Below are 56,607 nucleotides of genomic sequence, written 5' to 3'. Positions count from 1 at the left end.
CACTGTCCTGATCGGCCAGGGTTTCGATAACCTGACGGATATCGTAGACCCGCATGCGGTTTTCCGGAATCAGGTGGCGTAGCCGTCGTTGATCGTCGCACTGCCAGCCTTCCAACGTGCCCTGAAAGTAAGACAAATATTTCTTCGCCACACTGACCGCTTCAGTTTCGTCCTCGACCAGGACATCAATCACACCGTTGGGCCCCATGACGGACACCGGCCCCACTTGTTCCGGGCTGAACCGCCCAAGCCCGCCGCCTTCGATCATGGCAGGTCCCGCCATCCCCAGATTGGCGTCTCTGGTGGCAATGATGGTGTCGCAGCAGCCAAGCAGTGCCGCGTTGCCCGCATAGCAACGGCCGGACACAATACCGAGCGTGGGCACGACGCCGGAGAGCCGTGCCATGCCGACAAAGGTATGACAGTCCAGAAACGAAACGCCGTTGGCGTCGGTGTCGGATGGGCGACCCCCACCGCCTTCTGCGAATAGAACCAGGGGGATTCGCCATTGCTCGGCCAGAGCGAGAATTCGGTCTGCCTTGCGGTGATTCGTCAGCCCCTGTGTGCCTGCGAACACCGTGTAATCGTAGGCCATGGTGGCGCAACGCCCGGCTTCGGGGCCAAATGCCGGCGCGTTCACGGTGCCAATGGCGGTAATCAGGCCATCCGCCGGGCTCATTTCAGCCAGCTTGTCCGCCGAACGTCGGCGTCGCTGTGCCGCCAGTGCAAGAGCTCCGTATTCATTGAAGCTGTCGGGGTCGAGCAGGTCTTCAACGTTCTCACGAGCGGTTCGCTGAGCAGTTTTACGCCGCTTTGCGACCGCCTCCGGTCGGCGCTGGTCAGTCAGCAGGTCATGACGCTCCAGAACCTCGGCGAGATCGGCCCGGATGTACTCCAAATCAACCGTCTCTTCATTCTGAATGCCGCCGGCCTCGACGTCGGCTGGTTCCAGGTAGACCAGTGCCTGCCCGTCGTTCACCGTTGTCCCTGGTTCTGCGGCAATAGCGTGGATGATGCCGGAGTTGGTTGCCTTGACCACAAACTCCATTTTCATGGCTTCAAGCACCGCCACCGGGTCGCCGATGGCGACGGAATCTCCTGGTGTCACATCGATACTGACAACCGTGCCTGAACTGGGCGCCTCAATGCCGATGGTGCCCGCCGGTGCGGCGATGGCGCCCGGGCTTTCGTCGACCGCCGAGGCAGATGCGTTGCCAAAGTGCAGGTGCGGGTGAGCGGTTTTGGTCGCTTCCGGGATCAGGTGTTTCAGGTTGTCTTCGACAAAGCGGGTGGTAACAGCCCAGGTTTCCACGCCGGAATGGCGGACCAGATTTTGCAGCAGACCAATATTGCTGCTGACACCGGTTAGCCGGAATTCGCACAGGGCGCGATAAAGCCGCCGAAGTGTTGAAGGGTAATCGCCGCCATGGGCAACCAGCTTGGCGAGCAGGGAGTCAAACGAAGGACTGATGGTGTAACCGGCGTAACCGTAGCCATCGACCCGTAAACCCGGGCCAGACGGTGGCTCGTAGGTGCTCAATGTGCCGGTAGCGGCGGTGGCATGACCATCGGCGTAGAGTGTTTCGCTGTTGATTCGCGCCTGAATCGCGAAGCCCCGCTTGGTGGGTGGCGACTCAAGAGCCAGATCAGTGAGGCTTTGGCCGCCAAACAATTGCAGCTGGGTTTGAACGAGATCAACGCCGGTAATCTCCTCGGTGATGGTGTGCTCTACCTGGATGCGGGGATTGGCTTCCATGAAATAGAAACGGCCGGGGTGGTCCTCGTCCACCAGAAACTCAAAGGTGCCGAGACCACGGTAGTTAACGGCGCCGGCCAGTTTCAGGGCGCTGTCGATCATGTCATCCCGGATCGAGGCGTCCAGTAAAGGACTCGGTGCAATCTCGATCAGCTTCTGATTTCGCCGTTGCAGGCTGCAGTCGCGCTCCCAGAGGTGACTGACGGCTCCGGTACCGTCGCCGACTATCTGGATTTCGATGTGCCTTGCCCGAGCGATCAACTGCTCAACGTAAAGTGAGCCGTTGCCGAACGCTGCCTGAGCCTCGGACTGGCAGCGCTGGAAGGCCTGCTCGAGTTCTGTTTCGGCGTGAACCGCCCGCATGCCGCGGCCGCCGCCACCGGCAATCGCTTTGATCATCAGAGGACCGTGCTCGTCCAGGAAGGCGCGGGCCTCGGTGAGGCTCACCGATCTGTTGATTCCCTTTATCAGGGGAACCTCGCAGCGTTCTGCCAGGGCCCTGGCAGCCGACTTGTCACCAAACCCCTCCAACACGTCGGGCGAAGGGCCAATAAAGATCAGCCCGGCCTGTTCGCATGCGCGGGCAAAACCGGCGTTTTCCGCCAGGAATCCGTAGCCAGGATGGATCGCCTCGCAGCCATGGGCCTTTGCGACCTCTATCAGTTGCGCTCCATCCAGGTAAGCCTTTACGCCATGGCCCGTTAAAGCCACCGCCTCATCGGCCATACGGGTATGCAGGCTGGCGTCGTCGTCTTCAGAGAAGACGGCCACAGACCGCAATCCCATTTCGTTGCAGGCTCGGGCAATGCGGATCGCGATTTCGCCGCGATTGGCAATCAGTACGGAGCGAAAAGTCATGGTGCCTTGTTCCCCGGGGTGTGATTTTTATTTTGGGCGACAGAAGCCACCATCCTAGAAACGGCATCCGGATCAGGCAAATGAATTTGTTTGAGGGTTGGTTATGAATGCGCTTGATGACTCAGGTTTCAGGGCTCGTTGGTCTCGTTCTGTTGCTTATCCGGAGCCCCAGGATAACCACGAGGGCGCCAAGCCAGATGCCAACTGAGTAGCGCTCGTTGAACCAGATTACGCCAATCAGTAACCCGAACATGGCGGCGACTGCGCCGAGCTGACTGTAGAAAACCGGGTTGGATCGACGCTGGAGTTCAAAGGCGCAGAGGTAGGTCAATGCGGTTAGAAGCCCCTGAACACCGACGATGCTGACCAGTTGAAGCCCTGTTGTTTCCGGGAAAATGGAGGTGCGCGTCAGCCCCGCTAACAGACCAAGCGTCCCTGCGGACGCCAGCAAGGTGCCTGATGCCAGGATCATGGGCTTTACACCGGACGGCCAGGCCACAGACCGGTAAACATTACCAATAGACAGCATGGCCGGGATGAGCAGGCCCATGGCAAACCAGAGTGCGTTCGGGCTGCTGATCTCCGAGTGGCGCTGAAGCACGATCCAGGCGCACGCGACGACCGCGATCGATAGCCCGGCCAGTTTGATCCAGCTGCGTTTTTCCAGCCCCAGACCGGCCGCTAGCAGGAACGTGAATATGGGGGGCAGGGCGTACATGATCCCGGTGAAGCCGGCTCCCAGTTTCGTGACCAGATAAAACCCGATGGCATTCGGGATCGCGATACCAGTCAAGCCGCTGATGAGAAAATAGCGGCCCAGACGTGGCTCCAGCAGAGAACGGCCTTTCCCCGCACACACCAGCAGAACGGCGCCTGCAATGAGTGTTTGCCAGAAGGCATAGGTGATGGCTGGCATGCCTTGGGATGTGGCTGCTTTTGCCAGCGCCAGCATGAGTGCGATCAGGAATCCATTGGCCAGTAGTAGGCCCCAAACTACGGACTGGGGGGGAATAATTGAACGCTGCGCTGTGGTTATCATCACTGAGTGCTCCGGTTTGTAAATGGGGGTCACCGGTAGTCAGTTTGCAGCAATCGATTGAGTTGATAATTGGGCTTGGCCGAACAATACTGCTTCCAATTCAGAAACAATCCGGAGGCTTCATTGGCCACTGACAAGCTCGTCGCAATGACAATCTTCAGGCGCGTCGCAGAGTTGGGCAGCTTTACCCGGGCTGCGGATGATCTTGAGATCACAGCGGCAACAGTCAGCAAACACATTGCCTTCCTCGAGCGGGATCTCGACACGAGGCTGATCAATCGGACCACTCGCCGCATGAGCCTGACCGATGCGGGGCTCGCTTTTCTGAAACGCACACAGGCCTTGCTGGATGAGTTGGAAGACGCAGAGCTGGAGGCAAGAGGGTTCCAGGCGGAGCCGCGAGGCACGATAAGGCTGAACGTCCCCATGTCGTTCGGCTTGACCCATATAACAGAGGCCATCGACAGCTTCCTCCGCGCCTACCCTGAAATTGACATCGACCTACAGCTCAGTGATCGAATGGTGGATCTGGTGGAGCAGGGCGTCGATATCGCTATTCGGGTTCGCAGCTCCCTGGCCGACTCGAGTCTTCTGGCCAGACCACTCAGAAAGTCCAGAAACATCGTTTGCGCGTCACCGGGGTATCTGGAGCGTGTGCCAGAGATTAAAGCCCCGTCGGATCTGGCCCAACACAACTGTTTGACGTTCAGCCTCCACGACCGACCAAGGGTCTGGGAGCTCGGTGGTCAGGAGGTGTTGGTCAGCGGTAACTATCGAACGGACAGTAGCCTGGCGATCCGCCAGAGTCTTTTGAGGGGAGCCGGCGTTGGTTTGGTGCCCCGATTCCTCGTCCATGAAGACATTGAAAAAGGCGCACTGGTCCCTCTGCTGCCAGACTTTCCGCCCAAACCCTACAGTGTGTTTGCCCTGTTTCCACCGGGGCGCAATCAACCCACAAAGGTTCGGCTGCTGCTTGACCATCTGGACCGGTATCTTGGAGAGAAACCCTACTGGGAATAGCGCTGGTTCCGGGGCTTTTCTCCTGGCTCTTTCCATTCTGGAAACTATGTAGTTCTATTCTGGCCGTTTTTCAGGGTCCAGAAGTTCCATAGAGTTGCTACCTCAACGCGAAGGAGACAACTCTATGAACATTCACGAAGCCCTGGACTGGCGTTACGCCGTCCGTGAATTTTCGCCCGAGAAGCTTGGTGCCCATACGGTGGAAACACTGGTTGATGCGGCTCGCAAGAGCGCCTCTTCTTATGGACTGCAGCCCTATAAAATTCTGGTCGTCGAAAGCAAGTCGGTTCGACAGGATTTGCTGGCCTACTCTTTTGGCCAACAGAAAGTGTTGGACTGCTCTCACTTGATCGTTTTTGCGGCGCAAACGGATATTGGTGACCACACGGTCGACAGGTATGTCACGCAGTTTGTGAAAACCCGCGACGTACCTGCCCAAGATATCTCCGGCTATGTGGCGCACATGAAAGAGGCGCTTGCAGCCAAATCCCGAGAAGAAAAACGGGTGTGGGCGCACCAGCAGGCCTATATTGCCCTGGGGACCCTGCTCACTGCTGCAGCTTCAATGCGAGTAGATAGCTGCCCGATGACCGGTTTCGATCACCAAGCCTACGATGACGTACTTGGACTGGCAAAACTGGGCCTTGAGACTACTGCCATCGTTGCTTTGGGTTACCGTAGTGCCCGTGACCGAACCTCCGGCTTACCGAAAGTGCGCTTTGATTACGGCGATATGGTGATCAGCGTGTAAGTGATACCCGGTCGATTTGGTGGTCTGGCTGGTGTTCCTTGTCTATAGGGTATAGGTTCGGAAGAACGGCAACACATTTTCGAGCTTACTGCCGTTCAAGAGGAGCACCAGCTCTATGAAGGTTTTTTCCAACCCGGTTGGTTCCGGAAATCTGTGGTTTGACAATCTCACCACGGCACAGGGCACACCGGTCGCGTACGATCCACAGGCCAGGTCTTTCGTTCCGATGCCGCCCTTTTGCGCGAACCGGGACATCATCGGCTGCAACTGGATTGCGCCTGAACAGGGGGCATTCTGTCGTTCCTGCGCGATGACTGCTCTGGCGCCCGACCCCAATATTCCTAACGCCATGCCCAATTGGGCCGAGACAGAAGCCTCCAAGCGCTGGGTGCTGGACAACCTCGGCCGTTGGCACTGGTTTCGCCCTGAGGATCCGGGCACGCGCCCGGTTTTCCACATGTTGGCCGAGGGGCTGACCCCGGTTGCCATGGGGCACGCGAACGGCGTGGTAACCATCAGCGTCGCAGAGGCGGATCCCGTGGTTCGTGCCACCCGACGGCAGGCCCTGGACGAACCCTATCGAACCATGGTCGGCCATATGCGCCATGAAATCGCCCACATGCTCTGGTGGCGCCTGAGCTTGCGTAAAGACTTTCTGGATGCGTTCCGGGAGATGTTCGGTGATGAACGCGCCGATTATCCGGCGGCCCTTGAGCATCACTACCATAACGGCCCGCCGCAAGACTGGCGACTGTTTTACCTGACCAGCTACGCCTCGGCACACCCGCACGAGGACTGGGCGGAGACTGCGGCACACCTGCTGCACCTTACGGACATCACCGACAGCCTGGTGTCATCCGGTCTGACCTCGCCCGAGGTGCCGAGACAGGGTTGGGATCCCTACTCGGAGCCCGACACGGCCATGCTGATCAATGTTGCTGCGTCACTGGCCATCCGGGTTAACCATGTGAACCGCTCCATGGGACTGTCTGACCTCTACCCGTTTGTCCTGTCCGAAACGGCGCAGCGCAAGCTTGCGTTCGTGCACGACTGGTTGCGCCGCGGGGCCCAGGGCCTCTAGTCCAGGTGAGTGCCGGTCAATCAGACCGGCGACACGCCAAAGAGCCACTGGTGGGCCCACACCACCATGACCACATACACGGCAAGGCCGCCAACGATCGCAATGACGTCATTGGCTTTGGTGGCTGGCAACGTGGTGATGGCGCGCTGGGTTCTGCGCTTCATGGAGATCCGGTCGGCTACCGCCCAGGCAAGGAAGGAGCCGAACAGCAGAAGGTCGTGGAGCATCCCGTTCGCCAGAAGGTGAGCCAGAGCCCAGAGTTTGACGGCAATGAGCATGGGGTGCTTCAGTTTTGCCTTGATCTTACCCGGGAGGTAGGTGGCGAACAGTAGCGGGAATACAGGCACCAGAAGCAGGAATGACACGTGCTTGAGCCACGCCGGCGGCATGTAGATCACCGTCGGATCCATCCGGGCGGCGCCGTAACCCCAAACGATCAGAACCAGACCGACGAGGGACACCACGGAATACAGTCCTTTGAAGGCTCCCTCGCCCATGGACGCGTTCAGTCGGTTGCGCAGGGGCTCGTTTATGATTGAAAGCGAATGCACGCCCAGAAACAGAATGAGACCAACGATCAGTGTGGTCATTTGCAAAACTCCTTTTGGCTTGAGCGACAGGGTTGTCTGATTGGCAGGGCGCTTTCCTTGGAAAGCCCATTTGGTTGAAATCCAGATAAGTATAGGAAACCGGGACAGCAGATGCCTGAGCGTTTATGATCGGCGATCTGATTCACCGGATTGAAAAGGCGCCCATGAAGTTTCCCAAGGTCACTGTTGTACTGGTATCTGCCGCCCTGCTATTTGTTCTATGGGACCAGACCCGTGAACAGCCCGACCCCATCGATGCAAACCGCCTGACCAATCTCCGGGCCAATCCTGTGGAACTCAGTGCCGCAGTCGACTGGATTTTCACCCAGATTCCGGACTTCTGTTCCGACGCCGCGGGCGAAGGCAGTGGCACGAAGGTTCACGCTGATTGCGTCGAAAAAGCCGAGGCAAGAACCTCTACTTGCCGTCGGATGCTTTACGATCGATTCCCGAGTGTTGTTGCTTCAGAGGCGACTTTCCGGGATGTTTCGCTCACGGCGATGGCGTGCGTTGTGCCCCGTTCAGGCTTGGTAAAGTAGGCTGCATTCAACGGATTTTCGGATAAGACGTGTGTCAGCATTCCGAGGTTATCTGGGTCACCGTGCATTCCGGATCGCCGAAGGAATCGTATTCGACATAGCAGCCGGGGCCGGCGCCAGATCCTGCAGGCAAAGAAAACCCTACACGGGTGTACTGGTTGTCGACGAAGGTCTGCAGGGAGGAATCGTTGGCGTCCACCGAGATGTAATCAAGCATTGTTAGCGTATCATCCGCCTCGGCGCGGCTTTCTGGGCACAGGTTGCGCCAGTCGACTTCCGAGCGGCCCGCTTCAGTTTCTATTACATAGTTAGTCTGTATTCCGCCGGGATTGCTGGCTGCTGGGGACAGCCCCTGTGCATAGGCTTTGCTTCTCACTATTCCTATTGTGCTTTTCATCGTGCCTTCCAGTGAATCCAATGCCGCCAGGCGGGCATCGGTTGAGAGGTCCGAAAATCGTGGCAGTGCAAAGGCGGCCAGAACTCCAAGAATGACAACGACGAGAACCAGCTCGATCAGGGTAAAACCTTGTGAGTCTGAGATTTTCATACACGATAAAAACATGAATGGCTTCGTTCGACGGCTTTGAATTTGCACGCATTATCCCATTTGACAGGTCATGACGCCACGCCCTCTCTGACGGGGCCATCATGCTTGCATGTCATTTCCTTAAAATCATTAACGTTTGAAAAATCGCGGATTTCTTTCAATAAAAGAGTCAATCCAGCGCTCCAGAAAGGAACGTTTGTCAGGGTTCTTCAGGTAGCGCCATCCCAATATTGAAATGACCAATGCCCCCGTCGCATCCACGATCAGGTCCCACATGGTATCCGTCAGTCCGGAAGGATCACCAAGCATGGGTTTTTGCATATTCATGCCAAACAGGGAATCCATGGTGAACTCGAAAACCTCCCATAGTGCGCCCACGCCCAGTGCAAACATGAACGCGAAAAATGCGACAAAGCCGGGGTTCATGTGCACGTGAATCTTTTCGGTCTCGTTCATGATGTGCACCAAGAGGAACCCCAAAATACCTAACAAGAATCCCGATGTGGTGTGCAGCGCCATGTCCCACCACCAGAAGCGCGTGTAGTAATCACGGATCTCCCCGAGAAACAGGGAAGCAAACACAAACCCTATGGCGGCCAGTTGCAGTTCCGGCGGAATGTGGATTCGGAAACGGCGTTCAAACAGCAACGGGAAGAAGGTGATGGCGATAATCATGGCCGTCAGAAATGCGGTGAACCATCGTTGGCCCCAGATCGCAAACACTGCTTCACCAAGCAGTATCAATTGCAGAGCAAGAGTAACCCTTTGATGCGTTACGCGAATGCGCATAGGTCTCCCAAGTGAGTGGTTAAACGGCACTTTTGCATGAGTTGTACGGCGTTGGTATAGGGATGTAGGATCAGTCTGGACGAGAGGCCGCCTCAAGAATCATCCATGGTTCAGCAGGATCTGACAAGTTTTGGTGCTGTCCTGGTTCTACTCTGACCCCCGATCAACCATTGTTCCCGATAGCTACAGGACCCCACTGGCATGCCCATCTCTGTTCACTATGGTTTGACGGTACTGATCTGGGGTCTCACCTGGACAGCGATTCGTCTGCAGGTTGAAGCGGCGCCGGTCGACATATCCGTGTTTTACCGATTCTTTATGGCTTCTGTCGTGACACTGGTGGTTCTTGCCATGGTGCGCAGGCTGGAGAAGTTGACCCTGAAACAGCACGGTTGGCTGGTGCTGCAGGGGGCAACCCTGTACAGCCTGAACTTTCTGCTGATTTATCGTGCTGCAGAATCGATGACAAGCGGTCTGCTGGCGGTGGTGTTTTCGCTGGCCGCTCTGTTTAACGCTTTGAATGGCTGGCTCTGGTTACGGCTCCGGCCTACCGCCCGGCTTTATCCGGCGATCTCTCTGGGGATCACAGGTGTGGCACTGCTGTTCTGGCACGATCTGCAACTGGGGAATGCCACAGCCACCAGCATTCTTTTCGCCATTGGCGGCACCTTCTGGTTTTCCATGGGTAACCTGGTAAGCATCAAGGTGCGGATGTCTCAGGTGCCGCTGTTACTGGCCAATGCCTGGGCCATGGTTTACGGCGCGGTGATTCTTGGCATCTGGTGCCTGTTGCTTGGTGTTGAGTGGGTAGTCCCGACCTCAGCGACTTTCTGGGGCGCAACCGTCTTTCTGGCCGTTCCCGGCTCAATCATCGCGTTCTATTGCTACATCACGGTGATTCAGACGCTCGGCGCCGACAAAGCAGGCTACGCGACGGTACTTTTCCCCGTGGTTGCCCTGAGCGTTTCGACCTGGCTCGAGGGCTTTGAATGGACAACAACGGCGGTACTGGGCGCTTCGCTGGCGCTGCTGGGCAATTATGTTTTGTTCCGATCGGCCAAAGCGTAGCGCTCGTGAAGCTCTCTCAGGGCGTCAGCAAGAGCGGGGAAGGGACCCTCAGTGGGAACGCCCGGAACAACCTCATTGATCGGAAGGGTTGCCACGGGTGGTGGCGCCACGTGCAGTTCGTCCAGCCAGGCTGAAAGCTGCTCTGACGAGCTTGCATAGACGATTCGCCCAAGGCCAACCCAGCCGTGTGCAGCCGCGCACATCGGGCAGTGCTCGCCAGGGCGCCCACTGTTCGGCAAAGGCCAGTTGCTCTTCTTTTGTCGGTCGGGCATCCAGATTTTTGATGTCCTGTATTGCGGATGCCAGTGCCAGGTCGCCTTGGGGCCAGACATCCGGCCGTCGTAGCGCCATCATGTAATAGATGTCGACGGTCCAGGGCCCCAAACCGGGTACTTCTAAAAGGTGGCTTCGGCCCTGCACATCGTCAAGCTTTTCGACTTGCGCGAGGTCGAGTTTGCCGTCGGTTATGCGGTTGGCCAGCTCGACACAATACCTGGATTTCTGTCGGGTAAGCCCGACTCGTCTTAGCTCAGGCTCGCCAGCCCTCTGGACCAGTTCCGGGGTTACCGATCCAAGGTGGGACGCTAGCCGCTGGAACATCGTAGCTGCGGCTTTGAGCGAGACCTGTTGTTCAAGGATGATGTGGATCAATGATGCAAACCCCGGTTCGCGAGTCCAGATTGGAGGGTATCCCAGTCGGGCTCGCACCTCGTAAAGATCGGGATCTTTCTCAGCGAGGACGTCAACGCCCATTTTCAAGGTTTCGTCAGTGATCGTCTTTTGTTGCATAAAACCCTGTTCGGCTCTATGGGGATTATCAGATCAGTCGAGCAAACTGGACTGCTGCTTTGGAGACGACGCCTACGAGGTCTGTAAACATCATAAAAGTGTGTACGACACAGACCGTCTTTGGTTCTCAGGCCTGTCAGTCGGCGAAACACGACCGTCATTCCCATAGGGATATGCCCGTAGCTCCGAAAACAATCCTGATGTGAGTGGGGTGCGTAATTCCTAGTGCTTTTAAGGTCCGACCAATGAGGTGAAGTTACTATGAAATTAACTTTCAAGAATGGTTTAGCCGCAGTTGCACTGACCCTTGCGTCCGGCGTGGTTATGGCAGCAGAGCATGTCGTTGAAATGAAAAACTCTGGCGCTGACGGCGCAATGGTCTTTGAGCCAGGATTTGTGAAGGCTGAGCCCGGCGACCCGGTCAACTACGACGCTGCCAAAGCCGCGGTGGACAAGCTGACCGCTGCTGCCGCCACGAATAAGGATCGGCTGAAGGGTTACTTCGAGCAGGTTCAGTAATCTGGTTGAAGCCGTTTTTGCCGCGGCCTCCGGGGCGCGGCATTGTTTGTGAAACACAAAATCACCTATCCTGAATCCCGAACTTCCGGATACGCGCAGGAGAAGAGCGGATATGGCCAGACTCTCAGATCATGTGGATTGGCAATATGTGTTTCGGGAGTACTGGCACCTCTATAGATTTGGTTCTGCGGGTGGAAACCCGGTCATTCGTTCGCATCTCAAAGATGTCCGAAATCGACTTAACGCTGAACTTGAGTCCAATCCTGTTGTTGAGTTTGACCAACCTGTGCAGCTTCCAGTATGCGCATGGCTCGGGCGGGCTCTGGACCAGGGATTGAGTGAGCGGACCGCACCAGTTGTTAGAGTCCTGACGCGAGTCTCTGGCCAGCTTACGTGGCGCTATGGCTATGAAAGGATGCATAAAAGCCTGGCCCGTAAATACGCGTACGCTGAGCTGATGGGCCCGAACGGACCTGTGCTCAGCAAAAACGTCATACTGGGCCTGGTGCTATTCGGCCCAAAATGTACCTACCCGGAACACAGTCACGACGGCATCAGCGAGTCGTACATCTGTTTGAGTGGTTCGGTCTCTGACAGCAACTACAGCGTATTTACGCCGGGCTCCCTGTTCTTCAACCCGCCGGAAAAAGCCCACCGTATGACCACCGGGGACTTTGAGCCTACGCTCCTGGCCTACGCCTGGACGGGGACACCTGAAAAGCTCGCGAACCAGAGAATGAGCTTTGCGGGACGCAAGAGTTAAACGACCTGGTTCAGCCCTTTCAGAGGAGAGATTACCGCGCTGATCAGCGCGGCAACCGCTCCCAGATAGTTACTTCCGACAGGGTATGCTGGAACTTGTGCTGGGTTTCGCGGATAACGAAAGGCACCTTTCTCGGCTGACTGACTAGCCTGAAATGCTGTGAGAGGTGCTCTTTCAGGCCATCCAGCGTGGTGTGGTTCTCACCATCCTTTTTGAAACCGCCAATCCACTCTTCCTTCGGCGTGTGTTCCTCCAGCCAGGTGTAGGGTGAAGCAATAACCAACAGCCCACCGTCGTTGATTCGCTCGTGAATGCTGTCCAGAAAACGCCTTGGGCGGTAGAGGCGATCAATAAGGTTGGCCGCCAGAACAAGGTCGTAGCCCGAGTACTGCGGTTTCAGGTTACAGGCATCCCCCTGGTAGAAGCTCACGTTCTCAGAACATTCCTCGAGGCCAAGTTCTTTGAGCGTTCGGGTGTGATAGCTGACCAGTTCGCCTTCCTCTGCAAGTGCATAGCGAATGGAGCCTTGCTCGGCCATTTCCACGCCCAGCCTGATAAAGTTGGCTGAGAAATCGACGCCTTCCACCTGGTCAAAGCGCCTTGCCAGCTCGAAACTGGACCGGCCACAGGCGCAGCCCAGATCCACTGCTTTGCCGGTGGGCTTGCCATTCATGGCACCCAGGGCCAGATCCGCCAGGGCCTTCGGAAAGTTTTCCACGCCAAACCAGGTGTCACCGAAGTGGAGCTCCGCGTATTCAGTCAGCAACCGGTCGCTTTCGTAGTAGGCATTGGGTTGCACCGCTTCGCTTTCCGAGTCGATGTAGCGGAAGCCGGGCAGGAAGATGCTCCATGGTCCAGGTGCAGGTTGGCGTTGGCAGGGTCGTTGTCCACCTCTTTGATACCGGTTTCCTCCCGTTTCCACTCGCAAAAGGCTTTTGCTTCGTGGTAATTGACTTCCACCGGCCAGTCCCACGGCATCTCCACTTCCTCGGTCATCAGTCGCAGGTGCCACCCATTCTGCCAGCGCCAGAACGTTGGATGCCTGGCCTTGGCGAATTGGCGCCAGGCGCAACCTTCTTCACTCCAGAACCGGTCTTCCTGGTAACCGCCAGCTTCAACAAACGCCAGGAATTCCTGATTGCTGACCAGATACTGACTGGCCCTGAACTCATCGACCTCGGCTTCATGCTCGCCGTATTCATTGTCACAGCCGTAGTAGGCGTCATCGTAGGGTTTGCCGATTGAAACTGTGCCGGCTGGCACGGTGATCAGCTCGTTTTCCGGCGCTTCACCGGTTTCACGAATCGGGGCCCCTTCCGGCTGCGGGCGGACCATTGCCAGATCATGCTGGCGGATCAGTACAGACGAGGTCTCCAGATGGATACGCTCGTGCTCGACGCCCATGACGATGGGCCACCAGGGGCTCTCCCAATTGATTGGCAGGCTGAGCGGCAGTGTTTCGATCAACTCGAGAACGGTGGCCCGGACTTTGGCCCGGTAATCCATGACTTCGGCGACGGTAGGCCAGTCGTAATGGTCCTCGTCCAGATCGTCCCAACTCATCTCATCGACACCCACTGCAAAAATCGACTCCATGCGCGGATCGATGCGCTCGGGTAGCAGCTTGGCCAGAACCAGCTTGTTAACGAAGAATGGTGCGGTGTGGCCAAGGTAGAAAATGAGGGGGTGTCTCAGAGGGATCGACTTCTGGAAGTATCCGGCGTCCTCAGCAAACCTGTCGTGCGGCACGCCGCTCTGGATGAGAAGGCGGTTTCCGGTATTGGCACTGTCATTGTCGAACACGTCCTTTGTTTTTTTACCCACATGCATACGTTTCGATGGTCAGGGATGGTTCAATTCTCCCTGCAAACCGTTTAGAGCTTCCCTGTGGTCAAAGTGTTACACGCCAGCTTCTTTTTTCGCCAGGGCGACTGTCCGGGGCGCGCACCAGCTGCACCGAGGAGAATCGCCGTAGTAACGGACGGTTGATCAGGTTCAGGGCAGCCATGAACGCAATGTTGGCGGCGAATAGAATGGCAAACGTGCTGTTGGAGAGGCCAGACCATTCCTGGTAGATGAACGAGGAATGGGTGATGAGCAACAGCATGGTGCTGAAACACAGAACCTGAATGCCGATAAAACGCATGGTGGTTTTATGTCTGAGCACCAGCAGGTAGTTGGTCACCAGGGACCGAATCGGTGTGGTGGTCGGGATTCGAGGCTGGAGCTTCGGGAAAAGCGCAACCTGCAGCGTCAGGACAAGAAACGCGGCATAGCCCGCCAGCATGAGAAGTATCCACTGCCACTCGCCAAGCGCCAACATGAGTGACCCCAGCGAGGGTGCTGCAGCGGGCGCTATGAACATGATCAGCCCAATGAGGCCGAACAGCCGGGCGGCGGTTTTCATCGGAGCATGCGTATTTTCAGAAATCCCCGTGCATGAACCGCTCACTTCCTGCAGCCTGCGCGGCTTTTTCTTCCAGAGGCAGACCTTATGACCGTGCAATCCGAATCTCTCCCGCGAGCCAGAAGTGGGCCGCTGACAGACAGCGATCCCGTTGTTCTGGTGCTCACTATCGGCTTCATACTTCTGTTCGTAGGGGCCTCAATATTCGACAGTAGCTACGTGGCGGAACTCATCGGTAGCGGGTTTGCGTGGACCGCCACCTATCTGGGCTCCTTTTTCCAGTTACTGCTGCTACTCACATTCTTCATCGCCATTGGAACAGCCCTGAGCCGGGCCGGCGCCGCTCGGATAGGCGGACTGGATCGACCAGAAATCGGCCGTTTCCGGTGGCTGTCGATGATCATGTGTACCTTGTTGGCCGGAGGCGGGGTGTTTTTTGCCGCTGGTGAACCGGTTTACCACTTTGTTGTTACGCCTCCGGCTTTTAATACCGAAGCTGGCTCCGCCGCAGCGGTCGCTCCCGCCATGGCCCAGTCGTTCACGCACAGGGGATTCCTGGCATGGGCCGTGCTCGGCTCCCTGACAGCCCTGGTCCTGACGCGGGCCCACTACGGACAGGGCAAACCTTTGCAACCAAGAACGCTGTTGTACCCGGTATTCGGTGAGAAAGTCATTCAGGGGCGCCTCGGTGGTGTCATCGATGCCTTCTGTGTGATTGCCGTGGTGGCCGGCACCGTCGGGCCCATCGGTTTTCTCGCCACCCAGATGAGCTTTGGGTTGCATGAGCTGTTCGGAGTGCCAGACGGCTACGGTACCCAGCTGAGCGTTCTGGTGGTTCTGGCCGGGGTGTACATGACTTCTGCCATGACCGGTCTGCATAAGGGCATTCAGTTGCTGAGCCGTTTCAACGTGATATTGGCGTTGGTTATTGCCGGGGTTATCTTTGTCTTCGGCCCCACGCTGTTCCTGGCGAATACCTACACCCAGTCGATGGGTGAATACGTCACCTCGTTCTTTGCCATGGCAACCATGACCGCAGAAACGGCACCGGCCTGGTGGATGAAATGGTGGACGGTGTTTTTCTTTGCCTGGTTCATTGGTTATACGCCGTTGATGGCAGTGTTTGTTGCCAGAATCTCCCGGGGCCGGACAGTTCGTGAAATGGTTCTGGCGGTGGCCGTATTGGCCCCCATCGCGACCACCATCTGGTTCACCCTGCTCGGTGGCTCCGGTATCTATCACCAGCTAGCCGGTACTTTCGACCTGACTGAAGCTCTGAACAACTTTCGCTTTGATGTCGCCACACTGACCGTGGCTCAGGCTTTGCCCGGCGGCACCTGGATGGCGGCGGCGATTCTGTTGCTGACAACCATTTTCGTTGCCACCACCGGCGACTCCATGAGCTATTCGATTGCTATGGTCGGAGCTGGCCACGACGAACCAAGCCCTTGGATCCGTGTGTTCTGGGGCGGTGCCATGGCATTGATGGCGGCCATTCTTCTGTATATGGGCGCCGGCCAGATTGGCGTACTCCAGCAGTTCATCGTGCTGACAGCGATTCCGGTTTCACTGGTTATCCTCCCCTCGCTCTGGACCGGACCGAAAGCTGCCATGGCGATGGCACGGGAGCAAGGGCTGGTCTAGGCTTTTACGGGGCTGAGCGGAATACAGGGATGTGTTCGCCTGCCCACTTTTCTGATTGAAAGCTCGGGGAGGGCAGATGCTGGAATCGTTTGAAGCCGGTTTCAAGGCATGGTTGTGGCCGGGTTTTACGGCGATTCTCGCAGTTGCTGCGACCTATGTCGTGTACCGACTGGCTCTGGCAGTCTTTCGGCATTTTTCAGGGTCCAGGACGGTCATTCGCCTGTTCCTCGATGCGGCTGCCCGGGCGCTCGGTGTTGTTTTCTGTCTGCTCACCCTTGCAGGTTCGCTGGCGGCCGCACCACCGGATCTCCCGTTGATGGCGGCGATTCAGCAAATCACCACCCTTCTACTCATCCTTGCCATCACCTGGGCGGCCGTTCGACTGACATCGGCCATTGGCGAGGTCATTGTCGCGCTCAATCCAGTGCTGGAAGGGCATTGGAAGCGGGCGCGCAAGGTCGAGACCCAGACCCGATTCCTGGTCCGCGCACTTAATATTCTCATCGTGATCATCGGCCTGGGCGCTGCCCTGATGACCTTTGAATCGGTTCAGCACATGGGCGCCAGCCTTCTTGCCTCCGCGGGTGTCGGCGGCCTTATTCTCGGGTTCGCGGCCCGTCCTGTGTTGAGCAACCTGCTGGCCGGTATGCAGATCGCTCTGACCCAACCTTTCCGTATAGACGACGTGCTGTATGTGCAGGGCGAGTGGTGCTGGGTAGAGGAAGTGACAGCCACCTATGTGGTTTTGCGGGTCTGGGATCTGCGTCGCCTTGTAGTGCCACTGCAATGGTTTATCGAGAACCCGTTCCAGAACTGGTCCAGGAATACCGCAGAGTTGCTGGGAACAGTTTTTATCTGGGTGGACTACACCATGCCGGTTGAACCGCTCAGGCAGGAGTTCACTCGTTTGCTCAATGAATCGGGGCTCTGGGATGGCGAATCTTCCTCGGTGCAGGTGACCGATTCCAGTGATCAGGCCATTCAGGTGCGTTTTTTGATGAGCGCCGCCAATTCCAGCAAGAACTGGGACCTCAGATGTGCGATCCGGGAGGGCATGGTAACCTTCATTCAGGAACACTACCCGGCTCAGCTACCCAGGCTTCGAGCCCGAGTGGTTGAAAACTGAGCCTTGGTTGAGCGCTTGAAGGCCAGGCGAGATCAGAACTTATAATTTAGCCCCACCGCAAACAGGTACGAGGATTCATCGTAGAAGGTCAGGTTGGATTGGGTGTCGCCAAAGCCGGCAAAAGAAATAAACGACCAGTCCTTCCAGCCCATGAATTGCGGGTACTCGTAAGCTGCAAGCAGGCTGAGCTCATCATCAGAACGCTTTTATTGAACAACGTGCTGGCGCTGCCATCGACGTTAAAGTTGGACGTTGAAGAGATGATCCCCGCATTTAGCGAGACTTCACCACTGAATCCCTTTTGCGGAGGCGCCGGTTGGGCGAATACAGGCAACGCGATGCACAGGATCGGGAGGGCGAGGTACTTTTTCATTCGGATGCTCCGATTATTCTGAATTAGACGCCGTTTCGAGGTCTGACCTCAGTGATGCTCCTTTTACGCGTGAATAGTGTCTTGCGGTTCAGCATGGTTCTAGCGGTGCTGATTTTCCACGCCAAGATGAACTTTACTGGTGAATGGTTGCGAATCTCCCCGGAAATGTATCCCTTTATGCTCTTAGGCAACCTGGCCCTTGCAGCGTTGCTGATAATGTTTTGGATAAGCGGCCGCCAGTCTCCGCCAAATACGTGTTAGGCTCCGCCGAATACCGAAAAGCAAACGACTGGAGTGGCGTACCTGACATGAGCAGTGAAGACCTCAATCAAGTAATGGAAATGGATGGTGAAGAGCGGTACGACTACTTCCTGAGCCAAGTGGCCGAGGAACGGGAAATCTGGATCCTGGTTAACGGCCAGAGCCAATTCCTCAAGATCGCCTCGGACGATGGCGATGTGGAATACCTGCCCGTGTGGCCGGCTTCGGCGTTTGCCGCCGAGTACGCCAACGGCGGCGATGAGCTGACGCCCCGCAGTATTTCACTGCCGGACTTCTTCCGGAAATGGGTCCCCGGTTTAACGAAGGATGGCCTCGATGTGGGTGTATTTCCCGGCCCTGATAAAACGGTATGGATCACCGAACCGGCAGAGCTCAAGCAGGATCTTCAGGACGTAATGTCTGATTTCTAGTACAGTTTTCATCGCCTGGCCGCTTTGGCGAGACGAGTAATATGAAGCGCTGCTTGATTTCGTCTGGTCTGCCCTGATCATTTATCTCAGTACACAATCTGAGGGCAATCAATCATGACTGATATCCGACACCTGGTCTGTCCCCACTGCCACAAGGTAAATCGCGTGCCTGCGGATAAATTGTCATCTGGCGGCAATTGCGGCGCCTGCAAACAGCCGTTGTGGCCGGATCAGGTTCTGGAACTTACAGACCAGAGCTTTGCTAATCATACCGGGCGCAGTGATCTGCCGGTGCTGGTGGACTTCTGGGCGAGCTGGTGTGGCCCCTGCAAAATGATGGCGCCTCAGTTCGAACAGGCCGCGAGAGACTGGCGGGGCAAGGTACGTTTTGCCAAGCTAAATACGGAACAGGCCCAAGGCCCGGCCAGCCAGTTTGGCATTCGCAGCATCCCTACCATGATCCTGTTCCAGAATGGCCGGGAAGTGGCCCGCCAGAGCGGCGCCATGAATCAGGCGCAGATCAGCCAATGGCTGCAGTCGAAGGGTATTCGCTAGCCTGATAAGGCTGTTTATTCGCTGGCCGGTCATTAAAACGCCACAATGGCTGAGGCCCTGCCATTGCAGGGCTGAAGACACCTATCCGAGCTGTTCCCACAAAGTTATCCACAGTTTTTGTGGGTAAAGCTGACTTTGCAGCGACATCGACTTTCTTATGGTATGTAGCCAGAATTCGAGCCAAACTGTCTGTAACTCGAAAGGCAGAGTCGGGCAAGCGACGGCCTTACCCGGTTGATCACTCCAACGAGGACCGAATGAGAGCAGTCCTGTTTATCATCATGGCATTCTGGTTCCTTCCAGTTTCGTCCCAAACGCTCAAGATTATGGGTTCGGACGAGAGCTTTCTCCCGTTTTATTACGGCAATGATCTCAGCGAGGGCATTCTGGTCGAGGTGATCAATGAATTCACCAAACAGACCGGTATCGCAGCCGATTTCGTCCCGATGGCGCGTAAACGCCAGGCCTGGGCTCTGGAACGAGGACTGGCCAACGCGGTTTTCGCCAACCCGCTATGGATGCCTTTGCCGGACCAAATGCACGCCGTAGGGCCGTTGTTAACCTGGCGTGACCGCGTGTTCGCGCAACCTGGCCGGCGCCCGGACTCCTTCGATGACCTCAAGGGAGGTATCTGTCTTCGCAGATGGTTTGTCTACAGTGATGGGCTTGAGGGGCGGATCGGGAGCCATCTGGTGCGCCATGACGGCTACAATGCCCAGCAGATGCTGCAAATGTTTTTGCGCAAACGGTGCGATTACATCGTCATGAACGAAACGGAGTTCCGGTTTCTTGCACAGCTGGGGGACGTAGATCCGGAACCTTATAGCACGGAACTGATAGACGCCGAGTGGCCGGTCTATCTTGGGATACTTGAAAACGAGACAGCTTTAATTGAAGCGGCGGAAGCTTTTTTCTCTACCTACACGATTGACGTGGAGGCCATGCTACCCAGACTGCCACGGCCGGACCGTTGAAGAGATTGATGGTCGGTTTGTCGATACGCCAGGCATGCGAGCGGCTTTCCAGGCGTCGTACCAGAATGTCCGCTTTGCAATCTAGCCGCATCCAGGGCACTACTAAACAGAAGCGAACATTGGGACGAGGAGCTCTTTAACTGCTTTTGCTTGAAGGTGTCGGCCAGCCGTTATCTCTCCAACAAATGCCCTGATTGAGGGACGGGCCGGGAAAGCTCATTACAGGGAGGCCATAAAGGCCTTATCAATTCGTCTGTGTGCACAAAGAGCGTATACAATGGTGGCCGAGATTGGTTCATTAATCATGTGAGGGTACAATGAGCGATAGTCGGCAAACAGCCAAAACGACCTCAAGTGGCAGGGGCCAAGTATCAGGCTCCGGGCCCGGAGATAACGGGCTGGATGCTATCTATCGGTCAATATCGGAAGCCATTATTGAGCATCGGCTCAAGCCGGGTGCACGTCTGCGCGAGGACGCGTTGGCTGATGTTTTCGGTGTCAGCCGTACCGGCATCCGGAAGGTGCTCCAGCGTCTTGCCCTTGAACAATTGGTCACTCTCACGCCACGGCGAGGGGCCAGTGTGACCAGGCCATCGGTCGATGAAGCCAGAGACGTGTTTGAGGCCCGTCTTTTGGTTGAGTGCGCTATGATGGATGCAGCGGCAAAGCGTATCACCGAGGAAGACATTCAGGAGCTGCAGGAGATGGCAAAGCAGGAGCGGGAAGCGCTCCGCAATCGTGAACAGCGAATCGCTATCAAGCTCTCAGCGATCTTCCATGCCCGTCTTGCCGAAATTTCCGGTAACCGTACGTTGGCCGGATTTGTTGGCCAACTGGCCTCCCGCTCCTCGCTAATCCTGGCCGTGTATGGCAATGCCGGTCATCTGGGTTGCGAGTCCCACGACCACGATAACCTGATTGATTTCCTTGCCGCAGGCGATGGGGCGAAGGCCAGTGATTTCATGGAACGACACCTGAAGTCGATCGAAGCGTCGTTATCGATTTTTGAAGAGCCCGAGGAAACCCCGGACTTGTGGGATATCTTTGCGGTTGATGCTTGAGGCTCAAACCAGAACGCCCCGCTTGTGAGGGCGGGGCGTTCTGGCAAGGCCTTGGCAGGCTGTTGGATCAGCTATGGGTCTGAAGCGCCGCCAGGCTCTGTTTTCCGGGCATGATCACCCAGTAGAACAGGCCGCCGAGGGCGGCACCAATCAACCATCCGTAACCGCCCAGGCTGCTCAGGGCCGGTACCAGAACCGTCGAGATGGAGAACAGGGCCGCTAGGGCGAAGGCCGCAATAGCACGGGTGTTCCATCCCTTGGCGTAGTGATAGGCGCCGTCGGGGCTGGAGGAGAACAGCTGCTCCATGTTCAGGTCCTGTTTTTTGATCAGGTAGTAGTCCACCACCAGGATGCCGTAGAAGGGTGCGAGTATGGCACCGAGCGCATTCACGAAGCCGGGTACCCCGATCTGGCTGATCACCGACACCCACAGTGCTCCAACAAAGAACGCAATGGTTGCGGTAATCAGCCCGCCGATCCGGAAGCTGATTTTACTGGGGAACAGGTTGGCCAAGTCGTAAGCTGGCGGAATGAAGTTGGCTACCAAATTGATGCCCACCGTTGCGGCGAAGAAGGTCAGCGCCGCGATAATGGTCAGAGCCACGGAATCGACGCGTTCCACGATTTCAGTGGGGTTGGTCAACGGCTCGCCAAACAGCACGAGGGTGCCCGCGGTGATGATCAGGGCGATGAATGAAAAGAACGCCACGTTCAGGGGCAGGCCTAGCAGGTTGCCTAGTTTCATTTCTTTCTCACTGCGGACAAACCGGGTGAAGTCGCCGAAGTTGATAACCACGGCTGCGAAGTAGGCCACCATGGTGCCGACGATTGCAAAGAAGGCACCAATCGGGTTCACCGATTCCCCACTACTGGAGCTGAAGATGGAGCCTACGGCGGGCAGGAGTTGATCGCCCGCCTTAGTCCAGACCACGATCATCAGGCCAATCATCACCAGGTAAACTAGAGGGCCGGCGCAGTTCAGGAAGCGCTGAATGTGCCGTAGGCCACTGCAGAAGATGGCGATCTGAAAAACCCATACGATCACGAAGGAAAGCCAGGCCACGCCCGACAGCCCGAGGAACGTGGTGCCGTCGCCCGGGCCGTAGAAGGCCGTAATCAGCAATGTCACGGCGGTGGAGGCGAAGTAGGTTTGCACGCCGTACCAGAAGATGCCAACGATCCCCCGCAGCATGGCCGGAAAGTTGGCACCCCGAACCCCCATGCTGGCGCGGCTCAGCACGGGAAAGGGAATACCGTATTTGACGCTGGGCCGTCCCGACAGGTTGACCAGTACCATCACAATAAAGCCGGCGAGGATAATTGCGGCCATAACGGCCCATCCATTCAGCCCATAGGTCAGGAACAGGGAGGCTGCCAGAGTGTAGCCAAACAGGCTTTGGATATCGTTGGACCACACGTTGAAGATTTCAAACCAGCCCCAGGTTCGCTTGGTGTGTGGGATCGGCGCCAGATCCTCGTTATAGAGCGTGGGATCGATCTGGCGGATGTTCAGTTCACTGTCTTTCATGATTGTCACCGTTTTGTCTGAGGGCGTATTCAGTCGCGGAAGCGCTGACAGGCCGGCCAGTGTTTCATGAGCAGGTAATAGCTCAGCCCGGCGGGAATCAGGCTGGCGTACCAGGACACGGCCGAGAAACTCAGGGCAACGATGACGCCCAGGACGGTTGCAATCAGAGCCGCATAGTTCACGCCCTTATAGGGGCCATCGGGGTTGTAGAGGTGATCCAGATTCAGTGTACGACCACGGATCAGGTAGTAGTCCACCACCAGGATGGCGAAGATCGGTCCGAGGAACGCGGAGTAGGTCTGTACAAAGATCTGCAGGCCAGCCGCAGAGCCGTCTTTCACCAGTTCCCAGGGGAAGGTGGCGAATGCCAGCAGGCCAACAATGATAGTGGCCTTGCGGAAGGTCAGCTTGAATACGTCCATCAGAACATAGGTGGGCGGTACCACATTATTCAGCACGTTGGTGGTGACCTGCGCAAAAGCAATGAACATCAGGGTGGTCATCAGAAGCGGCTGGTTATCTACAGCGTTGGCGAACACTTGAATCGGGTCGGCAATGCCGGTGGCTTCTGAAACCATGTAGCCGATCAGGCCCATGAACAGGGTGCAAGGCAGGATCGACATGGAGTAGATGGTGGTCAGCAGTCCGGGGCCGGTGCCGTATTCATGCTCCCGTGCGTAGTCACTCACATTGAGGATCATGGTGCTGTAGATGCCAAGGAACAGCATGGTGGCACCCCAGAATGGCAGGCCCCAGGAGCCTTCCATGGTCAGCAGGTTCGCCGAGAGGGTGTCGCCGTAGCGCTGGACGGTGCTGTAGAACATGTAGACGAGGGAGGCCAGGATGAAAGCGCTGCCCACGTTCTCCAGCCATTTGATGCCCTGGAAGCCGGTGACGGAGAGGGCGATCTGCAGCAGCTGGAAGGCGATGAAGAAAAAGACCAGGTTATCGAAGCCAAAGAGGGTGGTAGAGACCATGTTCAGCGCCCCGGCACCAATCCAGCTTTGGAAGCCGTACCAGACGATGGCAGGGACCGCCCGAACCAGCCCCGGCAGGCGGGTACCGCCGAAACCGAAGGCGCTGCGGGCCTGTACCATAAAAGGAATGCCGTATTTGTAGCCGGCTGCGCCATTCAGGGCCAGTGCTGCGCCAATAATGAAACAACCAATGGCGATGGCCAGCGAGGCCTGCAGCAGGTTCAGTGTGCCAACCACGCTGGATCCCATGGTAAAGGTGCCGATGGAAACGCAGCCACCGAACCACGCCAGCAGATAAGAAGTGCGCCCCATGATGCGGGTTTTCTGGGGGGCAAGGGATTCTTCCCCGAGTGCCTTGGAGGCGGTGCCGGGTGCTTCCTGGTAGGAAGCATCAAAATGGGTCTGTGTTTGAGGGGTGCTCATGGTCTTCCTCGTTGTGTATGCAGTGTCGTTGTCCACGCCGTTACCGGTGTAGATGTGTGTGCCCCGTGTGGTTCTGGTGGGGATTTATAGTTGGGACTGCATCAGATCTCTTGGCGGTGATGTCTTTTTTATTATTTATTCAGGTGAGAGAAACTCTCAAAGCGACCGACGAACGGCTTCGGACGCGGGAACGCCAGGTCACCGTGTTTGCTGGTGCCCAGGTTCAGTCCAACCAGGGCTTCCGACAATTTCACAGCGGCCGTGACGCCTTCGACAATTGGCAGACCGACGGCCTCCGAGATGTAATCGGTGAGGTCGGCCATGCCGCCACAACCGAGCACAATGGCGCCGATGTTGTCTTCTTCTTTTGCCCGCAGGCACTCTTCGATCAGGCGTTGAAGGGCGGCGTCCGCGTTGTCTTCCAGGTCCAGCACGGGGATTTCTGCGGCCCGAACCCGACGGCAGTGATGACTGAAGCCGTAGTTCTCCAACAGGTGCTCGGCAATAATGCCGGTACGTCCCAGAGTGGTGACAACGGAAAAGCGCGTGCTGATCATGGTGGCGACGTGGAAGGCCGCTTCGGCAATGCCGACAACGGGTGCTCGGGTGAGCTCCCGCGCTGCCAGGAGGCCGGGGTCCCCAAAGCAGGCGATGATGTAGGCATGAACAGGGTCGTCACCCCGTTCGCCGGCCAGGACCTCCTCGGCAACACCGACGGCGCTGATGGCTTCGTCGAAGTGGCTTTCGATGGACACCGGGCCGCTATCCGGCTGGGTTGCGGTAATTCTGGTGCCCGGTGCAGCCACGTTTTCGGCCGCTTTGCCGATGGTCTCGGTCATGCCGCGTGTGGTGTTGGGATTGATGATTCGGATATGCACGGTTTCCCCGGTTCGATTTTTTGGTGAACAAAACAATAAGTAATTGTACACAATCTAGAACGACTTCTGCGGAGGGTGCAAGTTTTTGTTGCAGAAAAATTGCAATCCTCAGGTTCTGCTGGGCGCTTAGCAGGCCATGAGCCCGGCCTTGAAGGCGATTCATCGCTCTGAGTGACGTAAATTTTTCACAAAAACAGATTTTTTGTATACAATTTTGTGTCAACGTAAAGTCAATAGCCCCGAAATCGATTTCCTGTATTAAGTTGAGGACGCGTAGTTATGAGTATGACAACGGATTACCCCCGTGACCTGATCGGCTATGGCCGTGATCTTCCGGAGGTTCGCTGGCCGGGCCAGGCGAGGGTGGCCGTACAGTTCGTGCTCAACTACGAGGAGGGCGGCGAGAACTGCGTGCTGCATGGTGATAGCCACTCCGAGCGTTTTCTGTCCGAAATTGTGGGCGCTGAGCCGTTTGAAGACCGCCACATGAGCATGGAGTCGATCTATGAATATGGCTCCCGGGTTGGGGTCTGGCGTTTGTTGAAAGAGTTCGAGCGCCGTGACCTTCCGCTAACGGTGTTTGGGGTTGCGATGGCGTTACAGCGTCATCCGGAGGTGGCGCAGGCCTTCCGTGAGCTGAGTCATGAGGTGGCCTGTCATGGCTGGCGCTGGATTCACTACCAGGACATTCCGGAGGACATCGAACGTGAGCACATGCGTCGTGCTATCGAGATATTCCAGGAACTTTACGGCGAAACGCCCATGGGCTGGTATACCGGCCGGGACAGTCCGAACACTCGTCGCCTGCTGATGGACGAGGGCAGTTTCCTGTACGACTCCGACTATTACGGTGATGATTTGCCATTCTGGGTTCAGCAACAGGATTCCGCTGGCGAGTCCCATAATCATCTGGTGGTGCCGTACACCCTCGACACCAACGATATGCGATTCGCAACACCGCAGGGTTTCAATACCGGGGATCACTTCTTCGAGTACCTGCGTGATGCTTTTGACGTTCTCTATGAAGAGGGCAAGGAAACGCCGAAGATGCTTTCGGTGGGGCTGCATTGCCGGCTAATCGGCCGGCCGGGCCGCTTCCGTGGATTGCAGCGTTTTCTCGACCATATTGAGTCCCACGACCGTGTCTGGGTGACACGTCGCGCGGATATTGCCCGGCACTGGGCAAAGCACCATCCTTTTGAATCCGGAGCACTCTTATGATCGACAGGCAAAATCCCTCTCCCTACTACGCACCGACCGGCGGCCATCCTCCCCAGACACAGCTGCTGACGGATCGCGCCGTGTTCACCGAGGCGTATGCCGTCATCCCGAAAGGCGTGATGCGGGACATCGTCGCCAGTTACCTGCCGTTCTGGGAAAAAACGCGTTTGTGGGTTTTGTCCCGCCCGCTCTCCGGATTTGCCGAGACCTTCTCGCAGTACATCATGGAAGTGTCTCCGGGTGGCGGTAGCGAGCGACCGGAGGTTGATCCCGGAGCCGAAGGCATTCTGTTTGTGGTGGAAGGCCAGATGACGCTGACCCTAGCAGGGGAAACGCATAAGATGGCGCCGGGTGGCTATGCATTTATTCCGCCGGGCAGTGATTGGGCGGTGCGCAATGAGTCTGGCTCAACGGTTCGGTTCCACTGGATTCGAAAGGCCTACGAAGCGGTGGATGGCGTCGACTATCCGGAGCCGTTTGTCACAAATGAAGCCGACATTGAGCCCATCGAGATGCCGGACACCAGCGGCTGCTGGGCCACCACGCGTTTTGTGGACCAGAGCGATATGCGCCACGACATGCACGTGAATATCGTGACCTTCCAGCCAGGGGGCGTGATTCCCTTTGCAGAAACCCATGTGATGGAGCACGGGCTGTATGTGCTCGAAGGCAAGGCCGTCTACCTGCTAAACAAGGATTGGGTGGAGGTGGAAGCCGGTGACTACATGTGGCTCAGGGCGTTCTGCCCCCAGGCCTGCTATGCCGGCGGCCCGGGCCGTTTCCGATACCTGCTGTACAAAGACGTGAATCGCCACATGAAGCTCAATGGCTTCGGTGCTCGCTGAAAAGCAAAGGGAAAACCATCATGCTGAAACTGACAGCCCAGCCTTTGACACCGGAAGCCTTCGCTCCCTTTGGCGATGTGATCGACAGCCGGAGCGCTACGAACTTCTTCCCCATCAACGGTGGCCGTACCCAGCGCCACCATGATCTGGCTGGTGTTGAGATACTGGGTGAGGGCGGCCGACCGATGATCAGTATTTTCGTGAGCCAGCCGGTGCAGGTTCCACTGCAGGTTGACTGTCTGGAGCGGCACCCGTTGGGAAGCCAGGCGTTCGTTCCCATGCACGGCGAGCGTTTCCTGATAGTCGTGGCACCGCCGGGCGACGGCATTGATCCGGAAGCGGTTCGTGCCTTCGTAACCGACGGACGGCAGGGTATCAATTACCGTGCAGGCACTTGGCACGCCGTGCATTCGGTCTTGGAGTGCGAGGGTGAGTTTCTTGTTGTTGACCGGGGTGGGCCAGGGCACAACTGTGATGAGCACCCAGTTCACGCGCTCATCACTCTGAATTGATCGAACCGTCGGTTGACATCGGGTTCTACCGTGTTTCCACAGACGGCTTTAAAACGGCTGTGGAAGTACCCCGAATGTTCGCTTTGCGACCTCTGCCAGCATTTAAAGAAGCTGACGCCTGCACCCATTTAGTTCCTTATCGATTCGCACAACTTTAAAGCCTGCCCAATCTTTCTGCCCTAAATGTGGGCACAATTGGTGAAGTGCGCCATATATGCACTAGCAGCATAACTTACCTCCGACCTTATAAGCATTGAATTTAAAGGGATTTTGCCAAGTTGGCTCACTCTTTGAATTAGCATTCGCCACACATTCGACTTGTGATGCTGAGGAGCTCACCGCTATGCGTAGAAGAAGCTTTTTAAAAGGTGTTGGGGTGGCGGGGCTCACGATGAGCGCGCCCGGTATTATTTTACCCGCTTGGTCGAAGGAAAAAGTAAAAGTAGGTTGTCTATTTTCGTCCTCCGGATCGATGGCCAACATTGAGGGACGGCTAAATTACGTTGTCCAGATGGCTGCACAGGAGCTAAACCGCGCAGGCGGGGTGCTTGGACGTCAGATCGAGGTCGTTACCACTGACCCAGCATCGAACTGGCCGCTCTACGGTCAGCAAGGACGCCAGCTTCTTGAAGAAGAGCGGGTTTCAGCAATGTTTGGATGCTGGACAAGCGCATCGCGCAAAGCCGTTTTGCCGGTTGTTGAAGAGAACGACGGTCTGCTTTATTACCCTCTGCATTTTGAAGGAGAGGAGAACTCGAAGAACGTTGTTTACATGAATTCGCCGCCGGCAAGCTCGGTACTCCCAGCGCTTGAGTACTTGATGGGTGACAATGGTGGTCGAGCCCGACGCTTTTTCATGCTTGGTTCGGATTATGTTTGGCCTCGTACCATCAATGCTCAGATCAAAGGATATTTGCAGCAGAAATGGGGCATTGAGCCAGATGCTTGGCAAGAGGAATATGTGCCAGTAGGGCACTCTGACTTCCAGAGTCTTGTGAATCAGATAAAGAGTTTTGCAGACGAAAGTGGTGAGCAGCCGATTGTTGTGCTTACCGTTGTCGGCAACTCTATTCCAAACTTCTTCCAGGAGTATATCAACCAAGGCATAAGCGCTCTGGACGTGCCGGTGCTGGGGCTGGATGTTGTAGAGGCTGATCTTGAGGGTCTAGACACCGATCCGCTTGTTGGCCATCTCAACTGCTGGGCTTACTTGCAGAACGCGCCAGGTGCAGCCAATCAGCGTTTTTTGAATGCATGGTCAAATTACGTCCAGGAAAACAATGTTCCATTCCGTCCGGACGTAGCCATCGACCCGATGGTTTCTGCATACACTAGCATGTACATGTGGGCTCAAGCCGCTGAAAAAGCAGGTAGTTTCGATGTACCTGAGGTGCGCAAAGCCTTCCCGGGTACCAGCTTCGACTGCCCGTCAGGCTATGAAATCAAACTCACGGCCGAGAATAACTACGTCCATCGTGGCGTCTTTATCGGTTCTGTTAACCGAAACCAAGGCTTTGACATTGTCTGGCAGTCTCCCGAGACAACGACGCCGGTGCCATTCAGTCCTTATATCTAAGGCGGTTTGGTGTATGTGCTTGTCGGGGCAAATGGCTCCGACAAGTTTTTTGGTTCCAAATAAAGGGCAGATCATGCATCGCCGATCGTTAAAGATGCTTGGTGCAGTTGGGCGTGCTTTAGCGCTATTAATTGTAACAACTTCAAGCTTATTGGCGCAGACGGCCGTTGAACCCTGGGACAGGGCTGAGGTGGTAAAGGTCTGGTGCTCCGGTGATCGGGATGCCCGGGTCGAGTCCTTCAAGGTTTTGCTGCAAAATGTCGTGGAAGCGGACGGGCCAGCCAAAGATTGGGCTGCCAGTCTGATTGGTCAGTATCGGGATGGTAATTTAAGCTGCGCGCCGGATACGGCCTTCATTCCCGAAGGCGATAAGTTTTTAGATGTTGTCACGGGCGATCGCGTCGAGGCACTACCGGCTGATGCCAAGAAGCCATTTTTGAACATTCCACTTCGCAGGGCTCTTGCACCGTTTGCTTCGGCAGTGGAGTTAGTCGCGGCTGATGCTCCTGAAGAACGGTTAAACGCTGCGCAGGGACTAACTCGAACGCTTGGCGAGGTCCCGCCTGCGCTCATTGAACGTATCTACCAGAAAGAACAAAACAGCCAAGTAGCTGCGGCGCTCGAAGATGTTCTTGTGCCGGCATTGCTTAAATCGGGCGATGTTGATGCCCAGCTCAGAGCAATTAAAACCTTGGCCGACAATTCCACTCGTAAAAGCCGCGCGACGCTCGATAAATTTCTTGCTCAAGGACCGGACTCCATGTATGAGCCGGTGAGGGCAGCTGCTGAGAAGGCTCGATCATCGGTTAATTGGGGGGTTCAAGCGAGCGAAGTGATGACGGTAGCTTATCACGGGCTGAGCTATGGGAGCGTTCTATTTCTCGCAGCGCTGGGCCTCGCCATTATCTTCGGCCTCATGGGTGTCATTAATCTTGCTCAGGCCGAATTCGTAATGCTCGGTGCTTATGCCACCTGGTTTGTCCAGGAGGCGCTGCGTGCGGTTGCCCCTGATTTGGTCGAGTTCTACTTGTTTATCGCTATTCCGTTTGCCTTTTTGGTTCCAGCGCTCGTCGGCGCGTTCATGGAATGGAGTATCGTCCGACATCTTTATACCCGACCACTACTGACATTGTTGGCAACCTGGGCGGTCAGTCTCCTTTTAATCAACCTTGTTCGAGTTACCGTTGGCACACAGAATCTGAGCTTTCTGACTCCGGAGTACCTGAAGTCAGGCTTTACTGTTTTCGGAGAATTCTCAGTGACCTGGTCCCGACTGCTGAGCATCTTTTTTGCCGGTATCACTTTGATTGGCACACTCTTTGTTCTTTACCGAACGCGTTTTGGCCTGCGCATGAGGGCAACCACGCAGCATCGAGAAATGGCCGGTTGCGTCGGCGTGTCAACGCGACGGACAGATGCAATGGCGTTTGCTTTTGGCTCAGGCCTTGCTGGCATAGCGGGACTGGCACTTTCGACGATTTACAACGTCAATCCGACGATGGGTACATCGCTTATTATTGATAGCTTTATCGTTGTCGTGGTCGGCGGCGTAGGTAGCGTTCTAGGTACAGCGTTGGCGGCACTGGGTATCGGACAACTCAACGCTATCATTGAACCACAGTATGGCGCCGTCGCCTCCAAAGTTATTGTTTTGCTCGCAGTCATACTTTTCATTCAGCAAAAGCCCAATGGGCTATTTCCACGCAAAGGCAGGCGCTAGACGATGAGACAGTTCATTCTGTGGATTTGTGGAGGCAGCAAAGTCGACCGCCGTTATTTGGGGGTATTAGGGCTTATCGCTTTGGTCACCTTAGGGCTTCCAATTCTTGGGCTTGGGCCTCTTGCGAGCACGCCTTTGGGTCTGGATGGATTTCAGGTCAATCTGGTTGGCCAGGTAATGGCTTTTGCGTTGTTAGCCATGGCTCATGATCTTGTTTGGGGCTATGCGGGTTACCTAAGTCTAGGCCATGGGCTTTTCTTTGCGGTCGGTGGTTATCTGATCGGCATGCACATGATAAAGCTAAGTTACGTCGGTGAATCTGGCGTGCCCACTTTTTTGGATTACATGGGGCTTTCGGAGTTTCCCGCTTACTGGAGTGGTTTTGAGTACTTTGGCTACGCATTTTTGGCCATTCTGATTTTGAGTGCGTTGGTGTCGTTTGTTATTGGATTTCTCGCCTTTCGATCACGAGTAGTTGGAGTCTATTTCGCGATCCTTAGTCAGGCATTTGTTTACGTGAGTATGTTGGTGATGTCGCGTAACGACACAGGATTTGGAGGAAACAATGGTATCGCTGATTTCCAGACATTGCTCGGTCTGTCGCTCGGCAGTATCGAATTTCGTGTGGCGATTGCAACCGTTTCCGCGTTAGTGCTGATGATCGCACTGATTGGCCTAAGGCGATTGACAACCGGGCCACTTGGCAAGCTGCTCATTGGTATTCGTGATGACGAAGAAAGGTTGCAAGTACTGGGTTACGAAACGCTCTGGGTCAAGACCGGTGTCTGGTGCCTTTCAGCAATGCTGGCGGCTATCGCCGGGATGCTTTATGTACCACAGATTCAAGTCGCGTCCCCAGAGCTACTCTCTCCGATTTTCTCTATCGAAATTGCGGTATGGGTTGCAATTGGCGGTCGTGGTTACCTTTATGGAGCGATCATTGGCGCAATACTGGTCAACATCGTCAAATTCTGGTTGACCCGCTTTATGCCGGAACTGTGGCCATTCATTCTTACCGGTTCAGTGCTTTTTGTCGTAGTCGTGTTGCGTAACGGGCTGATGGATCCCGGGCTGCAATTAGATCGCGTAAAGGCCCTGCTGCCTCAGCGGCTGAGACGGGGGAAGGTATGAGTCAGTCAACTGCTATTTATGTAGATGCGCTCACAGTTAATTTCAGTGGCTTTCGGGCGCTGGATAATCTTACATTCCTTGCGGAATACGGTGGGATCTATGGGGTGATTGGCCCCAACGGAGCGGGCAAGACGACATTGATGGACGTTATTACCGGTATCACGAAACCCACTAGCGGCACCGTTCTCCTCAACCGGAAGCAAGATATTTTGCGCATGACCCTCCCTGAGAGGGCGCAGGCTGGTATTGGACGAAAATTCCAACGACCGAGTGTTTTTGAGCATCTGACCGTTCGAGAGAATGTTGCGCTCGGCGTGCGGCTCTACCCAGACTCATTAATCCGTGAGCTAACCTCTGGAGAGGCTGAAGAAAAGAATGACCGGGTGGAGTCAGTACTTAAAACGATCAGCCTTAACCATCTGGGTGACGTTCTTGCCGGCACATTGGCACATGGTCAAAAGCAGTGGCTTGAGATTGGCATGGTGCTGGCGCGTGACCCAAAGTTGCTCATGCTAGATGAGCCGGTAGCGGGCATGAGTGACGCTGAACGTGATGCGACGGCCGATCTTTTGGAGCGGCTACGCAGTCCGATGCGCTGCATTTTGTTGGTTGAGCATGATATGCAGTTTGTTGGCAGAGTAAGCGATCATGTTTCGGTGCTTCATGAAGGTCGATTGCTCTGTGCCGGCAGCATGGATCGTGTAACAAATGATCCGGAAGTAATCCGAGTTTACCTGGGCCGATAAGAGGGGCGTCCAATGAATCTTAAGCTTGACCGCGTTTGCCACCACTACGGCAGCGCGCAGACGCTGCATGAGGTGTCCGCCGAGCTCGTCTCAGGTGGTTGTCTGGCCGTGATGGGCACCAACGGTGCGGGAAAGACTACGCTGCTTAAATGTATCATGGGCCTTGAGTCGGCGACCTCTGGAAAAATAAGTCTCAATGATGAGGAAATGAAGGGTGTTCCATCCTACGAACGTGTTCGCCGGGGGGTGGGGTACGTGCCACAGGGACGTGATATTTTTCCGGACCTCTCGGTACGCGAGAATCTAGCCATTGGCGCGGACCACCTGCCTGGAAGCCAGCATAAGGCTCTTTACGAACGCGTACATGACCTCTTCCCGGTGCTCTATGATATGGGCAGCAGGCGGGGCGGCGACCTATCTGGTGGGCAGCAACAGCAGCTCTCGATCGGCCGAGCATTAATGGGCGGGCCATCGCTATTAATTCTCGACGAACCGACTGAGGGTATCCAGCCGAACGTGATTCAGGCTATTGAAGATGTTGTGTTAAAGCTAAAGGGCTCAATGTCGATTTTGCTGGTTGAACAGTATTTCGAGTTCGCTAAATCAGTCGGTGATCAATACCTGATTTTGGCTAGGGGCGGCGTTGTCAGTCAGGGGAAAACCGAAGACCTTGTCGCTGACGAGGCCAAAAAGCTTTTTTCAATGTAGAGGAGTGAATGCAGTATGAGCAAAGTTCACCAACTTAAAGCGACGCCCGAGACTGTGGCTTGGGGCTATTTGGATGCTCAGCGTGGCCATGTCCTGGAGATCGACTCAGGCGATGAAGTAGTAATTGATACACTCTCCGGCGAACCTTGGGATCTGCCGGCAGATGAGAATCTTGTATTGCCTGATCACAAGGCTGTTCTTGAGGCTCAGCGTAAGGAGCACGGAGAAGGTGTTCATCACCTCACCGGTCCCGTTTTCGTGCGCGGCGCTGAACCTGGTGATGTGTTGCAGATCGATATTCTTGAGGCCAAGCCACGCCAAGACTGGGGCTTCTGTCAGATTTTACCCCTCAAGGGCATCTTGCCGTATGAGTTTACCAACTATCAGACCCAACACATTCGGATTAACCGCGAGCGGGATATTGCAATAACGCCTTGGGGAGTCGAGTTTGAACTTGATCCATTTTTTGGGATCATGGCTGTGGCGCCACCGCCGGCTTGGGGGCGAGTCTCATCACCAGTACCCTGGGAGTTTGGTGGCAATATGGACAACAAGGAATTAAAGCCGGGAACCACACTCTATCTCCCCGTTTTCAATAAAGGCGCTCTTTTTTCAGCCGGAGATGGACATGGTCGCCAAGGGGACGGCGAAGTTTGCATTGATGCCCTGGAAACAGCATTGACTGGTCGCTTCCGACTTACTGTTAGGAAAGATTTGGCTTACGATCGCCCTTTCGCCGAATCCGAAACGCATTTGATTGCTATGGGTCTGGCCGGTGATATTGATGGTGCGGCGGCAGGTGCTGTTCGGGAGATGGTAGTGCATATTGCCGCCCGCTCTGCCATGGGCCGCGATCAGGCCTACATGATGTGCAGCATGGTTGGTGATCTGCGGATCACGCACGTGGTCAATGGGAACAAGGGAGTGCACATGATGTATGACAAGCGGTATTTGTAGAACCCACCTGAAGCACCGGATATTCCGGCATATGGTTAGTAAGGCGATTGGTCTGAAAGCTTAACTCATGACCCTGATTATTCTGCAAGTCTCGTATGTGGTGCTGGGCGTGCTGATGAATCTGATGAGCGTCTGGCACCACCGCAAGACGGGGCGGTATTACACGTCGACAGCCCCGGCACCGGTCTGGCGATGATGGGTCTTTACGCTGTATGCCTTCCTCTGCGCTTTCTGGATTCTCAACTGCCGTTTCAGATAACGATGGTTATTTTCGTGATTGTGATTGTGATTGTGATTGTGATTGGGACGGGTGGCGTCTCGAAGCATTTGGTATCGAGAACCCCTCAGAGGTATGCCTCACCTCGAAGTCGCTGGGCTGCAATTGCCGTCAATATCTATGGGGTTAACCTGTCGACTTTGTCCCTTTTCTGGAAGAATTCTGGACAATGGTTTTAAGCTAAGACTGCCCGAGCTGCGAATATCCGCTTTGCGACCGTCCCGTATTCCATGCGACACCTAAACAAAAGCGAACATTGGTAAGCCATCTGTAAAGATGCACGTTTCATTGGAAAGCGAACCTATTTGTCGCGACGAGAGGGGCTAGTGAAGAAAGCCCGGGTAGTCGTTCAAAGAGCTCGTTGCTCGATTTAACCCATTTTTTTTCAGCGGCGGCCTTTTGCAACAAAGCGGAGAAAAGGGTATCTGGTGAGAGTCCGTCAGGCCCTGAACAAACTGGAACTATTTGTTAGGGAGTTTATCGTCGTGCCCTTCTTCTAGGCGATCTCTGAGCCGAAAGGAATCGCCGCCTTTTACTCGCAAGACTTCCGCTTATTGAGCTATCCGAAGGCCCTCGCCGCGATCTTTGATATTTATGCTGACAGCCGCTTGAAAACCCGGGAGTAAAAGTTGAGCAAAAAATCCCCTAGATTTCGAAAAAGGACATCTGCCGCAAATCCCTGCGTTTTCTTTATTGATAGGGATGTTGCATCAAGCTGGTGTCTCAGCGAGTAATAGCTGTTCGAACTATGTGAAGGGTTTTGATTCAAATTGCGACAGTAGGAATGTGCAGCCCCCAACGAGTTTCCCCTCCAAAAATCTGACCTCACTCCAAAACAGTGCATCAATTTCAGTGGCATGCATGAGTCTGGTGCAACCCAGTGTCTCCCACCAGGTTGAATCAATCAGGCAATGCGTGCATAGAAATCTGTTTTTGAAAGGTTTTTTAATAAACACATCAGACTGGCCCTTTTTATGCATCAAATAACGAGACGATACGTCCCATTTTTTGGAGAGCCAATATGAAGCCTTTCAACCGAAAATTGTTAAGTCGGTGGGTATTAACCGCCGTTGCTCTTGTATTCCCCGTGCTGGTTAATGCGACCACCCAGGTCAACATAGGGGTGCAGCCAGCAACCCAACCGATCTATATCGCCAAGGCGGCGGGTTTTTTGAAGCCTATTGAGGAAAAGCACGACGTCAGCTTTGTTCTCCACAGCTTTTCCTATGGCGCTCCGGAAAATCAGGCGCTAGCGGCCGGTGCGCTCGATCTTGCTTCCGCAGGCATGGGGCCGGCGATAGTCGCTGCAGCCAGACTGCCGGCGCAGCTGCTGGGGATTACAATTCTGGAACAAACCGCAATTATAGTGCCCGCTGACTCGACTATTTCTTCAGTGGCCGACCTGAAAGGCAAGAAGATCGCCTATCCGGGTAAGGGGTCCCAGCAGTATCCACTTCTGGTCAAGGCGCTGTCTGATGCGGGCCTTATTATCCGGGATATCGAGCTATTCAAAACCAAAGGCTCTGATGTTACCCAACTGGTCAGCCAGAATGATGTGGATGCCGGTATCACCTGGGACCCGCACGTATCCAAGGCTCTGGCCTCTGGTAACACAAAGGTGCTCCTGAAAGCAGAGGCCATTCTGCCACTCAAATCCGGACACTACATTGGTAACGGCTTCTATGGTCGTACCGAATTTATTGAAGCAAACGGGCCATTGGTTCAGGACATCATGATTGCGCTGGTTAAGGCGATTGAGCTTATCCAGGCGGATCCGGAAAAAGCGATCAGCATGTGGAGTGAAGAAATAGGCTTTCCTCGTGATGTCATCGCTTTTTCACTCAACGAGAAGATTTCCGTTTACGACAGGGACGTTGTGCCGGGCTCAGATACCATCACTACCTACACGCGTTTTCTGAAAGACGCGGGCATCCTGATGGAAGACGATACGCCCAAGGTAAACGCCACGTTTGCTGAAAAAGCGCTGGCCAACTGATGTGACCGGGGGCGCACTTGATCAAGCGATTGCTTTGAAGTGATCAGTGCGCTCCCTCCCCATAACCTTTCTGACGCTCCTTCAAGACAGGAAGATCCAATATGGTCTATTTAAGAAACCAGTTCAGGGGCATTGTTCCTTATTTCCTGGCTGGCCTTGCCATCGTTATCGTTTGGCAAGGAGCGGTAGAGATCCTGAACCCTAGCGCGGCGATTCTTCCATCGCCGGGAGCAACGGCCTCAACACTATGGTCGCTGATGCAAACGGGGGATCTGTTCATTCATGCATCTGCAAGCTTGTCTCGCGTGCTATCCGCCTGGGCGCTGGCTGCTGTTATCGCGATTCCGCTTGGCCTGATCCAGGGCTCAAACCGCCGGTTTGAAAGTGTGTTTGACCCGGTGGTGGAGTTGTTTCGACCGATATCACCCTTGGCGTGGATACCTCTGGCCATACTCTGGTTCGGCATTGGCGAGTCAGGGAAAATATTCATTATCTTTATCGCGACCTTCTTCCCGATTCTTCTGAATACGGTCTCAGGTGTTAAGTCTGTTGATCCGGTGATGATACGCGCTGGGCAGATATTGGGCTGCGACTCCTCCTTCAAACTGTTTGTGAAAGTTATCCTGCCGGCGGCAATGCCAACCATCTTGGTAGGTCTGAGAATCGCCTTTGGCACGGGCTGGGCAGCTATTATCGCGGCTGAACTGGTGGCGGCACAGGAGGGGCTCGGATTTCTGATCTCTGACGGCATGGAAATACTGCGGTCGGACCTGGTTCTGGCGGGAATGGTTGTGATTGGTGTATTGGGCGTGATGATCGACTCTGTATTTCGCCTGATCGGTAAGAAAGTTAATTGGGGGGCGCAGTCATGACGGCCGTCTTTGATAAAGAGAAAAACAAGGCCAAGGGTATCGTTGTCAAAGGTGTCAGCAAGATTTTTTATCCTGCTGACAGGGAACCGGTGGAGGCGCTCAAACCAGTCAGTCTCGATATCCAGCCGGGGGAATTTGTGGCCGTTATTGGGCCGTCCGGCTGCGGTAAAAGCACCCTGTTAAACATTGTCGCAGGGTTCGATCAAGCAACGGCTGGCAGTGTGGTGGTGGACGACCAAAAAATCCGCCGGCCCGATATTGATCGCGGCATGGTGTTTCAGCAATACGCCCTGTTTCCCTGGCTGAACGTTCGGGAAAATGTGGAGTTCGGACTGAAGCAAATGAAGGTCCCGCCAGCGGAACGTGCTGAGATTGTGGGTTCTTTTCTTGAACTGGTTGGCCTACAGGATTTTGCGGAAGCACGCATTGATGCGCTTTCTGGTGGCATGAAGCAGCGCGTGGCACTGGCCAGGGTTTTTTGTACCAACCCCTCCATTATTCTAATGGACGAGCCCTTCGGCGCGCTGGATGCCTTGACGCGCAGCATGTTGCAAACAGAGCTTTTGTCGATCTGGCGGGAATACGAGAAGACCGTGATGCTGATTACCCATTCGGTCCAGGAAGCCCTGGTGCTTGCCAACCGGGTGGTGATCATGACCAGTCGCCCAGGCCGGATTAAACTCGATATCAAAGTTGATATGTCTTATCCCAGAGACAGTAAATCTGCGGAGTTCAGGGAGCTTGAGGCGGAAATTCTTGATCAACTGACCGATGAAATTGCCAAATCCTATGGCGGCCAATCCAAGACTCTGATGGCGGACTGATATGACATTGTTGAGCGGTCTTTATGAACCTGTTGGACAGGTTGCCACTGCTCAGGACCTGAGAAGACAGACCCGTGACGTGTTGGAACGAATTGACGCTTCCACTATCGATGCTTTCTGTCACGTTGAGCGTATGCCGACTTCTCTTGCATCCGAACAGCTGGCTGACCAATTGTTGTCTCTTCCCTTGAAGGGACTGCCTGTCGCTATCAAGGAAGTGATCGACGTTGCAGGGGCCCCCGGAGGTTATGGCTGTGCCGCCTTCGCGGATAGGGTGCCGGCGGTCAACGCCGATATAGTCACTCAACTGGAGAGGCTGGGAGCGCAAATCATCGGTATCACCTGCGCTACTGAATTGGCTCTGGCGGGAGAACCAAAGACTCGCAATCCCTGGTCGCCTCAACGCAGCCCCGGCGGTTCATCCAGCGGTTCTGCCGCAGCGGTTGGGGCGGGGCTTGTCCCACTTGCTCTGGGTACTCAAACGATCGGTTCCGTTATTCGTCCAGCGGCCTACTGTGGTGTGATCGGGTTTAAGCCATCGCTTGGCGTCGGGTCACTGCATGGCGTTTTGCCGCTGAGTAACACTCTGGACCACCTTGGCTATTTTGCGGACTCCCTGGACCGACTGAAAGAAACCGTCGTTGCCTTGTTTCCGGAATTGCCACCCCCCCCCTCTGGCTTGCAACCGCGGCTGGTGTTTGTTGAACCCTGGTTTAGTGAGGGCAAGCTCGACAGTTATTTCCGTCAATGTGATGCGTTGAAATACGCCTGCAGCAATTCCGGAATCGACTGGATTGAAGCAAAACTCGATCCGGACCTTGCTGCTCAGGATCGGCACCTGACCAATACTATTCTTTGTTTCGAACTTTTCCAGACATGGGGTTCTACGCTCTTGAACCATCCGGCAACCAGTGAAGAACTGCAGGGCCTTATCAGTCTGGGACAGGCTATCAGCCAGGAGGACTACGAAGGCGCTATGGCGAGCCGCCAGGATATGATCCGGTACCTTGAGAACTGGCTGGGCGCGGGCGATGTCGTTGTGTTTCCTTCGGTCCTGGATTTGCCGCCGAGACTGGGGCAGGGCACGGGATCTCGTGATCCTCAGCGACTTTGGACCTTATTGGGAATGCCAGCACTGAATCTGCCTGTCGGGTGGCATGACGGGTTCCCGTTGAATGTTCAGCTGATCGCCAGATGTGGTGCTGATATGCATCTGCTGGAGGTGGCCAGCCTTGTGAATTCTTTGATGAATTCATCCAGTGATGAAACACATCGGACATGATGGTTTTTAGCACCGTCGCCATTGTGCTGGTCGTGGCAGTGTTCTTTGCCTCGTTAGTGCGGACGGCAACCGGCTTCGGCTTTGCCCTGTTAGCAGTCCCAATGATGGGTCTCGTGCTCGAGCCGGCCAGTGCAGTGGGTATCAGTTTGATATTCCAAGTCATTAGTGGCTTGCCTATCGCCCTGCAAAGCCTGACCCGGTGGGAAGCACGTTATGCCCTGAAGCTGGTGGGGTTCGCGCTTATCGGGCTGCTACCCGGACTGCTGGTGCTGCTGGTTTTACCACCAGTTTTTGCCCGCTTAATGCTCGTGCTGTCGTTGCTGATCGCATTGATACTGATTGCCCGGAAAGTAACGTTCAAAGCCGAACTTTCGTTGCGCCAATGGGCCCTTGTGGGGTTGTGCGCCGGTTTCATGCAAGGGGTGGCCGGGGCTTCAGGGCCGCCCATTCTGGCAGCATTGCATGCGGACGCCAGGATCACGATCGAATCCAAGCGCCGTATAATGGCGGTGTTTTTCATCTTTGCAGCGCTGCTGGCTTTGCCCCCTATCCTGCTAGACATGCCGCAGACTGTTCTTGACTGGAAGCTTCTGGTGTTGCTGCTGGGTGCCATGCTCCTGGGTATGCTGGCCGGTCAGCGGTTATTTTCCCTGATGAGCGCCGCTGCTTTTCGCCAAGCGACTGTCGCGTTGCTGATCCTGTCGTTGGGCCTGGCTTGCTATCCTTTGATTTCCATTACACTGTCGCAGGCTTAACAAACCTCATCCTGGAAGGGGGCAACCACATTGAGTTCCGCCATAGATAAAGCGTTCGCCGTACTGGAATGCTTTGGACGCCACCAAAAGCCGCTTCGACTGTCCGACGTGGTCGATGACCTTGGCTTACCAAAACAAACGGTTCACCGAATGATCAAGCAGCTACAGAGCCTTGATCTACTTGAACGCGATTTGCAGCCCGAAAAGTTCAGAATCGGCAACCGTTTGCGCAAGCTTGGGATTGCAGCGGTGGTCTCGCAGAATCAGACGGCCGTTATCCGCGCTATTCTCGATGATCTGGTGTCGATCTTTGAGGAAACCGTCAACGTGGGCGTTTTGGACAACGGAGAGGTTCTCTACATTGATCGGGTGGAATGCCACTGGCCTTTGCGGGTCCAGCTCAACCCGGGTAGCCGAGTCAAAGTTCATTGCACGGCTATCGGAAAACTGCTTCTCGCCTATTTGCCTGAATCTCAGTTTGCGGCGACCCTGAGGTACATGACTTTAGAGAGGTATACCCCGAACACCATTGTCGAGGTGGATTCCCTGGAGGCGGAGTGCAGGAAAATAAGAGCTCAGGGCTACTCAGAAAACGCTGGGGAGGACCTTCGGGGGCTGGTGGCGCTTGCCGTCCCCGTGTTTGGAGAAGACGGTCAGGCCATCGCAGGCCTCGCTGTCCATGCGCCAGAGGCCCGTACGAACCTTGAGTCTATGCGCGCTAAAATCGACTTGCTAACCGATGCAGCATACCGCCTAGGGGAAGCTTTTATTGGCGGGAATGACAAACCGGAAGGAGGTTTATAAATCTTTTGAGGCCTTTACCTTTAGCTCCTGCAACTTTACGATGAATATCCTTTCAGTGACCGATCTGAATGTCCGCTTTGCGACCAGTGCATCCCCTGAACTCAGCTAAACAAAAGCGAACGTTCAAGCGGACTCCACCAGTCACAAAATCCAACCAAACGGCCCCCCTTTCCTCAGGAGGACATTACCAGGAAGCAGTTGGACTCAAGGCTGGGCGCAGGTCAGACGAGCAGCAAGTAGAGAGAATTCGGAACTCTGGTATCTCCAACAAAGCATCGAATTATCAATCCGTTACAAATACTGACGGAAAAGGCCTTTTTGAAAAAGTATATTATGCGCGATCTTTGCAACTCTGCCTCAGGGATGAAATCGCAATATGAATAAGACCGACCTAGTTTTTCAGAGCTACGGACGCTGCTGTCGTCATGATGCATTCTTTATCGATTTCTACGATTATTTCATGTCCAGTTCGGAGGTAATTGAAAATCGGTTTACCAACACTGACATGGCAGCGCAAAGACATTTGCTTCGTAATGGAATCATGCAGCTCATCCTTCACGCGAGAGGCATGTCAGACCGGAAGCTACGCGCTTTGGGCGAGAGCCATAACAGGAATCACTACGACATCAAGCCGGAATGGTACGAGCTGTGGCTGAGCTCTCTGCTTAAAACCGTTCGCAAACACGATCCCGAGCATACGCAAGCGCTTGAAAGCGCATGGGTTGAGGTCCTGACCCCCGGTATTCAGTTGATCAAGGGCGCTTATTGAGCTTTACAGCTCCTTGAGCATCAATCTATTGCGGCCTGATCTCTTCGCCTCGTAGAGAGATTGATCACACTGCGCCAGCAATTCTGACAGATCTGAGACTTGTCGACTGTGGCAACCTACAATTCCGGCGCTGATGGTAATCTGGATATGTTCTTTATCAGAAGCTTGGAATCTGACGGCTCCCAGCGCTTCTCTGAGTCCCTCTGCGAGAATATGAGCATCTGAAATTTCCGTGTGCGGCATCAAAAGCAAGAATTCTTCCCCGCCAGTTCTGGCAAAGACATCCGTTTTCCTTATACGGGTCGAAACAATGTCGGAAAACCGCTTAAGCACGTCATCTCCAATTAGATGACCGTAGGTATCATTCACGGCCTTAAAGTGGTCAATATCCATTGAGATCAGCGAGAAAACGCTGCCATATCGGGCATGATTGGCCAGCTGGGACTCAAGCTCCGCAAGCACATAACGACGATTGTAGGCTCCCGTGAGCTCATCGATGGTCGAGAGCCGTTGGAGCTCTTTTTCCAGTTTTTTCTGATCGTCAATGCTGATTACCATTCCGTGCCAGGTGGCTGTTCCATCCGTTTCACGTTCAGGCTGAGCAATGCCCCTCATCCATTTAGATTTACCATCCACAAGCACTCGGTAATCGCAGACCCATTGGCACAGCGATTCGTATGAGTAGTCGATGGTGTCCTTGACCACCTCAAGATCATCAGGATGGATCACCTCGAAAATACTCTCGGGGCGCTCCATTCCGACTTCCGGCGGGAAACCGTAAAAATCTTCTATTTTGCGGCTAATATAGGGGTAGTGGTAGGTGCCATCGGGCTCCATAACGAAGGAGTAAATGATGCCCGGAAGAGATTCGGCTAGCTGTGAAAGTTGATGCTGAGTTTGCTTCTGCTGGGTAATATCCAAGTGAGTACCAACAATCCATGGACCATCCAAACCCTCGTCCCTGAAAACCATACCCCTGGCGTGAATAAACCGCCAACTTCCATCCTTGTGTCGCATACGGAGCACAGACTCATAACTTTCATCCTCTGCCTGAAGCACCCTTTCAATTTTCGCTTTCGCGGCCCTTCTGTCATGGGGGTGAGTAAGGTTTTCCCAGGTCTTGATGGATATGGGTTCCAAATCAGAGCAGTCGTAACCCAGCATCTGAGCCCAACGGTCATTGATAACCAATTCGCCGGATTGGACATGCCATTCCCAAGTGCCAGCGCGCGTACCCTCCAGTATCGCCGTCAGACGGGTCTCAGCAGAAACTTTCATATTTTCCTTTCCCCGATTCCTCTCACTGCACTCCGTCGTGCTGGTTTTTGGGTAAAAAATCAACTACACCGGCTTTTAGCTTTAAAGTCTTCGGGCCATGCCATCGCCTCAGAAAACGGCATAGGTCGAGTAAAATAGTGGGCTTGGCCCATGACATATCCCAGCTGAAGAAGCTTCGACGCACAATAGACGTCATTCTTGGAGTAGATGCATCACGCTGCGGGTATCATCAAGCGCCGAGGTAAACAACCGTGTTTCAGATTTACTGCTGATTAGGGTTTCAAATGGACTGAAATTTGGCATTGGTCCAACGAGGTTGCATTGCTTTCCTATGGCTTCCAATCCCTTGCCTCCCTCTCGGGCAGCGCAGGACTGAAAAGATAGCCCTGTGCAACGTCGCAGCCCAGTCGTACCAACCGCTCTGCCTGACACTCAGTTTCCACGCCTTCCGCAGTCACAGACATGCCGTAAGCTTTTGCCAGACCAATCATTGACTTAACAAAAAGTTCTCCTTTCGGATCATTCAGATCGTCAATGAAAGATTTGTCGATCTTGAGTTCGTCGACATCCAGCTTTTTCAAATAACTCAACGATGAATAGCCCGTGCCGAAGTCATCGAGACTAATGCGTACTCCGAGTACCTTTAGTCTGGAAAGATTGTTCGCGACATCGGCGGTCATCTCAAGCACCATCCCTTCGGTAATCTCCAGCTCAATGGCATTGGACGGTAACGGGCACTTACTCAGTTTATGGACGATGCAGTCATAAAAAGTTGCATCTGCAAAATGGTTGCCGGTGATATTGACAGCAATAGGAAGTGGGGCTTCACCTGATGCCCGCATGGAGCAGGCAATGTCGACAACTTTCCGCAGAATATACCGATCCAGTTCTGGTCCCAGCCCACCTGCTTCAGCTATCGGTATGAATTCTCCGGGTGACACGAAACCCCACTCGCAGTGGTGCCAACGCGCTAACGCCTCGTATCCGCATTTTGTTCTGGAGGCGAGTGCGATTTTGGGTTGGAGATACACCTCGATAGCTTCGGATGCCAGCGCCTTTTTTAACGCTTGCTCTAGCGCAATCTGCCGTAACAGTTGTTGATGAGTAACATCAGTGAAAAGGGCAAGCGGAACGTTTTTGATCTTCGCCTCCCGCATCGCAGCTTCGGCCAAATCGGGCAAGCGCCCCAAATCCGAGCTGTCATCTGGAAAAAGAGCAATTCCGGCTTTCGAGTTCAGACGGTATTCTTCTCCGACTATTGAGTAAGGCCTTACCAGCTTTCCCAAGACTGCATTCGCTACATTCTCCGCTTCTGCCAAATCTTGGGCAGGAAACGCCATAATCAATTCGTCACCACCCAACCTGGCAATCTGACCCTCAGGAGGAAGGAGCGACGTCATTCGGCGCGCGATCTGAACGATTACCCGATTACCAACATCGTAGCCATAACGCTGATTTACCTGGGTCAGACGGTCCGGGTCTACACAGATGAATGCATACCGACTCGAAGCTTTTACGGTAGAGCGTAAATGATCCAGCAGGGCAGGAACCCGGAGTAATCCTGTGAGTTGGTCATGGTCCTTCAGAAATTCGGCTCTCAATAGCGCAAGCTCTCGATCTGATACGTCGACGCCAAGACCTTGAAGCTCCAACTCCCCAGTGACCGTATTGGATACTTTCCGGAACGACCACTCGGCATGTGCTGGCGTTCCACTTGTCTTCATCTCAAACTGAAGATTAATCTCGTCGTTTCGATGAGACGCAAGAAATTCATGCAGTTTTATCGTGCTGTCTATTGAGCCCTCTGCAAGAAAATGGGCGAGATGAACACCGACCAAATCATCATAAGACTTGCCGAGAATCGTCGTCAGAGAGGCATTTGCAAAAGTCAGGCGTAACTGGTCGTCAAGACGGCAAATGAAGTACTTCTGGCTTTCGATGATATCCCGATAGCGCCTTTCTGCACGCTCCAAATCGGCCAGAGCATGGAAATGATCCGTCAAATCATGACAGATGCCGACGAAATAGGACTCTCCACCGACCTTGAACTCCCCAACGGACAGGTGCATCGGAAACGTTTCGCCCGTTTTCTTGCGGCCCGTCGTGCGCCTGCCGATACCAATGATTTTGGCGCGCCCGCTGTTCAGGTAGGACTCAATGTAGCCGTCATGTGCACTGCGATCAGGCTCCGGCATCAACATACTGACGTTGTTACCAAGGCACTCTGAGGGCTCGTATCCGAAAATTCGCTTCATCGAATCAGAAACCTGCTGTATGGTGCCGCGCTTATCAATGAGCACTACCGCATCGGCGGCAGCGCTCAGTACGGCTGATAACGGATCATCCTTTTTTAACAGCATTTCCCTGTCCAATTAACGAGTTATTTAAAGCGAACAACCAATTCATGCAGGTCTGAAGCAATCTGCCCTAGCGCCTTAACGCTCTCGGTTGATTCCTGGCCCTTTTCCAGGTTTTGCTGGGCAAGGCTGGATATATTCTCGACCTGGGCGTTGATCTGGTCGGATACCTGAGCCTGTTCTTCAACAGCCGCAGCCATTTGCAGAGCCATATCGGCGATTTCGCTCACTGCATCCCCGATACTGACCAACGTTTTTTCTGTATCAAGCATTTTGCGCAGCCCCTGATCGGCGGCCTCCGCACCTGCGGTTGCTACCGAAACGGATTTTTCCGATCGGTTGAGCAAGCTGTCCACAATGCCGTGAATCTCCTGCGTAGATTCCTGAGTCCGACGAGCAAGTCCTCGTACCTCATCAGCCACGACGGCGAAACCACGGCCATGCTCGCCGGCCCTGGCAGCTTCGATAGCCGCGTTCAGTGCAAGCAAATTCGTCTGGTCTGCAATTTGTTCAATGATTCCTGCGGCCTTGGCGATGTTATGGCTTTGCTCTGCCAGCTCGGACACCGATGTGCGAATGCCATCGACGGTCCCTTTGAGTTCTTCGATCGCTGAGCGGGTCGCCTCGACAACCTCGCGTCCCTTGACCGCCTGATTACGAGATTCCTCGGCCCTGCTGGCAGTGTTCTGGACGTTTGACGACACCTCAGCAATCGTCATCGACATCTGGTGAACGGCTGCGGCAACTTGCTCGGTTTCCGCTTGTTGCCGGTTCAGCGAATCCTGAGTTTCTTGGGCAATCTCCATCCCTGAGGCGGAGCGGGAGCGTACCTGAGCCGCCGAGTCTTCAATCCGGGTCAGCACCGTATCAAGGTGAGACTTCTGGGCAAGAATAGCGACCTTGATTCGTCCTTTTTGAGGATGGTCGTCGGTGTAACTTTTTGCCGCCAGAGTGTCGGTAAAACTTGTAGCAAGTAGCTGACGAAGCTCTGACTGAAGATTACCCTCCGAATACTGTTTCCAAAGCAGGCATCCAAACAGAGCGACGGTAAGAATTCCCATGGCGACATGAGACTGGCCCACCAAGAACGTCGAAATGGCTACAATAACAATTGCAGCAGCACCCAAATATGAAAAGGGAATACGCTCAGCCACAGAGGTGAGCTTTTTCCCCTCTCGAATGCGCGCATACAGTTTTGCGGCGCGATCGACATCCTCTCGCGCAGGACAGGAACGGACGGATTCATACCCAATGACACTGCCGCCCTCAGTAATTGGCGTCACATAAGCATTTACCCAGTAGAAGTCTCCATTTTTGCACCGGTTTTTAACGAGTCCCATCCAGGGTCGCCCGGCTTTCAGATGAGACCACATATTGGCGTACGCTTCCGGCGGCATATCCGGATGGCGAACAATGTTATGGGGTTGGCCAATCAATTCCTCGCGACTGAATCCACTGACCTCTACGAATGCATCATTACAGTGCTTGATCTTCCCTTTCAGGTCGGTTGAAGAAATTAATTTCTGATGCGCGGGGAAGCGTCGCTCTGTTTGAGTTACTGGCTGATTTATTCTCATGGTCAGGGGGACTCTTTGCTGCCATTAATGGAAAGTGGAAAATGCTACTCACTCGCAAAGAAGAATAGCGACGCGGCGCAATACCAAATATTGCAAAAGTGTAAAGCGGGTTGATGCAGATCAAAATATTGGCAATTACACCTAAATACAGACATCGCGATTTTGGAAGGAGTTTGGGTTTATAAACACCTGCCCTTCGTCTCCACGCGATTCATGCCTATCCGTCAAAAGTGCAAGCTAGGCATAAACAACCCTGGGTATCGGAGCGCTTTCGATTTCAAGCGTGTTTGCGCTAGACTGTGACGCATATCGCAAAGTGTAGCGTAAATTGACGCAAATCAAAGGCTTTGAAGTTAGATCTAAGTCGGAGACGCTCCCCAGCGCCATGGTTGGCGTGAAGATGAAATCGTCGTACCCTCGGCGACACTTTGCGCTCAATATCGTTGAAGGCTAGTGAACTGTGAGCATGACGAGACCGAAAGCCGAGCTAAAAGAGCAGTTTCGAGTCCAGGCACTTCATGAACTACGAATCCTGGATACGCCAGCAGAGGAGCGCTTCGACCGCCTGACCCGCCTTGCCAAGAGACTTTTTAACGTGCCAATTGCGCTCGTATCGCTAGTTGACAGCGAACGCCAATGGTTCAAGTCCAACCAGAATTTGCCCGTAAGGCAAACACCCAGAGAAGTTTCGTTTTGCCACCATGCAATCTCACATGAGGGAGTATTTGTTGTTCCCGACGCATCGTTGCATCCCGGTTTTTTGGCCAACCCGTTGGTGACAGGACCGCCGCATATCAGGTTCTATGCGGGCTATGTCCTAAAACTTGCCAACGGGCTTGCCATGGGTACTTTGTGCATCATTGATACGAAACCTCGATCGTTCTCCGATGACGAACTTCAAGCGCTCAAAGATTTGGGCATGATTGCGGAGAACGAGCTTGCTGCGATTCAGTTGGCAATTGAGGATGACTTGACGGGCTTGCCCAATCGAAGGGGCTTTCTGCATCAGGCGCAAAAAACAATCAATTTATGCTACCGGCTTGGGCGGCCTGCTGCCTTGATCTATTTCGATTTAACCTATTTCAAAACGATCAACGATAAGCACGGTCACCACGAGGGTGACGCTGCTCTCAGGGCATTCGCAAACCTATTAAGAGAGCATACTCGGGAATCCGATATCAGTGCCCGCATGGGTGGTGACGAATTTGTACTCCTTATGAATGACACCACTATTGGTCAAGCAATTCGCTATGTGGAAAGACTGCGAGAATCGGTGAATCGGCACAACATCGATTCTGGTAAGCCTTACGCTATTCTTTTTGATGAAGGAATTGTTCCGCTGGATCTTGAGCGAGAGCACTTTATCGAAACTTTGCTCAAGAAAGCAGACGAAGAGATGTTCAAACAGAAGCGAAAAATCCGTTGAATCAAGTCCTGATTGATATGAGCCCCTACAAGATTGCGGCTTCTATTAATACGCCTGATGCAGCCGACCTATAAATTGAGGCCCATGGAATCGGGTCTGAATGTTCGCTTTGCGACCATACCGTGTACCAAAAGCTTGTTCCTTGAGGGCACAAAACATGTTGTGCCGCTGGCCTGGGTTTGGGATCGCGGAGCCAGAGAATGGCTTGGCCAGAAGCGCCGGTCCATCGCCAATGATCCGGTTAATCTTTTGCCGGTCAAGGCGAGCCTGAGCAAGGGAGCCAAAGGCCCCGACGAATGGCTGCCCCCATTGGGCGAGTGCGGCTATGTAGCTCGCTTCGTTCGGGTGGTAAAGTCATACTATCTGCAGCCCACTGCCCCGGAGTTGGCCTGCTTGTGATTGCGGAGAGTGTGCCATGAAAACCAAACGCCCAACCGAAAAAGAACTCCTGGACGGCCTAGATGCCCACACGGCCCATGCTGACGAGCTGGCCGAGCCGCTCCCTCAGGAGCTTACACCTCTGGAACGCCTAAAGGGGACAGTCAAAGCCTACGAGCGACCAACTGATCCGGTTTGGGACGAGTGGTTCGACTCTGAAGGCGTTAGTGACGACTTTATGGAGGATCGAGAGCAGCCCAAGAAAGGACGAGAATAATGGCTATCGATAATGAAAAGGCCAAAGGGCATGTGGCTCTCAAGGGATTCTTTGGTATCTGTCGCGAGTGGGACTGCACCCAGGAAGAGATGATGCAGATGCTCGGCGGTGTATCCCGGAGCACGCTGGCCAAGTATCAGAAGCTGCCACACGTAAAGCTCTCGCGGGATACCCTGGAGCGCATCAGCTACATCCTGGGCATCTACGAATCCCTGAGGGTTATGTATCCAACGGCCGAACGCGCCAATCGTCGGATTCGCCTGGAAACCAGTGAGCCTCCCTACCTTGGAGCGTCAGCCCTGGACTTTATGGCGCAAGGCTCCATGAAGCACCTCATGGAAACTCGACGCTACTTTGATGCAAAGCGGGCGGGGTGACCAGCCCCCGTCGACCAAGATTTTGGGCGGTCAGTTTGGTCACCTTTTTTGCTTGAGCGGTAGGAAATACGGAGCCAGCTCGAGAGGCCTTCCATGCTAAGGATCACCCGGATCGACCTGAACCCCTTTTTCACCTTGCCGCACCGCACCAGCGGCTCTGCCGGTGTGCCTCTGCATAATCGCCTGCCGTTTTATCGAGCCTATGCCACCGGCCTTCCGAGTCATGTGAAGAGTCTTGTGCTGACCTCTGATCTCCAGGGGCGAGAAGCCGGCAGTCAGAATCGGCTGCTCGGCGTGCCTGTGGCTGAGGCACTTTCGGCATTGTCTCGGGAAGGTGTCATTCCGGCTCCCGACGCGGTGTTTCTTTGCGGCGACCTGTACGACTATCCCGACTGCCACAAAAGGGGCGGTACTGGAACGGTAGATGAGGTGTTCCAGGCGTTTTCTGAGGTCACGCCCGAAGTTGTCGGCGTCCTGGGGAACCACGACCAGATGGATCATCCCGAAGCGCTTCCAGATAACACCACCCTTCTGGATGGCGGGGTGGTTAGGGTTTTGGGCAACCTGAACGTCGGTGGCGTCAGCGGTATCGTGGGCAATCCGAATCGCAATCAACGGCGAACCGAGGACGATTTTCTGGCCGCACTGGAATCGGTAACCGATCAAGCCCCTGAGATCCTTCTGCTCCATCAAGGCCCAACCGACCCGGAACGGGCGAATCGACGGGGTGATCCTGGGGTAGCGCTGTCGCTCGAAACCGGATTTCAAGGGCTCACCGTGTTCGGCCATACTCGGTGGGGCTGGCCCTGGCTGATTTCTCTGGGTGAGGGTCAGGCTTTGAATGTCGATGGGCGGGTCGTGGTGGTTTTGCCGGAGGTTGACGGAGTTTTCGGTTTCAGTGCAAAGGTCAAAATTCCATAGCCGGAAAAAATGTCCTAGAAACCGTGGACACACCATGGACACAATTTGGACACAGACAAATAAAAAGGGCCTACGTTTTCACGTAAGCCCTTGAAAAATATGGCGCGCCCGAGAGGATTCGAACCTCTGACCTCTGACCTCTGACCTCTGCCTCCGGAGGGCACAGATTTAGGTCGGTGTTGAGCGGTATAGTAGGGGCTGATTCGAGCCAGTTCAAGCAGATGCAGTAAGAAGACCTGCTTGTATGGAACCCTTGTCCTGAGCGGTTTTCAACGATTAACGCCATTTCTGGGCACAGAGATGTCCTGAATTGATTGACTGAAATTGGACACTTTGACCGCTGCCTGACATGGGATTTCTTCGATCGTATGGCATTATCTCATGCCTTTGAGTTTGGTCAATGTGTCGGGTTTTGGCTGTCTCGTTAAGGACAGAAGAGACTCAAAAGAATTGTAGCATGCTACATATTTTTGAGTTTTTTGAAGCGGATAGGGGGCACCATTTTCGTCTCAAGTTCCACGCCTCTGCAGACAATGTTGAAACGCCGGGACCGTCCTCACGCAAGGTTCAAGAGCGTTGCTGTGTAGCTGGGAATTGTTTGCTGGGTGAGATTTAGCAAATGTCTCAGACGGCAATTCACCAAAAAGTTGTCTGTAGTCTGAGGAGAACTGGCTTAGATGGTAAAAGCCGTTGAATGAGGCAGCTTCAGAAACGGAGCTTGTTGAAGGCTGGCACAGCATTCTTTTCGCCCTGTTTAATCTGCTTATCCTCAGGAAGGTCATGGGGCTAATGCCAAGAATCGTCTCAAAGCTATATTGCAAAGTCCGCCGGCTAGCGCACCCCACTTCGCATAGAGTTGTCATGGTGACAGGGGCAATACTCTCCGTTGCCATGTAATCCTTGATTCGCTCTACCACGGCTTTTCTGTGCTGATAACTTGGAGCCACCTTCTTATTGGGGATCTCCTCCGCTAACAACTCCAGCAACCCCATGATCAACAAGTCATGGTGAAGGTCTGAGTCGATTTTGTTTATTGTTGGCTGAAGGATTCGCCGCAATAAGTATCGGAAGTTCTGTAAAGTTCTTAGTGAAAGGCGTAACCGAGGGTAGTTCTTGGCATCTAGCAACTTAAGATCAATATCCTCTGATGCCTTGTGGGACTGAAGCTTGGCTTTGCTAACAACAATGCTTAGCATGTCGAAGCTTTCTGGAGTGACGAGCTCGAATTCTGTGCTCCCAGGCCTACAGAGAACATCACTGGATTCGACGCTCTGGCCATTGATGCGCGTTTCGTTGCGCTTACTTGGAAACCCGAACCAAAATGAGTCTGGCCAAACCTTACAGCGCTGAAGTAAGGAGCGGCCAGTATGTTCATTGAATAACTGAAGCCCACCAAAATTCAGCTCGTCGATACGTCCGCAAAAACGCCCCGCCCCTATTTGGTCGTACTCCTGTTCCCAGTCTGTAAGGTTGCCTGCCTGATCATTGGCATCATTTGCGATGACTGTGCACCTATGTGGTGCATGTTGTTCTTGTCGGTGCACTGCGACCTCGGTGTCGGCATGCACTTTGAGTATGGGCGTGACGCAGTTTTCGTGCACATAAGGCTTTAAGGCTGTTTTCATAGCACTTTTGTGCCCCTTAATGTTTGCCAAATTTCGATAACGCCCTCTTGGCGTAGCTCGCTACATTGAAATCCACAGCAAATTACGTTCCGTGTCGGACGGGGCGTGAATCTTGTTTTCAGTGAAAAAAGCGAGAGGAAGTTTATGTCCCATAGGTATGTCTACCAGTTAGGCACCAGAACCTGGTCGTTTCAGGGATTACGGGATGTCATGGCCAAAGCATCGCCTGCGAGATCCGGCGATCGACTCGCCGGCGTGGCAGCTTCCAGCGCGGAAGAGAGAGTTGTGGCCCAGATGTGTCTGGCCGAGGCAATAAATCGTTGTCGATATGAAAATTAAAATTAAGGAGTTTCAGGTGAGCAAAATCTTCAAATCAATAAGCGCTCCGCTGGCGATAGCTTTAGTAGCAACACCGGCGTTGGCCGCGGAGCCGGTCGGGCGTGCGTCACCAACCTTAGAAGACCTGAAGGTTGAAATAAATCAACTGACGGCTGAAGTGGAAGAGCTCAAGAAAGGCGATTCCCCCTTCACGGTGAACGGTTATTACCGCCTGCAGGCGACCTCAGAAAGCCTAGATACGACCGACGATAACAGTACTGCTTTTGTTGACCAGCGCCTGCGTGCAAAGATCACCGGCGACCTCAACGATAACGTGAGCCTGGTTTGGTACGGTGAGCTCGATTCTCCCTGGGGTGAGAAGGGAAGCTGCCAGGGTGACAATTGCGGCAAACTCAGCGCCGACGGCGTTGGCGTTGAGACCAAAAATGTCTACGCTGAACTGAAGGTGCCGAACAGCGACTGGAAGGTGCGAGCGGGCGTCCAGGGGTATGGCTTCGGCAAGTACGAGAGCCTTGTTACCAACGACGACATGAATGGCGTCTCCTTTGCGGGCAATGTTGGTATGGCCACGCTGACAGGTGGCTGGTTCAAGTGGGAAGAAAACGATAGAGATTCTGCGGACGACGTGGACTTCTACATGTTGAGTGCCGAACTTCATCCCAGCGAGGTTTTCCACTACGGCCTTACCGGAGCTCAGATCAGCAACAGCAGTCAGGCTGCTCTGAATGGTACGGCGGCTCGAACGGATGACAACTATTTCGGTGCCTACGCCGATTTTACCTATAACAAAATGGCCTATAGCGGCTCGGTACTTTACAAAAAGTCGTCCGGGCGTGACTCTGACGCAACAGATGGCGACACGTACATGTTGAATCTGTATGCCCAGAGGCATTGGGGCAACGCAAGCCTCAAGATTCACGGCATCTACATTCCGGCTGATGACAGCAGCAATGGTGCAGATCGCTTCGCGGCAAACCAGTCAGGCTGGGAGCTGAATAGCAGCAATCTGCAAATCTTCGGAACAGACTACTACTACAACAATGGTTCCCAGGGGGCCAAGTCAGTTTATGACGCAGCTTACCAGGGATACGGTCTGATGGGGCTGATAGTCTCGGGTGATCAGGAACTTTCCAACGACTACTACCTGAAGTACGGCACAGGATACTTCCGCGCTGCCGACGACGCGCCCGACAGCGCTGCTCAGGCCAACGGCTCAACCCTTGGTACTGAAGTCGCTGCTCAGCTTGGTAAAAAGTTTGCCGGCGTGTATGACATCAGCCTCCGCGGTTCTTACGGTTTCATGGGAGACTTCTACGGAGATGACCCGGAGGATACCTATAAGGTCGTAGCTATGGTCAATATCAGTTACTGATCAACGTGTAATTTCATGATCTGATACAACGGCCGGGCCTTAGTCCGGCCGTTTGTCATTGAGCCGAACATGCGGAAGGTCGGCAATGATTTTGACGAAATCCTCCAAATGAGGACACTAGCTGACCCACGCAAAGGGGCCAGCCTTTTCTACTGGGCATTATCGTACTAAAACCACCACCGGACGCCCGCCACGAAGCTGGAGGACTCGACGTCTTCCCCCTCGCGCTCACGAAGGTCCTCTGTGTTGCCCAGAAAGCGGGTGTAAGAAACACCCACGTAGGGCGCAAACTCCCTCGAAAAGTGGTATCTCAGACGGAGCCCCAGGCCCACATTATTGATGCCACTACCGACGCCCCACTCCTCAACATCGCTGAAGGCAACGAGCGTTTCGCCGCGGCCCTGCAAAATGAGCCTTTGGGTCAGCAGCCAGTCGTACTCGGCTTCAAGATCGTATGACACGTCACCGTCGTCGGTGACTCGGAGATTTGTGTCTACCTCAAACCAGTAGGGGGCAAGTCCCTGCAATCCAACAATGGCCGAATAGCGCTCCTTATTAGGGCTGGGGCCAAACGTTGTCTGGGCACCCAATCCTGTCTGTATATCCCAGAAGCGATCGAAGCGATAGCTGTACTGCACATCAAAATTTTCGATGTCGCCGCTGTCGCTGGATAGATCAGTCTCACCTTCCGTTTCGACCCAGAGCCGATTGCGATCTTTACCAATCCAGGCCTGGGCGTCCCACAGGGCCAATTCGTTGTCGCCGTCACGCTGGTATTCCATCCGGTCAAACAGAACCTGGCCAAACACCTGGTTGTCGTGTATCGGCAGCGTCCAGTCCGGTTCGGCCTGAGAGGATTCGAACCTCTGACCTCTGCCTCCGGAGGGCGCCGATTGGGGTCGGTTTGGAGTGAGGTCGGTGGGTCTAAATCGTTGTTCGTCAGTAACTTGCAGGCTGGACGGAAGTTCAAAAAAGTTCTGTTAACACCGCTAGTTACACGTTTTATCCCAAGTTTGGGCACGCATTTGTCAGGTTGGAGATGGCTCTACCTGGACAGAATGACCACTGCCCCAGCTGCTTAATTTCTAGCTTTACAGTTTACTATGCGAACTTCAAGCTCAGAAAAAATGTCTGGTTTTAACTGTCCGAAATTGGACAGTTGTCGAGCGGGATAGTCCGAGAGTCCGCCTGTAGAAAGCTATATTTTGCGAGAGAGTATCACCCATCGGCACTCGTTAACAGTCAAGGGTTGGCCGCATCAGAGGTTATCAAGAGTAACGGGCGGGATTCGGCAACCACAGCTGACACTCGGGGCGATTAGTGTAGAGTTCAGACTACCAATAGCTAAAGAGCCAGTATCTGTCAGGTCGATTGACTACAGCTGAACTTTTCCAAGTAATCGGGTGTTCTTATCTCGTCCGGCGGCACGTTAATCCGGAAGAGCTGACTGCGTCGATGGGAGGGAGCTAGAAAAGCGAGGGAAAGCGACTTAGTCTGCACATCTGATTGAGTGGCCGTTGTAACGGTATGACTCGACATAGGCCATGCTTGTTAACTCTTGTATCAACCGGAGAGACTGGATTTGAGTTGTCGCTGCGGATGTGCCCTCCTGCTGTTTTTCGTCATTAGTGTTTTCCCAACCAGCCTGAAGGCTGAAGTCGTGAACCTGTCCTGGGATAACGACCTGCTTACCGGAACCGATCGCGGCTATACAAACGGGGTACGCTTTTCGTATCTGACAGACACCGCTGACGAGAACGATGGAAAGTCGGCAAGATTTGCCCGGATTCTGCGTGATGAGCTGCGCTTTCTGCCAGGTATTGGAACTGCTGATTCAAAGCAGGCGGTAAGCCTGAGTTTGCGGCAATTCATGGTTACGCCTGAAGATATTACGGTTGAAGATCCGCAGTTCGACGACATTCCCTATGCCGGCCACCTGTCGCTCAGCGGCACACTATGGAGCTGGAACGCCGATACGATTACCGGCTTTGGTGCTCACATTGGTGTTATTGGGCCCGAAAGCGGTGCCGAGTCGGTTCAGAAATGGGTGCACAAAGCCACGGGAAGCGACAAGCCGCAAGGGTGGGGGAATCAGCTTGGAACCGATGTGGTGGGTGGCATACAGGCTGCGCATGGCCGAAAACTCCTGCAACTCGGGCAGGGCGGCAACATTGAATAGCGTTTGTCTGTGATCGGATCCGGACTACGCTGGTACATCCTCAACCATCGCTTTGCCGGGCTCGTTCAAGGATTCAGGCAGTAGCTGGTCAGTATATGTGGGGCTGGGTGTGGAGTATGTAGGCTATTCCTACATCGACGACAATGCCGGGGCTTATCGTTTCGACGAAGGGCCGCTGATTGGTCGGCTTGGTCTGGGCGCTATCTGGCAGTGGGATCACCTGCTGGCCGCGGTCACATTGCGTGCCTCGACCAGCGAAGACGAGCGCCATAAAGACAACTTCAGCTTTGGAACACTGTCAGTTTCTTGGGCAATATAGAAAGGTCGGTTTTGACCGTTGCTTACGGGATGTGGTGGCGCTTGTTCCCGCTGTTAAACAAAAGCGGACATTCGCGACTCTCCACTGCGAGCCGGTTTTTGATCCAGTCTTGAAGAACGATGAACCGCTTCAATGGTTCGGCAATGCAAAACCATTAACGAAAAGGCAGCCCCATTTGTTCATGAAAGCTGTTCATACGCAGTATTTGAGTATGAATCCGTGAACCGTTCTCGTTAGTTTGGTTGTAGGAAGCTCAGCCAAGCCTTCCAAGAACTGGAAACGTCGACAACATCCATGACGCGAATAGAGTCATCTGACCGGTGAGCACCAACACGCCCATGACAACGAGTACCAGGCCTGCAAACACTCTCAGCAGTCGACTCCAGCGACTGAACCAGCGCACTCGTCGGCGAAAGTGCTCAATGAATAGGGCAGTTCCC

General features: G+C 54.4%; 56 protein-coding genes and 2 pseudogenes (1 of these 58 only partly in view). 39 read left to right on the top strand and 19 right to left on the bottom strand.

What is annotated here, in order from left to right; all coding sequences use genetic code 11:
* Both AC13DD_RS19215 and AC13DD_RS19210 read right to left on the bottom strand, forming a co-directional pair.
* Positions 1-2,614, bottom strand: partial view of a carboxyl transferase domain-containing protein gene (locus AC13DD_RS19215; protein WP_092033333.1) — the 5' portion only. It extends 662 nt beyond the left edge of the window; the window shows 2,614 of its 3,276 coding nt (coding positions 1-2,614); it begins with the start codon at positions 2,612-2,614; the stop codon falls past the left edge of the window.
* Positions 2,615-2,735: 121 nt separating this feature from the next.
* Entirely contained in the window at positions 2,736-3,653 is a 918-nt protein-coding gene (locus AC13DD_RS19210; RefSeq protein WP_092033330.1) for a DMT family transporter, read from the bottom strand.
* A 123-nt stretch (positions 3,654-3,776) separates the two neighbouring features.
* Between AC13DD_RS19210 and AC13DD_RS19205 the strand changes: the two genes are divergently transcribed.
* The 3 genes from AC13DD_RS19205 (at position 3,777) to AC13DD_RS19195 (ending at position 6,505) form a co-directional block, all read left to right on the top strand.
* On the top strand, positions 3,777-4,673 hold the full coding sequence (locus AC13DD_RS19205) for a LysR family transcriptional regulator (protein ID WP_092033328.1): 897 nt from the start codon (positions 3,777-3,779) through the stop codon (positions 4,671-4,673).
* Between the two features lie 124 nt (positions 4,674-4,797).
* Entirely contained in the window at positions 4,798-5,424 is a 627-nt protein-coding gene (locus AC13DD_RS19200) for an NAD(P)H-dependent oxidoreductase (protein WP_092033325.1), read from the top strand.
* A gap of 115 nt (positions 5,425-5,539) precedes the next feature.
* Positions 5,540-6,505 carry a zinc-binding metallopeptidase family protein gene (locus AC13DD_RS19195; RefSeq protein ID WP_062781481.1) on the top strand — a complete coding sequence of 322 codons (966 nt, stop codon included), beginning with the start codon at positions 5,540-5,542 and terminating at the stop codon, positions 6,503-6,505.
* A gap of 20 nt (positions 6,506-6,525) precedes the next feature.
* Here the strand turns inward: AC13DD_RS19195 and AC13DD_RS19190 are convergent, their stop codons facing one another.
* Positions 6,526-7,095, bottom strand: coding sequence for an NnrU family protein (locus tag AC13DD_RS19190; RefSeq protein WP_092033322.1), 570 nt, complete (start codon positions 7,093-7,095; stop codon positions 6,526-6,528).
* A gap of 125 nt (positions 7,096-7,220) precedes the next feature.
* Here AC13DD_RS19190 and AC13DD_RS19185 point away from each other — a divergent pair, with 125 nt between their 5' ends.
* A complete protein-coding gene (locus tag AC13DD_RS19185; RefSeq protein ID WP_092033320.1) occupies positions 7,221-7,634 on the top strand; it encodes a hypothetical protein in 414 nt (137 codons plus the stop codon).
* Positions 7,635-7,668: 34 nt separating this feature from the next.
* On the opposite strand, the gene AC13DD_RS19180 is transcribed toward AC13DD_RS19185, so the two are convergent.
* On the bottom strand, positions 7,669-8,196 hold the full coding sequence (locus tag AC13DD_RS19180) for a prepilin-type N-terminal cleavage/methylation domain-containing protein (protein ID WP_482931603.1): 528 nt from the start codon (positions 8,194-8,196) through the stop codon (positions 7,669-7,671).
* A gap of 114 nt (positions 8,197-8,310) precedes the next feature.
* Positions 8,311-8,970, bottom strand: coding sequence for a DUF2238 domain-containing protein (locus AC13DD_RS19175; protein WP_092034325.1), 660 nt, complete (start codon positions 8,968-8,970; stop codon positions 8,311-8,313).
* 201 nt (positions 8,971-9,171) lie between these two features.
* Here AC13DD_RS19175 and AC13DD_RS19170 point away from each other — a divergent pair, with 201 nt between their 5' ends.
* A complete protein-coding gene (locus AC13DD_RS19170) occupies positions 9,172-10,038 on the top strand; it encodes a DMT family transporter (RefSeq protein WP_008172352.1) in 867 nt (288 codons plus the stop codon).
* A 72-nt stretch (positions 10,039-10,110) separates the two neighbouring features.
* Here AC13DD_RS19170 and AC13DD_RS19165 read toward each other — a convergent pair whose 3' ends face one another.
* Positions 10,111-10,827, bottom strand: a complete 717-nt coding sequence (locus AC13DD_RS19165; protein ID WP_008172349.1) for a DNA-3-methyladenine glycosylase family protein — start codon at positions 10,825-10,827, stop codon at positions 10,111-10,113.
* A gap of 261 nt (positions 10,828-11,088) precedes the next feature.
* Here AC13DD_RS19165 and AC13DD_RS19160 point away from each other — a divergent pair, with 261 nt between their 5' ends.
* Positions 11,089-11,346, top strand: a complete 258-nt coding sequence (locus tag AC13DD_RS19160; protein ID WP_008172348.1) for a cupredoxin domain-containing protein — start codon at positions 11,089-11,091, stop codon at positions 11,344-11,346.
* Between the two features lie 112 nt (positions 11,347-11,458).
* The gene (locus tag AC13DD_RS19155) at positions 11,459-12,109 is read left to right on the top strand and encodes a dimethylsulfonioproprionate lyase family protein (RefSeq protein ID WP_008172346.1); all 651 of its coding nucleotides are present in this window, start codon (positions 11,459-11,461) and stop codon (positions 12,107-12,109) included.
* A 43-nt stretch (positions 12,110-12,152) separates the two neighbouring features.
* Here AC13DD_RS19155 and AC13DD_RS19150 read toward each other — a convergent pair whose 3' ends face one another.
* The 3 genes from AC13DD_RS19150 to AC13DD_RS19140 all read right to left on the bottom strand — a co-directional run bounded on the left by AC13DD_RS19150 (position 12,153) and on the right by AC13DD_RS19140 (position 14,516).
* Positions 12,153-12,908, bottom strand: coding sequence for a putative 4-mercaptohistidine N1-methyltransferase (locus AC13DD_RS19150; RefSeq protein ID WP_202945858.1), 756 nt, complete (start codon positions 12,906-12,908; stop codon positions 12,153-12,155).
* Positions 12,869-13,933, bottom strand: a complete 1,065-nt coding sequence (gene ovoA, locus AC13DD_RS19145; protein ID WP_199185495.1) for a 5-histidylcysteine sulfoxide synthase — start codon at positions 13,931-13,933, stop codon at positions 12,869-12,871. Before ovoA ends, AC13DD_RS19150 begins: the two co-directional genes overlap by 40 nt.
* Before the next feature lie 67 nt (positions 13,934-14,000).
* Entirely contained in the window at positions 14,001-14,516 is a 516-nt protein-coding gene (locus tag AC13DD_RS19140) for an MFS transporter (RefSeq protein WP_008172345.1), read from the bottom strand.
* Positions 14,517-14,603: 87 nt separating this feature from the next.
* Between AC13DD_RS19140 and AC13DD_RS19135 the strand changes: the two genes are divergently transcribed.
* Complete coding sequence (locus tag AC13DD_RS19135) at positions 14,604-16,160, top strand: BCCT family transporter (protein WP_482931597.1); 1,557 nt, start codon at positions 14,604-14,606, stop codon at positions 16,158-16,160.
* 76 nt (positions 16,161-16,236) lie between these two features.
* Positions 16,237-17,286 carry a mechanosensitive ion channel family protein gene (locus AC13DD_RS19130; protein WP_482931596.1) on the top strand — a complete coding sequence of 350 codons (1,050 nt, stop codon included), beginning with the start codon at positions 16,237-16,239 and terminating at the stop codon, positions 17,284-17,286.
* 32 nt (positions 17,287-17,318) lie between these two features.
* Here AC13DD_RS19130 and AC13DD_RS19125 read toward each other — a convergent pair whose 3' ends face one another.
* Entirely contained in the window at positions 17,319-17,438 is a 120-nt protein-coding gene (locus AC13DD_RS19125) for a DUF2860 family protein (protein WP_008172339.1), read from the bottom strand.
* A 529-nt stretch (positions 17,439-17,967) separates the two neighbouring features.
* On the opposite strand from AC13DD_RS19125, the gene AC13DD_RS19120 reads away from it, so the two are divergent.
* The 4 genes from AC13DD_RS19120 to AC13DD_RS19105 all read left to right on the top strand — a co-directional run bounded on the left by AC13DD_RS19120 (position 17,968) and on the right by AC13DD_RS19105 (position 20,941).
* Complete coding sequence (locus tag AC13DD_RS19120; RefSeq protein WP_008172335.1) at positions 17,968-18,351, top strand: DUF2750 domain-containing protein; 384 nt, start codon at positions 17,968-17,970, stop codon at positions 18,349-18,351.
* A 114-nt stretch (positions 18,352-18,465) separates the two neighbouring features.
* Positions 18,466-18,906: a thioredoxin TrxC gene (gene trxC, locus AC13DD_RS19115; protein ID WP_008172333.1), complete on the top strand. Its 441-nt coding sequence runs from the start codon at positions 18,466-18,468 to the stop codon at positions 18,904-18,906.
* Positions 18,907-19,163: 257 nt separating this feature from the next.
* Entirely contained in the window at positions 19,164-19,880 is a 717-nt protein-coding gene (locus tag AC13DD_RS19110) for a substrate-binding periplasmic protein (protein WP_092034333.1), read from the top strand.
* Between the two features lie 317 nt (positions 19,881-20,197).
* A complete protein-coding gene (locus tag AC13DD_RS19105) occupies positions 20,198-20,941 on the top strand; it encodes a GntR family transcriptional regulator (protein ID WP_008172329.1) in 744 nt (247 codons plus the stop codon).
* 67 nt (positions 20,942-21,008) lie between these two features.
* On the opposite strand, the gene AC13DD_RS19100 is transcribed toward AC13DD_RS19105, so the two are convergent.
* The 3 genes from AC13DD_RS19100 to AC13DD_RS19090 all read right to left on the bottom strand — a co-directional run bounded on the left by AC13DD_RS19100 (position 21,009) and on the right by AC13DD_RS19090 (position 24,747).
* Positions 21,009-22,469, bottom strand: coding sequence for an NCS1 family nucleobase:cation symporter-1 (locus AC13DD_RS19100; protein WP_008172327.1), 1,461 nt, complete (start codon positions 22,467-22,469; stop codon positions 21,009-21,011).
* Between the two features lie 29 nt (positions 22,470-22,498).
* Entirely contained in the window at positions 22,499-23,869 is a 1,371-nt protein-coding gene (locus AC13DD_RS19095; protein WP_273045040.1) for an NCS1 family transporter, read from the bottom strand.
* A 131-nt stretch (positions 23,870-24,000) separates the two neighbouring features.
* Positions 24,001-24,747, bottom strand: coding sequence for an aspartate/glutamate racemase family protein (locus AC13DD_RS19090; protein ID WP_008170030.1), 747 nt, complete (start codon positions 24,745-24,747; stop codon positions 24,001-24,003).
* 285 nt (positions 24,748-25,032) lie between these two features.
* Here AC13DD_RS19090 and puuE point away from each other — a divergent pair, with 285 nt between their 5' ends.
* From puuE to AC13DD_RS19005, 17 genes are all read left to right on the top strand, one after another.
* Positions 25,033-25,968, top strand: a complete 936-nt coding sequence (puuE, locus tag AC13DD_RS19085) for an allantoinase PuuE (RefSeq protein ID WP_008170031.1) — start codon at positions 25,033-25,035, stop codon at positions 25,966-25,968.
* The gene (locus AC13DD_RS19080; RefSeq protein WP_273045038.1) at positions 25,965-26,813 is read left to right on the top strand and encodes a bifunctional allantoicase/(S)-ureidoglycine aminohydrolase; all 849 of its coding nucleotides are present in this window, start codon (positions 25,965-25,967) and stop codon (positions 26,811-26,813) included. Before puuE ends, AC13DD_RS19080 begins: the two co-directional genes overlap by 4 nt.
* Before the next feature lie 20 nt (positions 26,814-26,833).
* Positions 26,834-27,325 carry an ureidoglycolate lyase gene (locus AC13DD_RS19075; protein WP_008170033.1) on the top strand — a complete coding sequence of 164 codons (492 nt, stop codon included), beginning with the start codon at positions 26,834-26,836 and terminating at the stop codon, positions 27,323-27,325.
* A 343-nt stretch (positions 27,326-27,668) separates the two neighbouring features.
* Complete coding sequence (locus AC13DD_RS19070) at positions 27,669-28,901, top strand: urea ABC transporter substrate-binding protein (RefSeq protein WP_482931595.1); 1,233 nt, start codon at positions 27,669-27,671, stop codon at positions 28,899-28,901.
* 31 nt (positions 28,902-28,932) lie between these two features.
* Complete coding sequence (gene urtB, locus AC13DD_RS19065) at positions 28,933-30,621, top strand: urea ABC transporter permease subunit UrtB (protein WP_482931594.1); 1,689 nt, start codon at positions 28,933-28,935, stop codon at positions 30,619-30,621.
* Positions 30,622-30,624: 3 nt separating this feature from the next.
* Positions 30,625-31,752: an urea ABC transporter permease subunit UrtC gene (urtC, locus tag AC13DD_RS19060; RefSeq protein WP_482931593.1), complete on the top strand. Its 1,128-nt coding sequence runs from the start codon at positions 30,625-30,627 to the stop codon at positions 31,750-31,752.
* Entirely contained in the window at positions 31,749-32,498 is a 750-nt protein-coding gene (locus AC13DD_RS19055) for an ATP-binding cassette domain-containing protein (RefSeq protein ID WP_482931592.1), read from the top strand. The genes urtC and AC13DD_RS19055 overlap by 4 nt, the downstream gene beginning before the upstream one ends.
* 12 nt (positions 32,499-32,510) lie before the next feature.
* A complete protein-coding gene (urtE, locus tag AC13DD_RS19050) occupies positions 32,511-33,206 on the top strand; it encodes an urea ABC transporter ATP-binding subunit UrtE (RefSeq protein ID WP_482931591.1) in 696 nt (231 codons plus the stop codon).
* A 15-nt stretch (positions 33,207-33,221) separates the two neighbouring features.
* On the top strand, positions 33,222-34,163 hold the full coding sequence (locus tag AC13DD_RS19045; RefSeq protein ID WP_482931590.1) for an acetamidase/formamidase family protein: 942 nt from the start codon (positions 33,222-33,224) through the stop codon (positions 34,161-34,163).
* Positions 34,164-34,230: 67 nt separating this feature from the next.
* The gene (locus tag AC13DD_RS19040; RefSeq protein WP_482931589.1) at positions 34,231-34,359 is read left to right on the top strand and encodes a hypothetical protein; all 129 of its coding nucleotides are present in this window, start codon (positions 34,231-34,233) and stop codon (positions 34,357-34,359) included.
* Positions 34,360-35,461: 1,102 nt separating this feature from the next.
* Entirely contained in the window at positions 35,462-36,436 is a 975-nt protein-coding gene (locus AC13DD_RS19035) for an ABC transporter substrate-binding protein (protein WP_482931588.1), read from the top strand.
* A gap of 101 nt (positions 36,437-36,537) precedes the next feature.
* Positions 36,538-37,308, top strand: coding sequence for an ABC transporter permease (locus tag AC13DD_RS19030; RefSeq protein WP_482931587.1), 771 nt, complete (start codon positions 36,538-36,540; stop codon positions 37,306-37,308).
* Positions 37,305-38,132 (top strand): ABC transporter ATP-binding protein, encoded by an 828-nt coding sequence (locus AC13DD_RS19025; RefSeq protein WP_482931586.1) that lies wholly within the window; start codon positions 37,305-37,307, stop codon positions 38,130-38,132. The genes AC13DD_RS19030 and AC13DD_RS19025 overlap by 4 nt, the downstream gene beginning before the upstream one ends.
* A gap of 1 nt (position 38,133) precedes the next feature.
* The gene (locus tag AC13DD_RS19020) at positions 38,134-39,414 is read left to right on the top strand and encodes an amidase family protein (RefSeq protein ID WP_482931585.1); all 1,281 of its coding nucleotides are present in this window, start codon (positions 38,134-38,136) and stop codon (positions 39,412-39,414) included.
* Positions 39,411-40,169 carry a TSUP family transporter gene (locus AC13DD_RS19015; RefSeq protein WP_482931584.1) on the top strand — a complete coding sequence of 253 codons (759 nt, stop codon included), beginning with the start codon at positions 39,411-39,413 and terminating at the stop codon, positions 40,167-40,169. Before AC13DD_RS19020 ends, AC13DD_RS19015 begins: the two co-directional genes overlap by 4 nt.
* A gap of 30 nt (positions 40,170-40,199) precedes the next feature.
* The gene (locus AC13DD_RS19010; RefSeq protein WP_482931583.1) at positions 40,200-40,973 is read left to right on the top strand and encodes an IclR family transcriptional regulator; all 774 of its coding nucleotides are present in this window, start codon (positions 40,200-40,202) and stop codon (positions 40,971-40,973) included.
* Between the two features lie 376 nt (positions 40,974-41,349).
* Positions 41,350-41,742 (top strand): globin domain-containing protein, encoded by a 393-nt coding sequence (locus tag AC13DD_RS19005; RefSeq protein WP_482931582.1) that lies wholly within the window; start codon positions 41,350-41,352, stop codon positions 41,740-41,742.
* A 3-nt stretch (positions 41,743-41,745) separates the two neighbouring features.
* Here the strand turns inward: AC13DD_RS19005 and AC13DD_RS19000 are convergent, their stop codons facing one another.
* From AC13DD_RS19000 to AC13DD_RS18990, 3 genes are all read right to left on the bottom strand, one after another.
* On the bottom strand, positions 41,746-43,020 hold the full coding sequence (locus AC13DD_RS19000) for a sensor domain-containing diguanylate cyclase (RefSeq protein ID WP_482931581.1): 1,275 nt from the start codon (positions 43,018-43,020) through the stop codon (positions 41,746-41,748).
* Positions 43,021-43,349: 329 nt separating this feature from the next.
* Positions 43,350-45,380: an EAL domain-containing protein gene (locus AC13DD_RS18995; RefSeq protein ID WP_482931580.1), complete on the bottom strand. Its 2,031-nt coding sequence runs from the start codon at positions 45,378-45,380 to the stop codon at positions 43,350-43,352.
* A gap of 20 nt (positions 45,381-45,400) precedes the next feature.
* The gene (locus AC13DD_RS18990; protein WP_482931579.1) at positions 45,401-46,954 is read right to left on the bottom strand and encodes a methyl-accepting chemotaxis protein; all 1,554 of its coding nucleotides are present in this window, start codon (positions 46,952-46,954) and stop codon (positions 45,401-45,403) included.
* 466 nt (positions 46,955-47,420) lie between these two features.
* On the opposite strand from AC13DD_RS18990, the gene AC13DD_RS18985 reads away from it, so the two are divergent.
* From AC13DD_RS18985 to AC13DD_RS18965, 5 genes are all read left to right on the top strand, one after another.
* Positions 47,421-48,380, top strand: coding sequence for a sensor domain-containing diguanylate cyclase (locus AC13DD_RS18985; RefSeq protein WP_482931578.1), 960 nt, complete (start codon positions 47,421-47,423; stop codon positions 48,378-48,380).
* Positions 48,381-48,464: 84 nt separating this feature from the next.
* Positions 48,465-48,779 carry a GmrSD restriction endonuclease domain-containing protein gene (locus tag AC13DD_RS18980; protein ID WP_482931577.1) on the top strand — a complete coding sequence of 105 codons (315 nt, stop codon included), beginning with the start codon at positions 48,465-48,467 and terminating at the stop codon, positions 48,777-48,779.
* 16 nt (positions 48,780-48,795) lie between these two features.
* Positions 48,796-49,035: an AbrB/MazE/SpoVT family DNA-binding domain-containing protein gene (locus tag AC13DD_RS18975; RefSeq protein ID WP_008170035.1), complete on the top strand. Its 240-nt coding sequence runs from the start codon at positions 48,796-48,798 to the stop codon at positions 49,033-49,035.
* Positions 49,035-49,412 (top strand): antitoxin Xre-like helix-turn-helix domain-containing protein, encoded by a 378-nt coding sequence (locus AC13DD_RS18970; RefSeq protein ID WP_092034452.1) that lies wholly within the window; start codon positions 49,035-49,037, stop codon positions 49,410-49,412. Before AC13DD_RS18975 ends, AC13DD_RS18970 begins: the two co-directional genes overlap by 1 nt.
* A gap of 93 nt (positions 49,413-49,505) precedes the next feature.
* The gene (locus AC13DD_RS18965) at positions 49,506-50,333 is read left to right on the top strand and encodes a metallophosphoesterase family protein (RefSeq protein ID WP_273084903.1); all 828 of its coding nucleotides are present in this window, start codon (positions 49,506-49,508) and stop codon (positions 50,331-50,333) included.
* A gap of 509 nt (positions 50,334-50,842) precedes the next feature.
* Here AC13DD_RS18965 and AC13DD_RS18960 read toward each other — a convergent pair.
* Entirely contained in the window at positions 50,843-51,958 is a 1,116-nt protein-coding gene (locus tag AC13DD_RS18960) for a helix-turn-helix domain-containing protein (RefSeq protein ID WP_008173710.1), read from the bottom strand.
* A gap of 144 nt (positions 51,959-52,102) precedes the next feature.
* Between AC13DD_RS18960 and eutB the strand changes: the two are divergent.
* Together eutB and AC13DD_RS18950 are read left to right on the top strand one after the other, a co-directional pair.
* Positions 52,103-52,267: pseudogene (gene eutB, locus AC13DD_RS18955) on the top strand (ethanolamine ammonia-lyase subunit EutB); the annotation flags it as partial.
* 46 nt (positions 52,268-52,313) lie between these two features.
* Positions 52,314-53,669: a hypothetical protein gene (locus AC13DD_RS18950; protein WP_482931576.1), complete on the top strand. Its 1,356-nt coding sequence runs from the start codon at positions 52,314-52,316 to the stop codon at positions 53,667-53,669.
* Between the two features lie 167 nt (positions 53,670-53,836).
* On the opposite strand, the gene AC13DD_RS18945 is transcribed toward AC13DD_RS18950, so the two are convergent.
* Positions 53,837-54,478 carry a copper resistance protein B gene (locus AC13DD_RS18945; protein ID WP_217646373.1) on the bottom strand — a complete coding sequence of 214 codons (642 nt, stop codon included), beginning with the start codon at positions 54,476-54,478 and terminating at the stop codon, positions 53,837-53,839.
* 851 nt (positions 54,479-55,329) lie between these two features.
* Between AC13DD_RS18945 and AC13DD_RS18940 the strand changes: the two genes are divergently transcribed.
* Positions 55,330-55,848: a lipid A deacylase LpxR family protein gene (locus AC13DD_RS18940; RefSeq protein ID WP_254775559.1), complete on the top strand. Its 519-nt coding sequence runs from the start codon at positions 55,330-55,332 to the stop codon at positions 55,846-55,848.
* A 109-nt stretch (positions 55,849-55,957) separates the two neighbouring features.
* A complete protein-coding gene (locus tag AC13DD_RS18935; protein ID WP_413540227.1) occupies positions 55,958-56,167 on the top strand; it encodes a hypothetical protein in 210 nt (69 codons plus the stop codon).
* Between the two features lie 253 nt (positions 56,168-56,420).
* Here the strand turns inward: AC13DD_RS18935 and AC13DD_RS18930 are convergent.
* A pseudogene (locus AC13DD_RS18930) lies at positions 56,421-56,607 on the bottom strand (cytochrome c biogenesis protein CcdA); the annotation flags it as partial.

This window comes from Marinobacter sp. L-13, assembly GCF_056857715.1.
The sequence above is the reverse complement of the archived record's forward strand: the minus strand, read 5'-3'. Positions and strand labels throughout refer to the sequence as shown.

Bases quoted from the DNA above. Each gene is read 5' to 3' on its own strand.
- AC13DD_RS19210 (WP_092033330.1), bottom strand. From the start codon at position 3,653: ATGATAACCACAGCGCAGCGTTCAATTATTCCCCCCCAGTCCGTAGTT.
- AC13DD_RS19200 (WP_092033325.1), top strand. From the start codon at position 4,798: ATGAACATTCACGAAGCCCTGGACTGGCGTTACGCCGTCCGTGAATTT.
- AC13DD_RS19195 (WP_062781481.1), top strand. From the start codon at position 5,540: ATGAAGGTTTTTTCCAACCCGGTTGGTTCCGGAAATCTGTGGTTTGAC.
- AC13DD_RS19190 (WP_092033322.1), bottom strand. From the start codon at position 7,095: ATGACCACACTGATCGTTGGTCTCATTCTGTTTCTGGGCGTGCATTCG.
- AC13DD_RS19185 (WP_092033320.1), top strand. From the start codon at position 7,221: ATGATCGGCGATCTGATTCACCGGATTGAAAAGGCGCCCATGAAGTTT.
- AC13DD_RS19180 (WP_482931603.1), bottom strand. From the start codon at position 8,196: ATGTTTTTATCGTGTATGAAAATCTCAGACTCACAAGGTTTTACCCTG.
- AC13DD_RS19175 (WP_092034325.1), bottom strand. From the start codon at position 8,970: ATGCGCATTCGCGTAACGCATCAAAGGGTTACTCTTGCTCTGCAATTG.
- AC13DD_RS19170 (WP_008172352.1), top strand. From the start codon at position 9,172: ATGCCCATCTCTGTTCACTATGGTTTGACGGTACTGATCTGGGGTCTC.
- AC13DD_RS19165 (WP_008172349.1), bottom strand. From the start codon at position 10,827: ATGCAACAAAAGACGATCACTGACGAAACCTTGAAAATGGGCGTTGAC.
- AC13DD_RS19160 (WP_008172348.1), top strand. From the start codon at position 11,089: ATGAAATTAACTTTCAAGAATGGTTTAGCCGCAGTTGCACTGACCCTT.
- AC13DD_RS19155 (WP_008172346.1), top strand. From the start codon at position 11,459: ATGGCCAGACTCTCAGATCATGTGGATTGGCAATATGTGTTTCGGGAG.
- AC13DD_RS19140 (WP_008172345.1), bottom strand. From the start codon at position 14,516: ATGAAAACCGCCGCCCGGCTGTTCGGCCTCATTGGGCTGATCATGTTC.
- AC13DD_RS19135 (WP_482931597.1), top strand. From the start codon at position 14,604: ATGACCGTGCAATCCGAATCTCTCCCGCGAGCCAGAAGTGGGCCGCTG.
- AC13DD_RS19130 (WP_482931596.1), top strand. From the start codon at position 16,237: ATGCTGGAATCGTTTGAAGCCGGTTTCAAGGCATGGTTGTGGCCGGGT.
- AC13DD_RS19125 (WP_008172339.1), bottom strand. From the start codon at position 17,438: ATGGGCTGGAAGGACTGGTCGTTTATTTCTTTTGCCGGCTTTGGCGAC.
- AC13DD_RS19120 (WP_008172335.1), top strand. From the start codon at position 17,968: ATGAGCAGTGAAGACCTCAATCAAGTAATGGAAATGGATGGTGAAGAG.
- trxC (WP_008172333.1), top strand. From the start codon at position 18,466: ATGACTGATATCCGACACCTGGTCTGTCCCCACTGCCACAAGGTAAAT.
- AC13DD_RS19110 (WP_092034333.1), top strand. From the start codon at position 19,164: ATGAGAGCAGTCCTGTTTATCATCATGGCATTCTGGTTCCTTCCAGTT.
- AC13DD_RS19105 (WP_008172329.1), top strand. From the start codon at position 20,198: ATGAGCGATAGTCGGCAAACAGCCAAAACGACCTCAAGTGGCAGGGGC.
- AC13DD_RS19100 (WP_008172327.1), bottom strand. From the start codon at position 22,469: ATGAAAGACAGTGAACTGAACATCCGCCAGATCGATCCCACGCTCTAT.
- AC13DD_RS19095 (WP_273045040.1), bottom strand. From the start codon at position 23,869: ATGAGCACCCCTCAAACACAGACCCATTTTGATGCTTCCTACCAGGAA.
- puuE (WP_008170031.1), top strand. From the start codon at position 25,033: ATGACAACGGATTACCCCCGTGACCTGATCGGCTATGGCCGTGATCTT.
- AC13DD_RS19080 (WP_273045038.1), top strand. From the start codon at position 25,965: ATGATCGACAGGCAAAATCCCTCTCCCTACTACGCACCGACCGGCGGC.
- AC13DD_RS19075 (WP_008170033.1), top strand. From the start codon at position 26,834: ATGCTGAAACTGACAGCCCAGCCTTTGACACCGGAAGCCTTCGCTCCC.
- AC13DD_RS19070 (WP_482931595.1), top strand. From the start codon at position 27,669: ATGCGTAGAAGAAGCTTTTTAAAAGGTGTTGGGGTGGCGGGGCTCACG.
- urtB (WP_482931594.1), top strand. From the start codon at position 28,933: ATGGCTCCGACAAGTTTTTTGGTTCCAAATAAAGGGCAGATCATGCAT.
- urtC (WP_482931593.1), top strand. From the start codon at position 30,625: ATGAGACAGTTCATTCTGTGGATTTGTGGAGGCAGCAAAGTCGACCGC.
- AC13DD_RS19055 (WP_482931592.1), top strand. From the start codon at position 31,749: ATGAGTCAGTCAACTGCTATTTATGTAGATGCGCTCACAGTTAATTTC.
- urtE (WP_482931591.1), top strand. From the start codon at position 32,511: ATGAATCTTAAGCTTGACCGCGTTTGCCACCACTACGGCAGCGCGCAG.
- AC13DD_RS19045 (WP_482931590.1), top strand. From the start codon at position 33,222: ATGAGCAAAGTTCACCAACTTAAAGCGACGCCCGAGACTGTGGCTTGG.
- AC13DD_RS19040 (WP_482931589.1), top strand. From the start codon at position 34,231: ATGACCCTGATTATTCTGCAAGTCTCGTATGTGGTGCTGGGCGTGCTG.
- AC13DD_RS19035 (WP_482931588.1), top strand. From the start codon at position 35,462: ATGAAGCCTTTCAACCGAAAATTGTTAAGTCGGTGGGTATTAACCGCC.
- AC13DD_RS19030 (WP_482931587.1), top strand. From the start codon at position 36,538: ATGGTCTATTTAAGAAACCAGTTCAGGGGCATTGTTCCTTATTTCCTG.
- AC13DD_RS19025 (WP_482931586.1), top strand. From the start codon at position 37,305: ATGACGGCCGTCTTTGATAAAGAGAAAAACAAGGCCAAGGGTATCGTT.
- AC13DD_RS19020 (WP_482931585.1), top strand. From the start codon at position 38,134: ATGACATTGTTGAGCGGTCTTTATGAACCTGTTGGACAGGTTGCCACT.
- AC13DD_RS19015 (WP_482931584.1), top strand. From the start codon at position 39,411: ATGATGGTTTTTAGCACCGTCGCCATTGTGCTGGTCGTGGCAGTGTTC.
- AC13DD_RS19005 (WP_482931582.1), top strand. From the start codon at position 41,350: ATGAATAAGACCGACCTAGTTTTTCAGAGCTACGGACGCTGCTGTCGT.
- AC13DD_RS19000 (WP_482931581.1), bottom strand. From the start codon at position 43,020: ATGAAAGTTTCTGCTGAGACCCGTCTGACGGCGATACTGGAGGGTACG.
- AC13DD_RS18995 (WP_482931580.1), bottom strand. From the start codon at position 45,380: ATGCTGTTAAAAAAGGATGATCCGTTATCAGCCGTACTGAGCGCTGCC.
- AC13DD_RS18990 (WP_482931579.1), bottom strand. From the start codon at position 46,954: ATGAGAATAAATCAGCCAGTAACTCAAACAGAGCGACGCTTCCCCGCG.
- AC13DD_RS18985 (WP_482931578.1), top strand. From the start codon at position 47,421: ATGACGAGACCGAAAGCCGAGCTAAAAGAGCAGTTTCGAGTCCAGGCA.
- AC13DD_RS18980 (WP_482931577.1), top strand. From the start codon at position 48,465: ATGGAATCGGGTCTGAATGTTCGCTTTGCGACCATACCGTGTACCAAA.
- AC13DD_RS18975 (WP_008170035.1), top strand. From the start codon at position 48,796: ATGAAAACCAAACGCCCAACCGAAAAAGAACTCCTGGACGGCCTAGAT.
- AC13DD_RS18970 (WP_092034452.1), top strand. From the start codon at position 49,035: ATGGCTATCGATAATGAAAAGGCCAAAGGGCATGTGGCTCTCAAGGGA.
- AC13DD_RS18965 (WP_273084903.1), top strand. From the start codon at position 49,506: ATGCTAAGGATCACCCGGATCGACCTGAACCCCTTTTTCACCTTGCCG.
- AC13DD_RS18960 (WP_008173710.1), bottom strand. From the start codon at position 51,958: ATGAAAACAGCCTTAAAGCCTTATGTGCACGAAAACTGCGTCACGCCC.